We start from the raw sequence: 57671 nt of genomic DNA on the forward strand, positions 1-57671 counted from the left end.
GCAGCGCAGACTCGTCGTCAGAACGCGAATATGGCTCCGGCGTTACAGTGCCGGGGCCATTTTTGTGCGGGTATCTCAGGCATAAGAAAAATCCATCGATTGATCAGCCAGCAACGGATGCAGTCATCCGCCAGACCGGCTATGACAGGCAAACGGAGTTTGCCATGAATCAGTTGGACAGCCTGAGCCGCCGCGCCATCCAAGCCCCTGAAAGCGGGATTGTCACCGTCGTCAATCACGGCCGCCTCAAGCCCGGCCTGATTCCGCTATGGGCCGGCGAGGGCGACGAGATCACGCCCGAATTCATCAGCCGCCCCGCCGCAGACGCGCTGCTGGCTGGGGAAACCTTCTACACCTGGCAACGCGGCATTCCCGAGCTCCGGCAGGCGCTGTCGGATTATCATGCCCGTCATTTCGGCCGCATCCTTCCGCTTGATAGCTTCTGCGTCACCGGCTCGGGCATGCAGGCAATCAAGATCGCCATCGAGGCGGTGGTCAATCCCGGCGATGAAGTGATCCAGATCACCCCCGCCTGGCCCAATTTTGCCGCCGCTCTGGGCATGTCCGGCGGCGTGCCGGTTGCGGCGCGGCTGGATTATGTGGATGGCCGCTGGAACATCGATCCGGACCGGATCGCCAGCGTGATCACGCCGAAAACCCGGGCGCTGTTCATCAACACGCCGTCCAATCCGACCGGCTGGACCGCAACACGGGAGGATCTGGTGGCGATTCTCGAGCTGGCGCGCAAGCACGGTCTCTGGATCATTGCCGACGAGATCTACACCCGGTTTTTCTATGCCGGCGGGCGGGCGCCGTCTTTTCTCGACATCATGAATGATGATGACCGGATCATCTTCGTCAACACGTTTTCCAAGAACTGGTCGATGACCGGCTGGCGGGTTGGCTGGATCGTGGCACCGCCCGCAATCATCCAGGTGCTCGAAAACAGCGTCCAGTACCAGACCTCCGGCGTTCCCCAGTTCATGCAAAAAGGCGCACTGGCAGCGCTTGAGCATGGCGATGCCTATGTCGAGGCGCAAATCGCCAAGGCGCGGGCGGCACGGGAGATGTTCTGCGATGCCCTGACCGGCACCAACCGGGTGGAGACCCAGAAACCGGACGGTGCCTTTTACGCGTTCTTCCGCATCGACGGGGTCACCGACACAAAAACGGCTGCCATCGACATCGTCGATCGCGCCGGGGTGGGGCTGGCGCCGGGGACAGCCTTTGGCGCGGGTGGGTCCGCCTTTCTGCGTGCCTGTTTCCTGCGCCGCCTCGATCACGTCGAGGACGCAGCGGGCCGCCTGGCAGACTATATTTCCGCGCTCTAGCAGCAACGGCTCCCAAATCCTGCCGGATCAGTCCTTGAGCGGCTTGAGATTGTCGAACACGGCCGCGCGCTTTTCTCCCCGCGCGATATAGGCTTCCTTGATGTCGTCGGGGCGCAGCATCGCCGCGTTCCACACCGAGACATAGTCGAGCGCATCGGCTGTCGAGTGATCGCGGGCATAATTGGCCATCTTCTTGCATCCGGAAACCGCCAGCGGCGAGTGGGCGGCAATCTTCCGGGCGATGGCCATCACCCCGTCAAGCAGCGCTTCAGGCGTCTCGAACACCTCGTTGACCAGGCCGATGTCCCCGGCCTTGGCGGCAGCAAGCCGTTCGGCGGTATAGGCCATCTGCCGCGCCCAGCCTTCGGGTATCAGCCGCAGCAGCCGTGGAAATGTGCCGACATCGGCGGTCATGCCGATCGCCGTTTCCTGCACCGTGAAGAATGCGTCCTCGGAGGCGTAGCGGCAATCGCAGGCGGTGGCGAGATCGACACCGGCGCCGATGGCGCCGCCCTGAATGGCGGCAAGCACCGGCTGGCGGGCGCCTTCGAGGCAGGAGAAGGTCCGCTGCAACGCCTTGATCTTGTACCGGAAGGCTTCCGCCGACACATGCGGGTTGGATCCGTCCGCATCCAGCGCGCCGCTCATGAACACCGAAATGTCCATGCCTGCGCTGAAATGCTTGCCCTCTGACGAGATCACGATGACGCGCGCCTCGGCATCGTTGGAAATGCGTTCGATCGCCTCCGGAAATTCCTTCCAGAATTCCAAAGTCATGGCATTGGCCCGCTCCGGACGGTTGAAGCGGATATGGGCGATGTGGTCGGCAATCTCGAGCGTGAAGCAGGCATAGCTCATAGCGGTCTCCCTTTGCTTCGCTTTTAACGCCTGCAAAGGGTTCGAGATACCGGCAGTTTCGCGAGGTCGCCAGAAAAATCCGGGGCAGAGCACGCCTTTTGAGCCATGGAGTGCCCACCGGCTCGGCCCGTGCGTGGTGTTTTCAAAATCCGGGAAAGATTGGTGTCCGAAAAGTCGGCAGTTTGAAGCTCGCAGTTTCATCAGATCAAGGATGTAAATGCATAAAATTCCGGCAGGTCTTGCGGAAGCATTGAAGTGCGTTGGACAGTAAGTTTATGGTTTAATCGCAGTTAAAATTCTTGAACATTCTGATTTATCGCGAGAGGGTGCAGTCATGTCTGATGAAATGGAATTCAATTTTGTCAATAAGGCTTCCGGTGATGGAGCGCCGGATGTTGTTATTAATCAGTGCAACCAACCCGGCATGAATTTTACTGAGCTCATAATTGCCTGGACGGTTATAAGAAATTGCGGCACGGGTTTCAGCCAAGGCTTTTCTCTGCCGGCCTCGCTTGATATCAGCGCGGCTGATTCCCGGGGCAACGAGACACCGCCTCAAACAGTCGGTGACGGCCAGGCCCTGGAATTGGTTGGCGATGCCTCCGGGAACATTCTCAGGCTTGCCGGGACCGGTGCAGCTTCTCCGAATGAAGTGGAGTTTCGCAACAACCTGCCGCAAGGATCGGTTGATGCCCTAGTTTACAAGGATCACAGGCTCCTGGCCAAGCAGACCGGCATTGCACCGGGTCAGAAAGCGGCCTTCAGCTTCCCTCCGCAGATATTTATCGGCGTGGTTCCAGGCATACAGGAAGGTGCGGAAATACCGGCCGCAATCATGGAACAGGCCATGAGCAGGATCGATCTGTCCGGTGTCCGGCGTGCGGATATCGTCATGACTGATGGGCGCCGGGGTGCGGACGCCTCTCCCTATGCATTTCACCTGGAGAACGTCGAGACCTGACAGCACTTGTGCCGCCGACAGGCAGAAACTGCCGCGCCAAACGCGGAAACCGCGGCATGCCCGCAAGGGTCGCGATTGTCATAAACTGAATGCAATAAAATGGTGCTGCCGGAGAGATTCGAACTCTCGACCTCTCCCTTACCAAGGGAGTGCTCTACCCCTGAGCTACGGCAGCCCTTTGCTTCAGTACCGGATTGGCGGAAAACTCCGTCAGCCGCTGTCCATGTCGCACTCTCCAAAACATCGGGAGGCTGTAAACGACTGAAGCGGCCCGCTATTGCCACAGCTTTGACAGGAGCGCAAGCCCAAACGGGCGAATGATGTGGCAACTTGAAAAATGCCTGCGCAAGGCGGGCAGAGCATGCGGAAAAACCGCGCTTTGCGTCAGCATGGAACCGCTGCATCCTGATGCGCCCGCCAAGCCGTTTCTCCCTTGTCCGGCCGGAAGGGCTGTCTTTGGGGCGCCGATCCGTGTGCGGGGGCAGGGCCGACGCTGATCCGGCCCGGCCATCTTCACCTCGGGCAGGTTTTAGGCTATCGAGGCAATGTCATGACCCAGAAAACACCGCCAGACCGGATCACCGAGGCCGAACGCCAGGCAGCCAGGCGCGCCGAGCGCAGTGCCGAGCAATTGCGTGCCAATCTGCAGCGCCGCAAGGCGCAGACGCGCGCCCGTCGCGAGGGCCGCGCCGACGAGGCCGAAGGTCTGCCCGCCGCCTCCCATACGGATGCAGCCGATGGCGACGACCCGGCTTGACCGGCGAACCCGTCCTCATGTTGCCGCATTCTTCCGGATGGTTTAAACACCGCCGCAGACATTCCCAAGCCAGCCGCCGCCGCTTCACAGGCGTGGTCTGAAACTCCAAGAGGACAGCATGGATCGCATCAGGATCGTTGGCGGAAACCCGCTCAATGGCGTCATTCCGATTTCCGGCGCGAAGAACGCGGCGCTGCCGCTGATGATCGCTTCGCTGCTTACCGATGATACGCTGACGCTGGAGAACCTGCCGCATCTGGCCGATGTCGAGCAGTTGCAGCGCATTCTCGGCAATCACGGCGTCGATATCGCCGTCGTCGGCCGCCGCGAGCGCCAGGATACAGCCTATGCCCGCACGGTGCATTTTACCGCCCGCACCATTGTCGACACCACCGCGCCCTATGAGCTTGTCTCGAAGATGCGCGCCAGTTTCTGGGTGATAGGGCCGCTGCTGGCCCGCATGGGCGTGGCCAAGGTCTCGCTGCCCGGCGGCTGCGCCATCGGCACACGCCCGGTTGACCTGTTCATTGACGGCCTTCGCCATCTCGGCGCCGAGATCAACATCGAGAACGGCTATGTCGATGCCCGCGCCCCCAAGGGCCTGATCGGTGGCCGCTACGTGTTTCCGAAGGTCTCTGTCGGCGCCACCCATGTTATGCTGATGGCGGCGACGCTGGCCAAGGGCCAGACGGTGATTGAAAACGCTGCGCGCGAGCCTGAAGTCGTCGATCTTGCCAATTGCCTGATCGCCATGGGCGCAAAGATTTCCGGCGCCGGCACCTCCACCATAACCATTGACGGCGTTACCTCGCTGTCGGGCGCGCGCCACCGGGTTCTGCCCGACCGCATCGAAACCGGCACCTATGCCATGGCCGTGGCCATGACCGGTGGCGATGTCCTGCTCGAAAACACATCTTCATCCTTGTTGGAGAACGCCCTTCTGGCGCTGCGCCGCACCGGGACCGAGATCACCCAGGAGGAGGGCGGCATTCGCGTCCGCCGCAATGGCGGCGACATATTGCCGGTCGATGTGACGACCGATCCCTTTCCAGGGTTTCCGACCGATCTCCAGGCCCAGTTCATGGCCTTGATGAGCCGCGCCAGCGGTGTGTCCCACATCACCGAGACCATCTTCGAAAACCGTTTCATGCATGTGCAGGAACTGGCGCGGCTGGGCGCCAATATCTCGCTTTCGGGACAGACCGCGACGGTGACCGGCGTGCCGACCTTGCGCGGAGCGCCGGTGATGGCGACCGATCTGCGCGCCTCAGTGTCGCTGGTCATCGCCGGCCTTGCCGCCGAGGGCGAAACCGTCGTCAACAGGGTCTATCATCTCGATCGCGGGTTTGAGCGGCTCGAGGAAAAGCTGACCAATTGCGGGGCCGTCGTCGAGCGTGTCAGCGAATAGACCCGCGCATGACAGGTAAACCGCAACCTTGTGCGCATTGCGCTTTGCGTCGCGCATACCTACCTTGCACTGCAACACACCATGTGGCGGATCGCGCCGCGGATGATGATGGATTGAGGATTTCATGGACAGTCTGAAACTGATCGCCCTTGACGACGCAGACCTGGCTGTAATTTCCGCTTGTCTGCAAGACGCCGTCTTCAAGACCGGCGACACCGCCTTTCTGGGCAAGGACCAGACCTTTACCCTCGAGGCCAACCGCTTTGTCTGGGAAGAGGGAAAGGACAAGAAGACCTTCGAACGCCGCCGTGCGGTTCTGGCGGTCAAGCAGGTGCAGGCGGTCCGGTCGCGCGGCATCGATCTCAAGGACGCCGACACGGTGCATGCGCTGCTGGCCGTGACCTTCGTGGCCGGCGACGAGGCGCCCTCCGGCGCTATCGAGCTGGTGCTGTCGGGCGGCGGGGTGATTCGCCTGGAAGTCGATTGTGTTGAAGTCCAGTTCGCCGATATTGGCGGTGGCTGGGAAACCAAGTTCAAGCCGCGCCATCCGGTCGGCGGTTGAGGCAGGGCTGCGCAGGACCCGTGTCACGGGCCTGCGCCAACGGTATTTGAGACCATGAACCAATGCGCGTCACCCGACCGGGAGTGAGAACCGCGGATTGAGACAGAGATAAGACATGATGGGGGCAGGGCATTGGTACTGAGGCTTGATTACCGGCAGCCGGATTTCGAGGCCCGTTTCGCCGCATTCCTGACCACCAAGCGCGAGGTTTCGGCAGATGTCGAAACCGATGTGCGCGCCATTGTCAGCGAAGTCCGCGCGCGCGGCGATGAAGCCCTGCATGATTTCAGCCAGCGCTTTGACGGGATCGATACCCGCAAGCTCGGTCTTGCCGTTGCTGCGGAGGAGATCGAAGCGGCCTACCGGTCGGCCGATCCGGACATCATCGCAGCCCTTGAATTTGCCCATGACCGGATTGTGAGCCACCACCAGCGGCAAATGCCGCAGGACGACCGCTATGTCGATGCGCTCGGCGTCGAACTCGGGTCGCGCTGGACGGCCATCGAGGCGGTGGGGCTCTATGTGCCTGGCGGCACCGCAAGCTATCCCAGTTCGGTGCTGATGAACGCGGTGCCGGCCAAGGTAGCGGGCGTCGAACGCATCGTCATGGTGGTGCCGGCGCGCGATGGCGCGCTCAATCCGGTGGTGCTGGCCGCGGCCCGGATCGCCGGCGTCAGCGAGATCTACCGCATCGGCGGCGCCCAGGCGATCGCCGCACTTGCCTATGGCACCGAAACCATCCGCCCGGTTGCCAAGATCATGGGGCCGGGCAATGCCTGGGTCGCTGCCGCCAAGCGCCAGGTGTTCGGCACGGTCGGCATCGACATGATCGCCGGCCCGTCGGAAGTGCTGGTGATGGCCGATCCCGACAACAATCCCGACTGGATCGCCGCCGATCTTCTGGCCCAGGCCGAGCATGATGCCGGGGCGCAATCGATCCTGATGACCCGCGACGCCGGCTTTGGCGAAGCGGTGGTCGAGGCGGTCGAGCGCCAGCTTGCGACGCTGAGCCGTTCCGAGACCGCGCGCAGGAGCTGGGCCGATTTCGGCGCGGTCATTGTCGTGCCGGGCTGGGATGTCGCCGTGCCGCTGGCCGACCGGATTGCCGCCGAGCACCTGGAAATCGCCACCGATGACGCCGAGACGCTGGCCGCCCGGATCCGCAATGCCGGTGCCATCTTCATTGGCCGCCACACGCCGGAAGTGATCGGCGATTATGTCGGCGGTTCCAACCATGTTTTGCCCACCGCGCGCTCGGCCCGGTTCTCGTCCGGCCTGTCAGTGCTTGACTATGTCAAGCGCACCTCGATTCTCAGGCTCGGTGCGGAGCAGTTGCAGTCGCTCGGCCCTGCTGCCATAACCTTGGCAAGGGCGGAAGGGCTCGATGCCCATGCCCGCTCGGTGTCGATCAGGATGAACAGCCGCGACGGGGGGCTCGGGCAGGAATGACAGCGGCGGACACCCAACGGCTCTGCGATGTCGTGCTCGATGAAACCATCGGCCGCGCCACGCCCGATGTCGAGCATGAGCGTGCCGTCGCCATTTTTGACCTGATCGAGGAAAACAGCTTCGCGCCGGTCGGCCATCAGGGGGGCCCTACAAGCTCAAGCTCTCGCTGGTTGATTCGAAGCTGGTCTTTTCCATTTCCACCCAGTCCGACGAGCCGGTCGCCACCCATATTCTCTCGCTCACGCCGTTCCGCCGGATCGTCAAGGACTATTTCATGATCTGCGAGAGCTATTACGAGGCGATTCGGTCATCGAGCCCGAGCCAGATCGAGGCGATCGACATGGGACGGCGCGGCATTCACAATGAAGGCTCGCAGACCCTGATGGACCGGCTGGACGGCAAGATCGGCATGGATTTCGACACCGCCCGGCGTCTGTTCACGCTCGTCTGCGTCCTGCACTGGCGCGGATAGGGACCGCCATGGCGGACACCGGCATCGATCCCGCCAAAGCCGCGCCCAGGTCGGGGCCCGGTGCGGTGCTGTTCGTCTGCGGCATGAACGCCATCCGGTCGCCCATGGCCGAGGCCATCGCCCGCTCGGTGCTGCCGGCGGGCACCTATGTGGCCTCCGCCGGGGTCCGTCCGGGCGAACGCGATCCCTTTGTCGACACGGTTCTGGATGAAATCGGGCTTGACCTTGGCGCGCGCCAGCCGCAAACATTGGACGAGCTTGAGGATGACTATTTCGATGTCATCGTCACCCTGGCGCCCGAGGCGCATCACCGGGCGCTGGAAATGACCCGCGGCAACGCCGTCGAGGTGATCTACTGGCCGACCCCCGACCCGACCGTGGCGACGGGAACCCGGGAGCGCATTCTTGATGCCTATCGCGAAGTTCGCGACATGCTCAAACAGCGCATCACCTCCGGCAGGGGCTGGTCACGCGGGCCTGCGGGCGGTTGAATCAATTTGGTTCACAAATCGCTCGTCATTGTGTAGGTTCCGGCCAAATTTGAGGCCAGCGCATTTTGCGCCGCCTTTTTTACAAGAAAGACAGACACTGAATGGCGAAAGAAGAAGTCCTAGAATTTCCGGGCGTGGTCACTGAACTGCTGCCGAACGCAACCTTTCGGGTCAAGCTCGAAAACGAGCACGAGATCATCGCCCACACTGCCGGACGCATGCGCAAGAACCGCATCCGGGTGCTGGCCGGCGACAAGGTACTGGTCGAGATGACGCCTTACGATCTGACGAAAGGCCGCATCACCTATCGCTTCAAATAGGCGACAGGTGTGAGGCCAGCCCATGGCACGATCGCAAAAACTCATCCTCGCTTCCGGTTCGCCGCGCCGGGTTGAACTGCTCGACCAGGCCGGCATCGCCCCCGACAGGCTGATGCCGATGGATCTCGACGAGGCTCCGCAGCGCTCGGAGCACCCGCGCTCGCTGGCGCGGCGACTTTCGCGCGAGAAGGCGGAAGCTGCCCTTGCCGAAACGCGGCTGGATCCTGCCCGGGCCGGCGCCTATATCCTGGCCGCCGACACGGTTGTCGCGGTTGGTCGCCGGATCCTGCCCAAGGCTGAACAGATCGACGAGGCCTCAAACGCTCTCTATCTGCTGTCGGGCCGCAACCATCGTGTCTTCACCGGCATCTGCCTGGTGACGCCCGACCGCACCATCCGTCAGAAGATCGTCGAGACCCGGGTGCGCTTCAAGCGCCTGTCGAAGATCGAGATCGAAAGCTACCTGGCCTCGGGCCAGTGGCGCGGCAAGGCCGGCGGCTATGCCATTCAGGGCCTTGCCGGAACCTTCGTGGTCAAGTTGGTCGGCTCCTACACCAATGTCGTCGGCCTGCCGCTCTACGAGACCACGGCGCTGCTGACCGGCGAAGGTTATGATGTGCATTTCAAATGGCTTGAAGGCTGAACCATGACTGACGGCAAAGTGACCCCGCTGCGCAAAGCCCAGCCGTGCCCGGAATGCGGGCGCCCCTCGGTGCGCGCCAGCTATCCCTTCTGTTCCGAGCGCTGCCGCGCGGTCGATCTCAACCGCTGGCTGGTGGGTGGCTACGCCATTCCGGTCACCGAGGAAGAGGACAATCAGGACGAGGATTTCGACGACCGCGGCTGACGGCAGCAGATGATTTTGCCGTCACTGTGAAAAAGCCGAAAAAGGGTGCTGGACAGTGCCTTTCAAGATGGTATAACGCGCTCGCTTTCGACGTTGGAAAACGCCTCCGTCGGCAAGCTGCTGGTGCCCGGTCTTCGGACGCGGGAACCGGATGCCCGGATAGCTCAGTTGGTAGAGCAGCGGATTGAAAATCCGCGTGTCGGTGGTTCAAATCCGCCTCCGGGCACCATTTGTTTTCACTAAAAACAGATATTTTGGTGTATGCGCCTGATGGGCGCTCTGGTTCGACAACACGCTGGACCAGGGCAACTGGTGGCCGGTTTTCGCGGCCATCTGATAGCCGCGTCCGCCGATTGAGCGCGTTATGAATATGCCGGCACATCCCGTCCGGGCAGAACCGTTTGCAACAACAATGGCCCGTGCCTTTCGGCGGAAAACTGCGCGTCGGCCACGCCTGCAGGCGAACAAGATGCTACGATGGACACTAGCGACCCGACTCGGTAGAAGCATTTTTCTCGAGGCTGTCTTTCTGCATTGAAGCGGTTCGATGCGAGGAAAAATAATTGAATCTGCGCCAACTGCATTATTTCGCAAGAGCTGTCGAAACCCGGAACCTGACCAAGGCGGCCGAAATGCTGTCCGTTGCGCAGCCGGCCTTGGGGTTTCAGATCAAGCTGCTCGAAGAGGAACTCGGCGTTCCGCTTCTGATCAGGCATTCGCGCGGAGTCTCGCCCACGACGCCTGGCAACCTGCTTTACGACCGGGCGCTGGAAATCTTGAACTATGTCGAGAACACTCGGCAAGAGATCTCGGCTTTTGGCAACGGCGAGCGCGAAAGCCTTATTTTGGGACTTACCAACGGCACCACTGCTCTGCTCGGCATGGACATCCTGAAGGACGTCCGCAAGGCAATTCCACATCTGCAATTGAGCCTCGTGGAAGAGATGAGCGTTCTGCTGATTGACGCGCTGGAGCGTAATGAGATCGACGTGGCCATTGCCTATGACGTGCCTGACAAGCCGAACCTGATCAGGGTTCCGTTGATGAGTGAAGAGGTGCTGTTTCTGCAATCTGCCGCAGAAGAGCACGAGACTGACCCCATGACCTTTTCAGAGGCCGTGAAACATCCTTTGGCTCTTGCCAATGAACGCGATAATATTCGGCAAAATGTGCAGGAGACAGCGGACAGACTCGGCCTCTCCGTCGAAATCGTTTACGAAGCTCAGTCGATCACCATGCTGAAACAACTCGTGGCCGAAGGCGGGGTTGCAACGATCATGCCTTACGCCAGCGCGATTGACGAAATCACTCTGGGCGGTCTCCGCATGCGGCGTATATTTGACCCGCCGATAAAGCGAACGCTCTTTCTTGTGACAACGTCTCGACGAATACCGCTCTCACAAGAAGCTGCTTTTCTTGATTTTCTGGGTGCGGCGATCTTGCGCTTCAGCGAAGCGCTCGGTCCATTGGCCGAGCCGTTTCCGGTGCTCAAGCAAGGCCTTTCACAAGCATATTCGACGCACACCTGAAATCCCAAACCGACCTGATCGCGAGAGCAAGAAGTCTTGCCATGTGATTTGCTTTGGGCTGACCCAAACAAACGGTTTTTGAAGTTGGCCGGATTTCAAGCAAGAGTGCGCCACGAGATCGGAAAGCGCGGAACGCTCTAGCCGGCCTTGGTTGCACGCGTAGGAGGCCTGTGCGGCAGGAATAACAACGGGAGGATGAACATGACCCTGAATTCGAATCTTAACCGGCGGCGCTTTATTCAATCAACGGCGGCGGGTGTGGCCGTGCTGTCGACACCGTCGATCCTGTATGCCCAAGGATATCCCAGCGGACCAGTGACAATCGTATGCGGATTCTCGCCTGGCGGTACGACCGACGCATTGGCGCGCATGGTTGCCAATTACATGAGCCAGAAGTTCGGTCAGCCTTTCGTGGTCGAGAACATAACCGGTGCTGCAGGCACAATCGGCATGACTTCTGTGGCCAACGCCGAACCCGATGGCCAGACTCTGCTTTTTACTGCCGTCGGGCAGATCGCCGTATCGCCTCATACCTTCCCCGGCCTGACGGTCGATCCGGTGAACGGCCTCGAGCATATCTCGATGCTGGCCGAAGGTGATTTCGTTTTGACCGTGAACCCGGAAGTTCCGGTACAGAACATTGCTGAGTTCATCGCACTGGCCAAGGAGAAGCCTAACTCGATGTTCTATGGTACCGCTGGTGCGGGCGGTAACTTGCATCTGTTTCTTGAAGCGTTCCTGCTTGCCGCGGATGTCAAGTTGAAGGGTGTCCACTATTCCGGCGGTTCTGCGCTGATGCCTGACGTCCTGAACAATCAGGTTCAGCTTGCCCTGAGTTCCTATCCTGTTGCTGGTCCACAAATAGAGGCGGGCAATTTGCGTCCACTGCTGATCATCGGGAAACAGCGCAACGCGAACCTGCCGGACGTGCCGACCGCCGCAGAAGCGGGCCTTCCGGAACTGTCAACCCTCAACGACTGGTTCGGACTGCATGCGCCCGCCGGAACGCCGGACAGTATCATCCAGGCGCTTGCAGAGGGCATGAAAGAAGCCGCCGAGACGGACGAGATCAAAGCCCGGCTGCAATCGGGTGCCCTGCGTACGGCCGCGAGCACACCCGAAGAGTTTCGGGCACGGATCGAAAAGGACTTCGAGTACTACGGACGCGTGGCCAAGGAAGCCAACGTGATCGTACAATAGGTCCAGCCTTCCTTCTGCTGGCGCCGCATCGTGCCGAACGGCGCCAGCAATCTCTGTTCCCATATTCAAGAAGGGGATCTGCAAATGACGGCAGAGACTCGCACCATTGACTTGCCTGATCTTCACCGCTGGGTCGCCGAAGCGTTTCGCTCTGCCGGCCTCGGAAAGAAAGAAGCCGAGATCATGTCCGATTGCCTGACCGAAGCGGATAGCCGCGGCGCGTCTTCGCATGGCGTGATCCGCGTTCCGTTTCTTGTCGCGCGGCTGCGCGACGGCGGTGCCCGTGCTGATGCCTCGCCACAGCTGCTGACCGAAGCCCCCGCCTCTGCCGTGGTCGATGGCGACGCCGCGCTTGGGCCAATCAGCGCCCATTTCGCGATGACACTGGCCACGCGCAAGGCGGCGGCTTGCGGGGTCGGCTTCGTCGCCGTGCGCAACAGCGATTTCATAGGCACCTGCGCGCATTCCGCGATGATCGCGCTGCGTCATTCGATGATCGGGATGACCTGGACCAATGGTTTTCCTGGCATGGCGCCCTTTTCCGGCGCTGGCGCAGCCATTGGCAACAACCCTTTCGGTTTTGCTATTCCCACTGGATCGGGCGAGCCGGTGGTCCTTGACATGGCGATGAGCTGCGTTGCCGGCGGCCGGGTGCGTCACGCTGCTAAACGCGGCGAGGATATACCCGAGGGCTGGATTGTAGATTCCGAAGGGCGCGATACAAACGACCCGAACCAGCTAGCCGCCGGGGGAGCGCTGCTGTCGCTGGGTCACAAGGGCTTCGGTCTTGCGGTGATTGGCGAGATCCTGTGTGGTGTACTGGCCGGTGCAGCAATCCTCGGAGAGATCCCGGAATGGTTCCGCGAAACGGATAAGCCCGTTGGCAACGGTCATGTGCACTTGGCCATCGATATCAAGCGGTTTGTCCGGCCCGAGGACTTTGTGAAGCGGATGAACGAACTCGCGACGCTACTGAAACAGACGCCTGCGCGGGACGGACATGACGAAGTCCTGTTGCCAGGCGAGCGTTCTGTCAGATGTGCGGCCTGGCATCGGCGCCACGGGCTGGACCTGCCGCGCCAGGTGGCAGACGATCTGGTGACGCTGGCTGGAAGACTCGGTATCGCAGCACCGCAATTCCGGTCGGGCGCCACGGTCTGACACCACGTCCTGAAATACCGAACGGAGACATGCCTCAGATGCGAACCCTGCTTGCCCACCTCACACTGAGCACCACCGCCGAGCAAACCGTGGACGCAGCTGCATTTGCCGGATTCGACGGTGTCGGCATCCGGATTTGCGGCCGTAACCTACACGACGACAGCTTCGTCAGCCTGATCGGGGATCGTGCTGCGATCCGCAGTTTGCGACGCACCGCGGAAAGTGGTGGCGTCGAGATCCATAACATTTCTGCCTATCAGTTCTATCCCGATCTCACGAAAGATCACCTGGACCGCGTCGTTGACACTGCAGGCGAGATCGGAGCGAAAGTGCTGGTGGTCAACTGCTTCATCGAGGATGAGGCGCTCGCGCTTGATCTGTTCTCGCACTATGCCATGCGGGCCCGGGAGGCCGGGCTGCGACTGGCGCTTGAGTTCCTTCCCTACAGTGTGATCGTTGACCTGAGAGCGGCCGAGCGGTTCCTCAAACTGAGCGGGGCGAGCGATGCCGGCATCCTGTTGGACGCGCTTCATCTGGAAAGGTCAGGGGACGTGCCGGCGGATATTGCCCGTGTCGATCCTGAAAAAATCGTCTTTGCTCAACTCTGCGACGCAAAAGCAGGCACCGGTGAGCGGGATCCGGCCAAGTTGATGCAGGAGGCCCGCACTGCCCGGCTGCGGCTCGGCGCTGGCGATCTGCCGTTGCGGGCCTTCGTGGAAGCGCTCCCTGTCGGGTTGGACCTGGAATACGAGGTGGCGGATCTTGCGAACAAGCATCTTCCGCCACGAGAAAGGGCCGTGGCCGCCAAAGCCGACTTCGATGCATTCCGCGCGTCTGTCGTCGCATGAAGCGATGATCCGCAGGAACGGCCAAGGAAGTGACAAGATGGCAATGGGCCCCTCAAGATGGGCGGTCTGGGCTGCGATACATGAACCCCGGTCACGGCAAGGCTTGGCGGAAATACATACGGGTCGAAGGGGCGGCAGTCACCAGGCCGATATCTCATTGGGTGGGCGGGTCGGTTGAAGATTTCGTCACCGGAGATGTTGCATATGGCGTGATCAGCGACAAACCGTTCCTGGCAGTGGAGGGGGATGAATTGAGTAAGCCAAGGTTTGTCGAGACGTCGTATCAGCTGGGCAGTGCGCCCGAACGCCCCGGTCGCGGGCACCAACACTGTCGGAAGCCGGAGGACACATGATGAAAAGAGTAAACCGGGTTGAGCTGACTGGTAGTCTGGCGCTTGGAGCATTTGGAATATTCTACACAGTCAAGGCTTTCGGCTATCGAATGGGGACCCTGAGCGAGATGGGTCCGGGCTTTTTCCCGCTTGTCGTCGGACTGATGATCACTTCGCTAGCTGGCATAATTCTGCTCGCCGGAATCTGGAAGGAGCGCGACAAGGCGTGGAAAAAACCAGATCTCAGAGCGATGTTCTGGACCCTCTGCGCGCTTGTCGCCTTTGCCCTGCTGGTCCGCCCTTTCGGCATTATTCCTGCGGTTGTTGTGCTGATCCTGACCTGTCTTGCCGCGCGCAGTGACACGACCTGGCCTCAGGCTGCCGTGATAGCGGCGGGGCTGGCGATCCTGGCCTATTTGCTGTTCATTGTGGGGCTCGGTCTGAACCTCTCCGCCTTGCGCTGGGGGGTCTGATGGAAAACCTGCTTCCGAACCTTGCAGGTGGTTTCGCAACCGCCATCGATCCTCTCAACCTGTTTTACTGCTTTGTCGGCGTGTTTCTTGGCACGCTGGTGGGTGTGCTTCCGGGCGTCGGGTCGCTTGCGGCGATCTCGATGCTTATGCCCTTGACCTTTTACGTCCCGCCTGAGACCGCGCTGATCATGTTGGCAGGCATCTATTACGGCACACAATACGGTGGTTCGACCGCTTCGATCTTGCTGAACTTGCCCGGGACGCCTTCGGCTGCAGTGATATGCCTGGATGGCTATCCGATGTCTCAGCAAGGCCGGGCCGGCGTGGCACTCGCAATGACCACTATCGCGAGCTTCTTCGGCGCAACTTGCGGCATCATCGTCCTGACGCTCTTTGCGCAGTCGTTGTCGCGGATTGGCCTGTCCTTCACCTCGGCCGAGTATTTCTCGCTGATGTTCCTTGGGTTGGTTGCTTCGTCAACGCTGGCCTCGGGGCCGCCTGTCAAGGGCATCGCGATGGTGCTGGTCGGATTGGCGTTAGGCCTGGTAGGCAGCGACGTCCAGACTGGAGTTCAACGCTATACATTCGGTTCAATGTCGCTTTTTGACGGCATCAACCTCGTGGCGCTTTCAATGGGGCTGTTCGGCGTTTCGGAGGTTATTTCCAGCATGCGAAGTGGCGATTCCGGCAGCCATATCGGCAAGGTACGCTTACGCTCGCTGATACCCACGCGGGCGGACCTGAAGTCATCCGTTGCACCACTCTTGCGTGGTACTGCCGTCGGAGCTTTCTTCGGCCCGCTTCCAGGCACCGGAACGAATCTCGCTTCCTTCATGGCCTATGTCCTCGAGAAAAAGGTGGCGCGCGATCCGTCGCGGTTCGGCAAGGGAGCAATCGAAGGTGTCGTCGCGCCGGAATCGGCCAACAACTCGGCGGCGCAGACGGCCTTCGTGCCGACACTGACGCTCGGCATTCCGGGCGATGCAGTAATGGCACTGTTGCTCGGCGTGCTGATCATGCACGGCATTCAGCCCGGGCCGAACCTGATCGAAGCTCAGCCAAAGCTGTTCTGGGGGCTCGTCGCGAGCTTCTGGATCGGAAACCTGATGCTGTTGATCCTGAACCTGCCGTTGATCGGTCTGTGGGTGAAAATCCTGGCCATCCCGCGCAAGGTCTTGCTGCCTGCCATTCTGATGTTCATGTGCATCGGCGTCTACAGCGTGAACAACAACGCGGTCGATATCGGCATCATGATCGTCTTCGGCGTTGTCGGCTATTTCATGCTTTCGCTGGGCTTCGAGGCGGCGCCGCTTATCCTTGGCTTCATCCTCGGACCATTGATGGAGCAATACCTCAAACGGGCGTTGCTCCTGTCGTCGGGTGATCCGATGGTCTTTGTCGAGCGCCCGATCAGCTGTGGCTTCCTGACCGTGGCGGTTGCGGCACTTTTTCTGAGCGCGGTGGCCTCGATCCGAAACGCTCGCCGCGCAAACCAGCCAGTTGAAGATCCTGCGGCTGACACCGACGGCAATCGTCCTTAATCCAGTGAGGTTTTTATATGTCCAAGCCATCCCACATCCTCCTGACCCATCCGGTTACCGCCCGCGCAAACTGGTACGGCGAGACTGCGCTGGCCGCATTGCGCGAGGCGGGCGAGGTGATCCTGAATGACGCTGAAAAGATCTTCACGCCCGAACAGCTGATCGCGGCTGCCAAGGGCTGCAAAGTGATCGTTCTCGACCGTCAGACGCCGGTTGGCGCACGCGAATTCGCAGCACTGCCGGACCTTCTGGCCGTGGTGCGCAGCGGCGTCGATATCCGCTACATCGACGTCGCGGCTGCCAGCGAAGCCGGAGTGCTCGTCACGCGCACGCCAGCAGGATATGTGGATTCCACCGCTGAACTGGTGCTGGGTCACATCATCAACGCAGCCCGCCGCATCCCTGACTACGTGACCGGCTATCGTGAGGGCCATGTCCCGGGTCCGCTGCAGGGCGTTGAGCTGGCCGGAAAAACAGTCGGCCTGATCGGCTACGGTCGTATTGCCCGGCGTCTGACCGAGATCCTCCACGTGATGAACATGCGCGTCCTCGCCCACGATCCTTTTACAACAGTTACGGCGCCAGCTGTCGCAGCGGAACTGGATTCGGTGGTCGAACAGTCTGATTTCCTTGTGCCGCTCCTTATCGCCAGCGACGACACACGCGGGTTGATCAGCGCGCAGCGCATCGCACGCATGAAACATGGCGCCTTCCTGGTCAACTGCTCGCGCGGGGACGTCATCGACGAAGTGGCGCTTGTCGCGGCGCTGGATTCTGGTCGGCTTGCCGGGGTGGCGATGGACGTGGGCTGTGCTCCCGACAATATGCCGACGCCTGAGTTGGCGGCCCGGCGTGACGTCATCGCGACGCCGCATATCGGCAACCTTACGCGCGAAGCGCAGTCGCGCCAGCCGCTGAATACCGTGGCACAGACCCGCGCAGTTCTGTCCGGGAGCATGCCGGACCACGCCATAAACCCGGACTGCGACCTGCGCCTCAGGCGCTTGGCCAAGGCTTGATAGACGTCAGTCAGACACAGGAGTTACATCATGCCTTTGATCGGAGCAGGGATCAATGCGATCTGGAATGACATCGCGCCAGAGATGCGGGACGAGTTTTTTGAATGGCATCCGCGCGAGCACATGCAAGAACGAATGGGAATTCCCGGATTCCGGCGTGGTCGGAGATACATCGCGGTCGGTGAAGGCGTCGAGTTTCTGACGCTCTATGAGACCGAGACACCCGAGACGCTCGTCAGCAAGGCTTATTTCGATCGCCTGAGCGAGCCGACCGAGTGGTCGCTGAAAGTCCTTCCGTTTTTCCGCAACAACATGCGCGGTATCTGTCGCGTTCGGTTTTCCGAGGGATATGCGGATGGCGGGAATCTGCTGGCGCTGCGCTATGCAGCCGACCCCGAAGACACGCCCGACTTGTCGCCACTGCTAAGCCCGCTCCTAAGTCTCCCGGGCGTTGTTGGCAGCCACGAGTTCCTCTGTGATCCGGTATTGAGTTCTGGGAACACGTCGCTCCAACGCGGGCGCATGATCGGGCTGCCTGACCGTATCATTCTTGTTGAAGGCTCATCGATTGCGGCGCTTGAACCCGTGCTCGAAACACTCGTCAATGGTGGCGGTTTGGCGACTTTCATCGACCCACAGGATATGCAGTCAGCATTCTACACACTGGAATATCAGGTGTTGGCTTCCACCGAGAACTGACCCGGCGGTACAGGATATTTCATAAAGAGCTGCCCCGTGTTTGAACCTTGCCCTTCTCGTGGACCGATTACTTGCCTTGCTATGGATAGAAGCCATGGAGAAACGCACGGAAAACAACTTTCACATAGTCCGCAGCTCGCCAGCGATTTTCAGGAAGCCTCCATCCGGATGCCATCGCTAGACGCGTGATTGCATTCCCAAAACTCGTTGTTTGAATTTCGCGGCAAAACCGGATCGAACTTGTTCCCCTGGAACTTCACTGTTTTGTCGCTGATCCCGGTGCCGCGTTGCTGCAACGGATTCTCGACGTTGGGGAAGCCGTACATGTGTCACGACAGCCCGGCGGATGACTTCGGCTTCCTTCCACCATCGGTTCCGCAGCTTTTCCGGCCGCAGGCAGGCAAGGCGAAAAATTTCTGGGTGCCCTGTCCTTTGCCGATCGCGGACATATATGCGCTGTCGTGCTTCGCGTTTTATCGCGGATATGCCAATACTGCCCCTGGCGGTAAACTCTCTTGAAGGAGACAGCGACAATGCGCTTTCGACCGAACATGATCGCAACCACCCTCGCACTCCTTGTCACGGCGGCCTCCGCCTCGGCGCAGGTGGTGGTGTCGTCCAAGATCGATACCGAGGGCGGTGTGCTTGGCAACATCATCCTCTCGGTGCTCAATGCCAACAACATCGAGACCACTGACCGGGTGCAGCTGGGTGCCACGCCGATCATGCGCCAGGCGATCACCGCCGGCGAGATCGACATCTATCCCGAATATACCGGCAATGCCGCCTTCTTCTTCCAGAAGGCGGATGACCCGCTCTGGACGGATGCCGCGAAGGCCTATGCGGAGGCCAAATCGCTCGACTACGAGGCCAACAAGATTGTCTGGCTGACGCCGTCGCCGGCCAACAACACCTGGGCGGTCGCAGTCCGCAAGGATCTGGCCGAAGCCAACCAGATCAGCACCTTCAGTGATTTCGGCGCCTTTGTCGCAAATGGCGGCAATGTCGTGCTGGCGGCCTCTTCCGAATTCGTGAATTCGCCGGCCGCGCTGCCGGCCTTCCAGACCGCCTATGGTTTCACGCTGAAGCCGGATCAGCTGATCACCCTGTCGGGCGGTGACACCGCCGCAACGATCGGGGCTGCGGCCAACCAGACCAGCGGCGTCAATGCGGCCATGGTTTACGGCACCGACGGCGGCATCGCCCCGTCCGGCCTGGTCGTGCTCGAGGACGACAAATCGGTGCAGCCGGTCTATCAGCCGGCGCCGATCATTCGCGAGGCGGTTCTCACTGAGCACCCGGAGATCGAGGCGCTGCTCAAGCCGGTATTCGAGAAGCTCGATCTCGTCACGCTTCAGGATCTCAACGGCCGCGTCCAGGTCGGCGGCGAGCCGGCCAGGGCGGTGGCTGATGACTTCCTGAAAGCAAACGGCTTTCTGAAATAGGATGGTGCGGTCTGCCTCTGATTCCTGGAAGCAGGCCGCGTCCGGTTCCGACGGAGTAAAAGGCCTGGGTCTTCGCCTGGACAAGCTTGGCGTGGTCCTTGCTCTCATGGTCGCCTATGGCGCCGGTGCCGCCCCTTTTGTCACCTTTCGTGCCAATCGCATCGTGCCCGGCGAAGGCCGCTTCCTGCTGGAGGCACTGCCGCCGGTCCTGGGCATGGTGCTGGCGGTTGCCTTGGTCGGGGCCGGTGTGATCGCGCTGTTTCGCGCACCGATCCTGCTGAGGCTCTTGGTTGCTGCGGCCATGCTCGCGGGCCTGGCCATCACCATCGGCATCGCCGCTGCCAACCTGACGCCCGAGGGCGACAGTTACGCGCGCATCGCCCCGTCATCCGGCTTCTGGGTGCTGGTCTTTGCCTTTGCCCTGATGGCCGCCGATGCCATTGCCCGCCTCAATCCGAAACCGCTCACCCGTGTCGCCCTGCTTGCCGTGGCGCTGGCAGCCGTCGGCATCTGTCTGAGCTCCGGCCTCTGGGCCAGCCTCTCGATCCTCAAAGAGTATGCCAGCCGTGCCGATGCCTTCTGGGCCGAGGCGCTGCGGCATGTCCTGCTTGCCGTGGGGTCGCTGGCGGTTGCCGCGCTGGTAGGCGTCCCGCTCGGCATCCTCTGCCACCGGGTGGAGCGGCTGCGTGCGGGTGTGCTCAACGTGCTCAACCTGATCCAGACCATTCCCTCGATCGCGCTGTTTGGAATCCTGATCGCCCCGCTGAGCTGGGTGGCGATCAACGTTCCGGGCGCCAGCGCGCTCGGCATTCGCGGCATCGGCGCCGCACCCGCCTTTGTGGCGCTGTTTCTCTATTCGCTGTTGCCGGTGGTGGCCAACACGGTTGTCGGCCTGGCCGGCGTGCCGCGAGAAGCCAACGAGGCGGCGCGCGGCGTCGGCATGACCGGGGCTCAGCGGCTGATGCGGATCGAATTGCCGCTTGCCCTTCCGGTGATCCTGACCGGCATCCGGATCGTGCTGGTGCAGAATATCGGTCTTGCGACCATCGCCGCGCTGATCGGCGGCGGCGGCTTCGGCGTGTTCGTGTTCCAGTGGCATGGGGCAGACGGCCATGGACCTGGTGCTTCTCGGAGCGGTGCCGACGGTGGTTCTGGCGTTTGCCTCGGCCACCGTCATGGATGCGCTTGTCGACTTGTATGCGCCAGCAGGGAAAGGCGGATTGGCCAGATGATTGAAATCGAGTGTCTCACAAAGCGCTATGACCAGACCACCGTCGTCGCCGATGTCTCGATGGTGGTGGAGCCGCGCAGCGTCACCGTGGTGGTCGGCACCTCGGGCTCGGGCAAGACCACGCTGCTGCGCATGATCAACCGGCTCGTCGAGCCGACCTCCGGCACGATCCGCATCGATGGCGAAGACATCAGCACGCTGCCGGGTTTCGAGCTCCGCCGTCGCATCGGCTATGCAATCCAGGGGCACGGGCTGTTTCCCCATCGCACCGTTGCCCAGAACATAGCCACCGTCCCTGATCTGCTTGGCTGGGACAAGCCCAGGATCACGGCGAGGGTGGCGCAACTGCTCGAGCTGTTCCAGCTTGATCCCGCGACCTTTTCCGATCGTTTTCCGCATGAGCTGTCCGGCGGCCAGAAGCAGCGCGTGGGCGTGGCGCGGGCACTGGCGGCTGAACCCAATGTGCTTTTGATGGACGAACCTTTCGGGGCGCTCGACCCGATCATCCGCACCAAGGCGCAGATTGATCTGCTGGAAATCCAGAAACTGTTCGGAACCACGATCATCCTGGTCACGCATGACATGGATGAAGCCTTTCACCTGGCCGATCGTATCGCGGTGATGGATGCAGGCGCGCTTGTGCAATACGCCACGCCCTCGGATCTGGTGAGGCAGCCGGCCACGGATTTTGTCCGGAGCCTGATCGGGGAGAACGAGCGGGCCTTCCGACTGCTGTCGATCGACACGGTGGGACACGTGGTCGAGCCGGGCACGGCGCAAGGCGCGCCGCTGTCGGCCACCACCAGCCAAAGGGATGCTTTGTCCGAGCTGTTGTGGAGCGGCCGCCAGGCAGCCCCCGTCGTGGATGACGATGGCTCGTCGCTCGGCAAGGTGACGCTCGAAGCCCTGTCGCGCAGGGCTGCCGGGCCATGACGGGGACATGGTTTCCATGGTTTGCACGTGCCTGCCTGTTGTTCCTGCTGCTGACCTTTCTGCTGTCGCCGGACTGGTTCGAGCCGCTGCTGAGCCCCCTGGCCCAGGAGAATGCGCCGGTGATCTACAATCAAGGCAGCCTGCTGACGTTGACCCTGCTGCATCTGCGTACCGTGGCGATTGCCACCGCGGCGGCGACCGTGGTGGCCGTCTCGCTGGCCATTCTGGTCACCCGCCCGTTCGGGGCGGAATTCCTGCCGCTGTCGCGCAGCCTGGTCAATGTCGGCCAGACCTTTCCGCCGGTCGCGGTACTGGCGCTCGCCGTTCCGGTGCTCGGCTTTGGTGAAAAGCCCACACTGGTGGCCCTGTTCCTCTACGGGCTGCTGCCGATCTTCGAAAACACCCTGACCGGATTTGCGACCTTGCCGGGTCCGGTGTTGGAAGCCGCGCGCGGTGCGGGCATGACGGGCCGGCAGCGGCTGTGGCGGGTCGAGCTGCCGCTTGCCATGCCGATCATTCTGGCCGGCATCCGTTTGTCGGTGGTCGTCAGTCTGGCAACAGCAACGATCGGCTCCACGGTCGCGGCGAAGACACTGGGCGAGGTCATCATCGCCGGCCTGCAATCCAACAATACCGCCTTCGTGCTGCAAGGTGGCTTGATCGTCGGTGCGGTCGCGGTGCTGCTCTATGACGGGCTGTCCGCCATCGAGCGCGTTCTCGCCCGCCGGACCGGCTTGTCACAGGCGTGAGTGGCAGAACAGTCCGGCTTTGGCACGCCGGCGGTACCAAAGCCTTTTGAACGAAGTGCAGCTTGTCGGCTGCGGTGTGATCACAGGACATCAGGCAGGTGTGCTGGCTGCCCGCGATCAGCGGGACGATATCTGGCAGTCCCGGATCCGGGCAACCATGTCAGGCCAGCCAGCTGCGATAATCACTGACCAGCAGGTGGGCCGGCGCCGTGTCTTCCTCGATCTCGGAAAAGCGGCCGATCGGGTCGCGGAAGATATTGTCGGTCTCGTCGTCATTGACGGTCGAGACCTCGCCGATCAGCACATCACCGCCTTCGCCCCAGAAGGCATGCCAGTCGCCCGGCATCAACGTGACGCTTTCCCCGGGCGCAAGCTTCAGCTTCTCGCCGGGGCCGAAGTCACGCCTTATGCCGTCGCACCAGACCGTGCCGCCCTTGTCTTCGTCGAACCGGCCCTCATCATCGGAGCCGAACAGCTCGATGACCAGCGTCGCGCCGCCGCGGTTGATGATGTCCTCGGCCTTGATCACATGGGTGTGCATCGGGCTCAATTGTTCCTGCTTCGAGATCAGCAGTTTTTCCGCATAGCACATACCGCCGCCGCGCTGAAGGTCGGCAAGCCGCCCGTTGCGCAGGGTGAACAGGAAGAGGCCCATCTCGTCATAGCGGCCAGCACCGTAATCGGTGATGTCCCAGCCGCAGCGGGCGCTGATCACATTGCTGGCGATGTCCCGTTTGGCAATGAATTCGTCGGGGGTCCAGGAGGCGAAGGGCGGCAGGACGAAACCGAAAGAGGCGATCATCGCGTCTGCCTCCGCCATGATCTCGTTGATGCGCGAGCGTTTCATGCCACGGCCGCGGGCTGGGCCAGGAATTCCAGCACCATGGCCGCCGTCCAGGTGAAATGCGCGCCACCGCAGGGTTCGGCGGTGATCGGGCTGTAATATTCGGCAAAGCCGCTTTCATGGATCAGCGCGAGGCTGTCGGCGATGATCCGCTCGACGGTTGCGTGCTGGCCGGCCGTGCTTAGACCGTCGGCGATCATGTAATTGACGATCAGCCAGACCGGTCCGCGCCAATAGCGCAGATCATCGAATTCCGGCGCCGAGGGATCGTGGCTGGGGACGAGGAATTTTGCGGCGTCGCCCAGTTTGTCGATGCGCCGGGCAATCGCCGCTGCCCTTTCGGTCGGGACCGCGGCAAATGCCGCGAGAAGCCCGCCGATGGACGGGCTGTCGATCAGCTCGCCCGTGCTTCGGTCGAGGCAAAGATACTGGCCGTGGGCGTCGCTCCACAGCTTCTCCAGCGCGGCAATGCCCCGGGTGGCGAAATCACGCGACTGCTTTGCAATCTCGGGCTCACCCAGTTGTTCCGCCAGTTCGGCCAGATCGGCGCAGGACCGGATCAGGATGGCGTTGAAGCCGGGATCGACGACGCGGAACGGCGAGGCGTCATGCAGTTTGGTGTTGTCCCATCCCAGGCTGCGGAACGTCTGCACCAGCCAGATATAGCGTTCATATTGCGCATGGGTCGGGCGGTGGGCGGGATTTGCGTGCTGAATGTCGCGGCGGGTGAAGGGTTCCACTCCCTCGGTCGGCACGCGCGCCAGCGCCGCGTCCCAGTCGATGGAATTGTCGCGCCCCGATTCCCAGGGATGGATGATCGCCACCAGCCCGCTGGCCTCCGGGTCGCGGCTGTTGAAGAACCACCGGTGCCATGCATGGATGCGCGGAAGCAGCGCCCTGGCCCGTTGGGTGGCCAGGTCCTTGTCTTTCGCATTGTCGACCATGCGGCGAACCGCAAATCCGGCCACAGGCGGTTGTGTGATGCCCGAGGTTGGAACAGCGCGGCCCGTCGACCAGACATCCGGTCCGGGAAAATAGCCCTCGTCCCGCTCATGGAAGATGATGTGCGGCACCATTCCGTCTTCCCATTGATGGGCAAACAGCGTGTCGATTTCGGTCCAGGCGCGCGCCTCGTCGAAATGCGCGAATCCGAGCGCGCTCAGCACGCTGTCCCAGTTCCATTGGAACGGGTAGAGGCCATGGGTGGGCACGGTGTAGGTGCCACGGTCGTTGCGGCGGAGCACCTGCTCCGCCTGCGCGATCAATGCATGTTTCATATTTGTCTCTCAGGCGATGGCGAGTGTGGTTTCAGGGTCGAACCAGCGAACGCGGTCGGGTTGCGGTGCGAGTGTCAGCTTGTCCCCGGGACGGACGGTCAGGTCACTGTCGAGCACGGCGCGGAACGAACTGCCGTCCACGTCACAGGTCACCAACAGATGCGCACCCAATGGCTCCACCACCTTGGCGGTTGCGATCAGGCCGGTTTCGGCGGGCCGGAGATCTTCAGGCCGGATGGCAAACTGCAGGGCCGCCTTTTCGGTGTTCGGGCCATCCATCAATTGCCCCGCCACGCGCCACTTGCCGGCGCCCATGGGAGTGGCGTTGAGGAAGTTCATCGGCGGGTTTCCGATGAAGCTGGCGACGAATTCGGCGGCCGGATTGCGATAGACCTCGATCGGGGTTGCGGCCTGGACGATCCTGCCCTGATGCATCACGCTGATGCGATCGGCAAGGCTCATCGCCTCCACCTGGTCGTGGGTCACGTAGATCGTCGTGGTCTTGCTGTCGGCCAGCACGCCTTTGAGCTCGGCGCGCATTTCCAGCCGCAGCAGCGCGTCGAGATTGGAGAGCGGCTCGTCCATCAGGATCACGTCGGGCTCCATGGCGAGCGCCCGGGCGACCGCCACGCGCTGCCGCTGACCGCCCGACAGCTCGCCGGAATAGCGCTTGAGCAATTGCTCGATATGCATCAGCGTCGCCGTTCGTTCGACCCGGCGCTTGACCTCGTCATTGGGCAGCTTCTGCATCCTGAGACCGAAGCCGATGTTCTCGAACACCGTCAGATGCGGAAAGACCGCATAGTTCTGGAACACCATGGCGATGCCACGGTCCTTTGGCGCCAGGTGGTCGACCCGGCGTCCGCCGATCCAGATCTCTCCGGTGGTGGCGGTCTCGAGCCCGGCGACGATCCTGAGCAGCGTGGTCTTGCCGCAGCCGGAGGCACCAAGCAGAACCATGAATTCCTGGTCGGCAACAGTCAGATTGATGTCGTGCAGGGCCTGGTAGGTGCCAAATTTCTTGGCGACGTTCTTGATCTGGATTTCAGCCATTTCACTGGTTCCTTTGTCTGGTCGCGTCCCGCTCAGCGGTTGGCGATGCCCCACATGGCGAAGAGATATTTGCGCACCGCGAAGATAAAGATCAGCGCCGGCAGGACGAGGATGAAGCCGCCGGCGAATTTCAGATGCAGCGGCGCTTCGCCCAGCGTCTGCAGCAGGAAGGCCGGCAGGGTCCGGTTCTCGATGGTCAGCACCGCGGCGGCGAAGACCTCGTTCCACGAAATCACGAAGGCGAAGATCGCCGAAGCCGTGATGCCGGGCAGGATCAGCGGCAGCACCACCTTGGTGAAAGCGGTGAACCGTGTGCAGCCCAGGGTCCAGGCCGCTTCCTCCAGCTCGATCGGTATGCCCGAAAACAGCGAGAAGGTGATCAGCACGGCAAAGGGGATCGCCAGTGTGGTGTGGACCAGAGCGAGCCCGAAGGCGGTGTCATCGAGACCCGTGCGGATGAACAGCACCGCCAGCGGTAGCGCCAGAAGCGGCAGCGGAAAGGCGCGGGTCAACAGGACCAGCATCCGGAAGAGTTCCTTGCCCCGGAAGTCAAACCGCGACAGGGCATAGCCCGCCGGCGCTCCAATGACGATGGAAAGCACCATCGTCATTCCGGCCACCAGGATCGAATTCTTCAGCGCTGTCAGCATGCCGTTGAATCCGGCAAAGAAGGTCAGGCTGCCGAGATCGAACTCCGGAACGAAGGATTTCGGGAAGCTGTTGACCGTCTCGGGTGATGACAGCGTGTTGATGAACAGGAAATACAGCGGCACGATCACCCAGGCGCAAAGCAGGAACACAGAGGCGGCATAGACATAGCGGCCTGCCTTGCGGGTTGACCCGGCGGGTGCGGCGATTGCGACAGAGTCAGTCATATCGAGGCTCCTTTCGGAACGCGCAGCACGCGCAGGATGATCAGGGTGAAGAAGATCGAGATGGCGAGCACGATCAATGCAAGGGCAGCTGCGGCGCCATTGTTCTGAAGATCGAACTGGTAGGAATAGATTTCGCCCATCAGCACCGGGAACAGGGTTCCGCCAAGGGCGGCGACCACGGCGAAGACCTCGAAGGCCAGCACCACGCGCAGGATCAGCGCGGTTTGCAGCGAGGGCCGCAGCATCGGCAGCGTGATGCGCAGGAACTGCTTCCAGCGCGAGGCGCCGAACACTTCGGCTGCTTCGTAATATTCCTTCGGGATCAGGCCGATCCCGGCGACGAGAATGACAAGCATGATGGCGGTTGCGCGCCAGATTTCAGCCAGCGCGATCGCCAGGAAGACAATTCCGGGATGCTGGTAGGACAGAAGATTCATCGGCCGGTCGATGACGCCGAGCCCGCTCATCATCGAATTGAGGAAACCCGACTGCTCGAAGATCGCCAACCAGATGATGCCTGCGGCGAGATCGGAAATGCCGAGCGGGATCGTCCAGATGTAGAGCACCATGTCGCGGCCCCGGTGCATCCGGCTGACCATGGTCGCCATCAACAGCGACAGCGCCAGCTGCAGGGGAACGACAAGGGCCGCCAGCAGCAAGGTGTTCTTGAGCGAGATCGGGAACTTCCAGTAGCTCACGACATCCCGGAAATTGTCCAGGGTGAAGCCGTCGCCGGTGCTGAACGCCTGCTGCGCCACGAGCACGAAGGGGTAGAGAAAGAACACCCCCAAAAACAGGGTGACCGGCAGGATCAGGACATAAGGCAGAATTCGGGCGTTCATCGGATTGCTCCCATGTTGGCGCACGGCGCCGGAGTTGAATTCGCTCGGGGGTGTCCGGGCTTGAAGCAGCCCGGACAGGGGTGGCGTCAGGCGCCGGTCACTCGACCGGGCAAGCGCCGTCGGACGGGGCATCCGGGGCCCAGCAGGGCGCGCCGGTTTCTTCCATGATCTCGCTCAGCCGGCCCTTCTGGTCGTCAAGCACCATGCGGATGTCCTGGCCCGCCAGGACGATGCGTTCGAAGCTGTCGACGAAGACGCGGTTGAAGTCGCCGCCCTTGTCGCCCAGTCCGGCAGGCAGAAGGCCGGGATTGGCGTCGGCCGAGCCGCTCATCTTGGCAACCGCAGCACCCGCCGCCTGGACTGCCGGCGGCAGGTCATCGGGCATGTCCACATCGACGACGGGAAAGAAGCTCGTCGCCCGCAAAGTGGCAATCTGGGTTTCCGGCGTCAGCATGTATTTCACCAGTTCCTTGGCGCCCTCCATGTCGGGTGCGGTTTTCGGGATTGCGATGCCGGCCAGAACCGGCATGAAGCCGCGGCCGGTTGGTCCGGCAGGGGCAGGGAAGGCGACGAAATCGTCGGGGCGCTCGTTGAATGCCTGGGCAAGGCGCGAGGTGTGATCGAACACGATCCAGGCGTCACCCGACAGGAGCTGTTCCTGCATGAACGAGAAATTGGTCGAGGCCGGATTGGTGTGCGCCCAGAGCTCGCGGAATTTTTCCCATGCGGTCACCGCGGCGTCCGAGGCAAAGGTGCGGACCACGCCATTGGTGTAGGAGGGATACAGGTAGCCCTGGAAGAAGCGATGCTTCAGGCCCTTGGGGCCGGCGGGAAAGCCGAATTTGGGTTCACCGGCGGCTTCGTGCACATTGGCGGTCCACGCGATCAGCTGGTCATAGCTCAGCGCGTCGATGTCGGCGCCGTCCGGCAGATATTGCAGCGCCTCCTTGTTGGCCGCCATGATGTAGGTCGCCTGCATCCACGGCACATATTGCAGGTGCCCGGTGCCAAGCTTGGCCAGATTGTTGAAGGTGGCGCTGTTCGAGGCCACGCCGAGATCATCGAGATCGACCAGATTGTCGGGGTCGATTCCGGAGAAATTGCCGTGCAGCGATCCCAGAACGCCGATCGATCCGGATCCGGCCTGGAACTCGGCCTGAAGCCGGGTCAGCCAGGGGCCGTCTTCGTTCGGCTGGTAGTCGACCGTCGCCGGCGCGCCGCTGAGCACCTTTTCGCGCATGGCCTGCGCTTCCTCGACGGGACGCGCCTGTGTTGACCAGAACAGTACGTCCGCCTGGGCGACGGCGACTGTGCAGAAAATGGCGAGGCCGGAAACGGCGGCTGTAAGTGTAGGTCTCAAAGTCATGAATTCCTCCCAGGGGTGCTGATCGAACGTCGAACCTCCTCCGACGCGAAAACCGTCGCGACAGATGCTCCACCCAAGGCGGTCACCTGCCTCTCGGCCCTCCTGAAACGGCGCTGCCTGAAATGCCGGGCAATCGTCTCTGAAGGACTGGCAAAATCATGATACATCGTTATATCCTTGTCAAGAGAGGCTATCGCAGTTATTCTTGAGCCTGGACATCAGCACGGCGTGCATCGGTTGATCTGGATCGAATTTTCTTCTAAACGGAAGAAATAAATAGCGAAATCGATATATCTGGGGATGTGGCAAAGGATGGCGGAAAGGCCGACACTGCAGACTGTGGCGAAGGAAGCGGGCGTCTCGATTCCGACGGTCAGCCAGGTCATGCGTGGCACCGGCCGGATATCCGAAGAGACCCGCAAGAGGGTTCTGCAGGCAGCAAGCAAGCTTCATTATGTGCCGGACGCGCGTGCGGCGTCGATGCGCTCGGGGCAGAATCGCGAGATCGGCTTCGTGATCAGCCAGGTCTCCAATCCGTTCAATGCCGAGGTCATCAGTGGCGTCAGCGATTTGCTCGAGGCTGAAGGATATCTGGTTTCCGTCCTTGACGCGCGGGATGATGCCGGCCGCCAGGGCCGTCACCTCGAAGCCTTCATCCGCAATGGCCGCGGTGGCCTGCTCTGGGTCCCGGCGCTCGACACCACGCAGGAGACGATTGACTTCCTCGTCGCCCATGCCATTCCGACCGTGACCTTTCTCCGGCCGCTCGACCGCAACCTGTTTGATCATGTCGGCATCCGGAACGCTGCGGCCACGGCCGTGGCGACAAGATACCTGGTCGGTCTCGGACATCGAAGCATAGCCTATCTCGGCGGCACGACGATGACGGCGGTGCGCAGGGAACGCATTGCGGGCTATCGGCAGGTCATGTCCGATCTGGGGATTTCGGCGCCGATCATCTGGGATTCTGCCGACACCAAGCTTGCCGGACTGAACGCCATGCTGGAGCTGCTGCGGACACATCCGGAGACGACTGCCGTGGTGTGCAATGGCGACATGGTGGCCCTGGGGGCATGCCATGCGCTAATCCGCTCGGGACTGCAGCCTGGCCGGGACATTTCGGTGATCGGCTTCGACGATATCGAGGACGCGGCGGTGGCAACCCCGGCGCTGACAACCATGGCCGTATCGCCCTACCAGCTCGGACGCCGCCTGGCGCTTGTCCTGCTCGACCGCATTCGCGAGCCAAACATGCCCGTCACCCTCTCCGAAGTCTCCGCCGAACTGACGGTCCGCGAAACATCTGGCACCCTGGATGTCGCCAAGGCCTGATCCGCCGGATCTTCTGCCAGCTGATCCGGAGACAAGCCCGATAGGGCCGCCTTCGTTGCGGTCTCCGACACCGCAGCTCACGGCATATGCACAGCTCAATATTCGTCGAACGAGCCCGTCAATCCATCCATCTACATTCCGGCGATAGGGTCGAAGGCGCGTCCGCTTCCGCCCGTGATTGTGCTTCGGGATAAGAGGGGTGTATCTCAATTTTGTATGTACAGCGCACAAATGTTCGCATAATGATCATTTTCGGGAACATCAAAAAAGGAGTCACTCTCATGTTCAACAGTGCCAAATCAAACCTCGGGCGCAGCCTTCTTGCTGCTGTCGGCCTCACCATGGCATCCGGTTTGCCCGTCTTTGCAGACACCACTTTGAGGTTTGCGCATTTTTCTGTTGAGGATGACCCCAATCACCGAGCGGCTGTTGCGCTGTCGGAAATGGTCGCTGCGGCCACCGGCAACGACGTGACGGTCAAGATCGCCCCGAACTCGCAGCTCGGCGGCGAGGTCGACGTCGTCGAAGGCATCTTGCTCGGGACCATCGACATGGCGCCACCGTCCGCAGCCGTGCTGGCGAACTGGGTGCCGGAAATGAACGTGTTGAACATGCCTTTCGTGTTTCGCGACTGGGATCATTACAGCACCGTGCTGAACGGCCCCATCTTCGATGAACTCAGTGCTGCGGCTGCGCCCAAGGGCATTCGCCTGCTTGGTTTCATGACCTCGGGGCCACGTCACATCATGACCAAGAGCCCGGTCAACAGCATAAGCGATCTGGTCGGTCAGAAGATCCGCACCGTTCAGAACCCGGTGCATGTGGCTACCTTCAATGCCTTTGGCGCCAATGCCACCGCGATCGCCTATCCTGAGGTCTATGGATCGCTTCAGTCCGGCGTGGTCGACGGGGCGGATGCCGCCAACACCAATTATTTCACCCAGAAATTCTACGAAGTCGCCCCCAACTGGGCCCAGGTCAGCTGGCTGTTTTACACCAACCCGATCGTGATTTCGGAACGCGTGTTCCAGAAGCTTGATGCTGACGTTCAGGCAGCACTGCTGGAGGCCGGCCGCAAGGTCGGAATGGACCAGCAGAATGACTGGCGCGCGAGCGATGACAAGCTTCTCGAGGTGCTTCAGGAAAACGGCGTCACCGTCACCCGTCCTGATCCCGCACCGTTCCGGGTGGCGGCTCAGAAGATCTATGATGAGTTCATGACCACGGACGAACAGAAGCAGATGTTGAGCCTCATCACCAACTGATTTCTGTCAGAGGCAAGCCCCATGAAACGTGCAATCGCAACCCTGCGCAGCCTGACAACCGGTATCGCCGTGATCTGTTTCGGCTTCATGGTGGTTGCGGTCATGGTTCAGGTGCTTGGCCGTTATGTCTTGCCGATCAAGGTGGGCAACGCGGTTGAAACGGCCGCGTTCGCCCAGGTTTGGCTGGCCTGCATCGGGGCTGGCCTGGCCTTGCGTCACGGTGCGGTTTTCGCAGTCGATGCATTGCCTGCGCGGCTGTCACTGCGGAGTGCACGCCTGGTGTCGGTGCTCATCGCCGCGGGATCGCTGCTTTTCCTGGCCGTGCTCATTTATGGCGGCGTCCTGTTGACGCGACAGGGCGCCTCCCAATCCTCGCCCACATTGCTGCTACCGATGTGGATCGTCTTTTCTGCCGTCCCTGTCGGCATGTCTTTCATGGCGCTGGAAGTTGTTCTCCGTGTCGTGGAGAACTGGGCTGCCCCGTTCAGCCCCGTTTATGAAAAGGAAGACGTGGCATGACTTCGCTTGGCGGTCTGGCGCTGCTGCTTCTGGCTGGCGGCGTACCCATTTTCTTCGTTCTCGGCCTGACGGCGCTGGCGGCGGTGATCTATGCCGATCTGCCGCTCGTGCTCATTGCCCACCGGTTCTACACCGGTCTGAACAATTTCACCCTGATGGCAATCCCGTTCTTCATTCTTGCGGGATTGCTGATGGATGCCGGCGGGCTGTCGCGGCGCATCGTCGATTTCTCGATCGCGCTGATCGGCTGGGTCACGGGTAGCCTCCTCATGGTAGCCATCGTCGCTGCCACAGCATTGGCCGCCATGTCGGGTTCGGGCAGCGCAGATACAGCCGCGGTTTCCGCCGTTCTGCAGCCCGAATTGCGCCGGCGCGGCTACAATGTCGATTTCGCCGCCGCCTTGATTGCCTGTTCGGGCACCTTGGCGCAAATCATTCCGCCGAGCCTCATGCTGGTGCTGATCGGTGTGGTCAACAATCTGTCGATCGGCGCCTTGTTTCTCGCCGGTATCCTGCCGGGGCTTCTGGTCCTGCCGGGTCTCTTCGCCATCGCCTTTCGTCATGCCAGCAAGGGCGGGCCGCAATACCGCGCCAGCCAACCTTTCAGCCTGCGCCTGCTGTTTAGCAGCTTCGTGTCGGCCATGCCTGCCTTTGGCATGGCCGTGGTCATCATGGGCGGCATCCTGGGCGGCGTCTTTACGCCGACAGAGGCGGCGGGAAGCGCGGTGGTCTATGCGCTTTTGGTCGGATTGTTTGTCTATCGCGAACTGACCTGGGATCGTCTGGTCAAGGCCATGGTCAAGGCCAGCGCCTTCACGTCGGGCATCCTGATCCTTGTCGCCGGGGCCACCACGTTCAACTGGTTGATCGCGGATGCGGGTGTTCCCGAGCTGATCAAGCAGTGGTTCGTGGTCAATGTCGGCAGTTTCTGGACCTTCCTGCTGATCGTCAACCTGCTGCTGATGGCCCTCGGCATGGTGATGGAAAGCCTTGCAATCCTGTTGCTGCTCAGCCCCATCCTGCTGCCGATTGCCGTGAGCTATGGAATTGATCCGGTCCATTTCAGCGTCATCATGGTCTTCAACTGCGCCATCGGCATGGTGACGCCGCCTTTGGGCGGGGCCGTGTTCGTTGCCGCCACCATCGCCCAGCGACCTTTCCTGTCGGTGGTCCGGCACGTGGTGCAGCCCTGGGCCTGGATGACCTTCGTTCTGCTTGTGGTCTCGTTTCTGCCGGTGATCACGCTGATCCTGCCACGGCTTGCCGGATATCTCGACTGAGCCGACCGGTTGCGATGTGCGGTTCGGCGGATCCCGTCGCCTCAGTCGAGGCCGGCTGGTGGCCGCCATCCCGCCGGTGGTGAGGCGCGCGGCGCCTGCGGTATCGGAAGTTTGAACCCCGCATCTGCGCCGTTCATCTCCATCTGGCGCTGAGCAATCAGCCATCCCCCGGATGTATGGACAAACCGGTCGAGATAGCGGCCGAATATGGTCGCGGTCCGTCCGTCGGGAGCCTCGTGCCAGGCGTGCACATAGCTTTCGCTCTGTGCTTCGTCATCTTGTGAAAATGTGATCCGGACATTGGCCAGGTGATGGGCAGTGCGTTTCCAGCGCCACATCCGCGCAAGCGATTGCTCCAGTTGTGGTCGTCCGTTTGCCGCCAGGGCTGGCCCTTCGCCATAGATGACGCTGCAATCGGCGGTGAACAATGCCGCAAGCGCGGCGAGTTCCATGCGGTCGAGATGACAACAATAGGCGACCAGGACATCGGTGATCTCCTGACGTGCCACCATCGATCCGAGTTCAGCCGACTGTCTCATTCCGGATTTCCCTTCAACACCAAGCGCGATTGCCGAACAGCTGTCCGCCTGTCGCAAAGCATATGAAAACAATACGTGGGGAGAAAGTTAAATTATTGACGTATCCGCACAAATGTTCATATTAAGTACAAATTGCCAAGGCATGGGGCCTGGCGCAAAAAGGGGAATTTGACGCATGTCCATCAAAAGGAATTTTCTGTTGGCCGGTCTCGGCGCGGCATTGCTGCTGTGCGGTGGATTGAAATCCGAGAGTGTTGCTCAGGAAACCATTACCTGGCGGGTGCAAACCGGCTGGCTGCCCGGCAATGCGCTGTTTGAAAGCGTGGTCGAACTGTCCGAGCGGGTGGAAACCCAGTCCGGCGGTCGGCTCAAGATCGAGATGCTTCCTGCCGGTGCTGTCGTGGCGCTGAACCAGACACTGGATTCCGTGCGCGTGGGCATCGTCGATGGCCATGTTTCCTATCCGTCGGTCTATGCCGGTATCGATCCCGGGTTTTCGCCACTGGGAGATCTTCCCGGCGCCTATGACGATCGCTTCCAGACCGTTGAATTCATGTATTATGGCGGCGGGCTCGACCTCGTTCGCGAGGCCTATGCCACTCAGGGCCTGTTCACCGTCGGTGTGGGCACCGGGTCCTGGGAAGCCGTGCCGTCGCGGGTTGCGCTCAACGGTTGGGACGATTTCAAGGGCTTGAAGCTGCGCACCCCTCCAGGCATGGGCTCGCTCATCTGGGAGCGGTTCGGTGCGGTTCCGATCGTCATGCCGCAGACCGAGGTTTTCTCGGCCCTCGAAAAGGGCGTCATCGACGCGGCCGACGACGGCTCGCTGTCCTACAATTTCCAGGTCGGCGACTATGACATCGTCAAGCACACCCTGATCAACAGCCCCCATTCCAACGGAATCTGGGATTTCTCGGTCAATGCCGATCGTTGGGCCGAACTGCCCGCCGATATCCAGTCGATCCTTGAAACCAACATGCGCGAAGTCATGGTTCGCAACATCATGAACGCCATGCGCGGTGATGAGGCAGTCATGAAGAAAGCCGACGAAATCGGCCTTTCGGTGTTTGCGCTCAGCGACGAAGACCGCGCCGAATACCGCAAGGTCGCCGTCGAGATCTGGGACGAATGGGCCGGCAAGAGCGATCTGGCCAAGAAGGTCATCGAAACCCACAAGACCTTCCTGAAGGGCAAGGGACTGCTGTAAGGGCAATCCCCCGGCAACAGAACTGGCGCGCACATGTTTACCTTGTTCAACCAGCGGCTTGGCAATGCCGTGTCCTATGTCTACGCCGTCATCGCGGTGCTGACATTCGGCGAAGTCTGTGCGCGCTATTTCTTCAACGCGCCGACCCAATGGACCACCGAACTGGTGATCCTGCTTGCGGGCATTCACTACCTTCTCTCCGGCCCGCAAGCCTATGCCTCCAACGGCCATATCCGCATCACCGTCCTCTACGACAAGTTGCCGGCCCGTGTTCAGTATCTGCTGACACTGTTCGAGCGCGGCGTCGTTGCGGTGACCTGCTGCATGGTCGGCTATTGGGCCCTGTTTCAGGCCGAACGCGCTCTGGGCATTCCGGAGCGTACCGGCACCAACTGGAACACCACCTCTCCAACCATTCTCAAAGTCATTCTCTGTGTCAGCCTCGCCCTGTTTGCGGTTCAGGCCATTGTTCATCTTCTAAAGGATATCGGTCGTCGCAATGGGAGCTGAAAACGCCACCTACCTGGTTCTGGGGCTGCTGTTCGTCCTGATCGCACTCGGAATTCCGCTGGCGATTGCCACGCTGACAACGGCAATCGTGCTGGGCATGTCCCAGTTCGGTTTCAACAGCATTCTGTTGATCGCCAATCGGTTGTACGAGGCATCAACCAACTACATCCTGATCGCCGTTCCGCTTTTCATCCTGATGGGGATCCTGATGGAGAAGGGAGGTGTGGCCGAAAAGCTGTTCACGGTGCTTCACATCTGGTCGGCACGCCTGCCTGGCGGCATGGGTGTGGGCTGCGTCGTTGCCGGTGCGATCATGGCGGCCATGGTCGGCATCGTTGGCGCCGAGATCATCACGTTGGGGCTGGTAGCCTTGCCGGCCATGTTGGCCAGGGGATATGACAAGCGGCTGACACTGGGCGTGATCTGCGCCAGCGGGTCACTGGGCGCCATGATACCTCCCAGTCTGGTGCTCGTGTTTTACGGACTTATCGCCGGCGAATCCATTGCCCAGCTCTTTGCCGCCGCGCTCGTGCCGGGAATGCTGCTGGCGTTGAGTTATGCCGCCTATATCGTCGCCCGGGCAAAGCTTCAGCCGGAACTGGCGCCACCGCCAAGCCGCGCCGAACTGGATATGCCGATGCGGGAGAAGCTGCTGCTGGGCACCGGGCTCATTCTGCCGGCCCTGATCATTTGCGGTGTGCTGGGATCCATCTATTTCGGCATAGCAGCACCGACGGAAGCCGCAGCCATCGGCGTTGCCGGAGCATTGCTGGCGGTGATCGTCAACGGACGGTTCAAACTTCGCGATGTGCATGACACCGTGTTGCAGACCGGGCGTGCCATCGGGCCGGTCCTATGGGTATTCCTGGGTGCGAATTCGCTGATCAGCATCTATTCCCTGTCCGGCGGTGTCGGCTATCTGGCGGGGCTGATCGGTTCGGTCGACCTGCCGCCGCTGGGCATCCTGCTGGTGATCGTCTTCATGCTGTTTCTGCTCGGCATGGTGATGGACTGGATCGGCATCGCCATCCTGACCATGCCGGTGTTTCTTCCCGTCGTGCAAACGCTTGGCTACGATCCGATCTGGTTCGGCGTTGTTTTCTGCATCAGCATGCAGATCGCCTATCTGACGCCCCCGATCGGTGCGTCGGCCTTCTATCTCAAGAGCGTGGCTCCGCCTGATGTGACCTTGTCGGAAATCTTCGCCTCGATCTGGCCTTTCGTCGGCCTGCAGGTGCTGATCCTGGCTGTCGTGATTGCCTTTCCGGACCTGGCGCTGTGGTTGCCTGCGCAGATGCGATGACGGGCATGCGCACCGCCTCGCAGCCCCCACATTCAGCGGGGCGTTCGCACGGCTATTGGCAAAAGGATTTCCTGCGCCCTGTGGCGCCGGGTGATTCTTGACGGTTTACTGCCCAATCCTGTCGTCCCTCAATGCAGATCGTTCGCCGCTGGTTCAATGATGGACCGGTGGCTGCGGCATGGCTGTGCCCGGTCAAGGGCCGGCCCGGCCGCGGCGCGATGCCGTTCACCCGCGCCATGGCTGGCCAGAACTATAATTTTTCTTTTCGTATATGAAAAAGACAATTTTCGTATATGAATGGGTGAAGAGGAGTTTTGCATGGCTGCGCGTCAACCGCTTTCCGGAATGGTCGCCGATCAGATCCGCGACCAGATTTCCAATGGTCAGCTTCTGCCCGGGCAGAAGCTGAACGAACGCGAGATCATGGACCGGCTGGGAATCACCCGCACGCCCTTGCGCGAGGCAATGTCGATCCTTTTAGGCGAGAAGCTGATCGAGACGTCGCCCAGTCGCGGCGCTATCGTCACCGTGCTCAGCGACGCCGACATCAGGGCGATGCTGGAGGTGCGCGGAATTTTCGAGCGGCGCGCCGGCGAACTGGCCGCCGCGCGCGCCAGCGATGACGAGATAGCCGCGCTTGCTGCGACCTGCGCGCGGATGGAGGAGCTGCGGCGCCAGGGCGATGCCACCGGCTGGTGGGAGATGAACCGCCTGTTTCACAGCGACATCGTGGCGCTCAGCGGCAATCCGGTGCTGGTCGATTACTACGCCAACACCTCGTTGCGCATGACAGTCTACAACTATTTCAACCGGCTTGGCGTGACCAGCAGCGAGCGCTGGGCCGCCTCGGCCGCCGAGCATGAGCAGATCCTTGACCGGCTCGGCCGGCGCGACGGGCCGGGGCTGGGGGCCCTGCTCGAGGAGCATTTGATGAGCTCCTGGCTGGTCGCCCGCCAGATCGTGCAGACACATGGGAGGGAGGCCGAGCTTTTCTCCTCCCGCTTCCGGGAACTTAAAACGGCGCAAGGCGCAGGAGAAAGCTGAGAATGAAAATTGTAAAGGCCGAAATCTTTGACATCGACTGCCCCAGGCGCAAGTCGTGGCATCCGGTTCTGCTGCGGCTGACCACGGATGAGGGGCTGACCGGTGTCGGCGAAGCGGCCATGGCCTATGGGGTGGGGCGCAGCGGCGCTGCTCATCTGACGAAAAACCTGGTGGAATCCTTTGCCCTGGGCGCGGACCCGACGGACACCGAGCTGCTGTGGGAGCGGATGTACCGCGAATCCTTCTGGGGCCTGGGCGGCGGTGCGGTGGTGTTCGCTGCCATGAGCGCCATCGACATGGCTTGCTGGGACATCAGGGGCAAGGCTGCCGGCCTTCCCGTTTACAAGCTTCTGGGCGGCAAGACCAATCCGTCGCTGCGGTCCTATGCCAGCCAGTTGCAATTCGGCTGGGGCCAGGAGCAGGTCGAGAGCCTGACCGATCCGAAGGACTATGCAGAGGCCGCGCTGCGCGCAGTCGCCGAAGGCTATAGCTGCGTCAAGGTCGACCCGCTGATGTTCGATGCCGAAGGCAAGCGCCATTACGATCTCACGCGGATGTTCCAGCCCGCCCAGATCCGCATGTATGTCGACCGTATCGAGGCCATTCGTGATGCGATCGGCAGCGATGTCGACATCATTCTCGAAGTGCACGGGGCGACCAGCGTCACCTCGGCGCTTCAGATTGCACGTGCCTGCGAGCATCTCGACATCTTCTATTATGAGGAGCCGGTGAATTACCAGAACCCCAAGCTGCACGAAAAATTCGCCCAGGGCACCCGCATCCCGGTCGCCGGCGGCGAGCGCATTTACACCCGCTCCGGCCTGCGCCCCTATCTGGAAAGCCAGAGCCTTGATGTCCTGCAGCCCGATATCGGACTGACGGGCGGGCTGACCGAGGCGAAAAAGGTCTGCGATTATGCTCACATGTATGATGTCGGCATTCAGGCCCATGTCTGCGGCAGCCCGATTTCAACCGCGGCCGCCCTCCATCTCGAAACCGTCATCCCCAATTTCACCATCCACGAACATCACACCTATGCGATGAAGTCCTGGAACATCGAACTGTGCGATGTCGACCTGCAGCCGGTGCAAGGAACATTCACCGTTCCCGAAACGCCGGGACTTGGCATCGGCCTCAACGACGCCGTCGTCTGCAGGTCGCCGAACATGGTGATCACCGCCTGAGGCAACGGGACCACACCGGCTCATCCGGACCGGATCCCGTGGGCATCCTCTGTAACTGCGACAGCGCCGCCGGTTTGGTCGGATCCGGCGACGCTGTCGATCTTACTTTGCGAAAAGAGGCGGCTCTGCGAAGCGCATCGGCCGCTGACACGGCGCGCGGCGCTAGGTCCGCGCCGGGCGTCCGGGCAGCAGATCCTCGTGCCGGATGGCGGCCGGTGCCTGGCCCTGGTATTTTCCGACGGAAACAAGCGAGAGCTGTCCCGAGCAGCCCTGGCTGAAGCGCGAGGTCGGGCGGTCCGCCGTCACCGCATTGGGGTTGCCGTTGACACAGGCAATGCCCACGCCTTCGATCCGGCGCGGTGCATACCACGCGCCTGTCGACAGCTGGATCACCCGCGGCATCACGTCCGGGCTGGGCTCGGCGGCGGCCAGTGTCGCGCCGCGCGCGTTCGAAATGGTGATGATGTCACCTTTGCAAATGCCGAGCGCGCGGGCGTCCTCCTCGTTCATCCGGGCCACTTCGCGACCGGCAATCTTGCCCGCCATGCTGGTTGCGCCGAAATCAAGCTGGCTGTGCAGCTTGCCCCTTGGCTGGTTTGCGACCAGCTGAAAGCCGTGCGTGTCTGAAAGCGAGGCGCCGAGCCATTCAGCGGGCGCGAGCCAGGCCGGATGGCCTGGCAGGCCGGTTGAGGCGACGAGCTCGGAGAAGATCTCGATGCGTCCGCTCTGCGTCATGAGCGGCGCGGCGTCGGGGTCGGCATGAAAGGCTTCCATCATGCTGGGCTCATCCGACAACGGCAGCGCCAGCGGTGCGCCGGCCATGAAGCTGTCGAAATCCGGCACCGGGTCCCCCCGCGCTGTCTCATCGCGGTTTCGGTTCGTCCATAGAGATGTTTGAGCCAGTCACGCGCGCTGCGACCTTCCGAATAGGAGTCGGCGCAGCCCAGCCGTTCCGCCAGATCGCAGAAGATGGCGTAGTCATCCCGTGCCTCGCCATAAGGCTCGGTCAGTTTCTGCATCGGCATGAGGAAGGGGTCGCCGGCGCTTGCGCCAATGTCTTCGCGCTCGACGGTCATTGTCGCCGGGAAGATGATGTCGGCATGGCAGGCCGTGGCCGTGCACATGCTTTCATGCACGATGATCGTGTCGGGCCGCGAAAAGGCCTGTTGAAGCCGGCTGAGATCCTGATGGTGGTGGAACGGATTGCCGCCCGCCCAATAGACGAGCTTGATGTCGCCATACCGGCGGGTTGTGCCGCGATAGCTGTATTGCGCCCCCGGATTGAGCAGCAGATCGGAAATTCGCGCCACCGGGATGAAATCTCCCGAGCCGTTGCGTCCCTGGGGAAGCGTCGGCAGCGGCACGGCCAGTTGCGGCTTTCCGTGATTCCCCATCGAGCCCAATGCATAGCTGAAACCCGCGCCGGCCTGGGTGCCGCCAAGCATGGCCGACAACACCAGCGCCATCCATACCGGCTGCTCGCCGTTTTCGGCCCGCTGCAGGCTGTAGCTGACCGTCACCAGCGTCCGCTTGTGCGCCGCCTCTTCGGCCAGCGCTCGGATCTGTGCCGCCGGGACGCCGCAGATCGTCTCGGCCCATTCGGCCGTCTTGGGCTGCCGGTCGGTGTGGCCCTGAAGATAGGCGTTGAGCGCCTCCCATCCGCGTGTGTATTTCGAAATGTAATCGTGATCGACAAGGCCCATGGCCTCGAGGTGATGGGCCATGCCCAGCATCATCGCGACATCGGTTCCCGGGCGTGGCGCGTAGCGCGTGACATTCGCGTCGGTGTTGAAATCATCCCGCAGCGGACTGACGGACGCGAAATGGCATCCGCGCGCAGCCGCCATCCGGATCGTGTCCCGGGCAATATGTTGTGAGGACCCGCCGGGGCTGACTGACAGGTTGCGCACCGGCATCCCGCCAAAGGCAATCACCAGCTCGGTGGTGTCGCGGATATGTTGCCACCAATTGCCCTCCCGCGAAATCCGGGTGGAATTGCCTGCCACCGTGTCGAGGATCACCGAGCCGGCTGCGCTGGAATAGGTATCGACGGCGGCGACATAGCCGCCAAAGGCCATGTTGAGAAAGCGGTGAACCTGGCTCTGCGCATGGTGGAATCGCCCGGCCGAAGACCAGCCATAGGAGCCTCCGAAGACGTGGCGTCCCAGGGTGGCGCCATCGTCGGGAATTCCGCCGCCCAGCCGCTTGAGTTCGGCCGCGGCGATGTCGAGCGCCTTGTCCCAATCCATCTCGATATAGTCGTCGCTGCCGCGCCGGCCATCCGGGCCGGGACCGTCGGTGAGCCAGCCGCGGCGAACCAGCGGCCGCGACAGCCGCGCCGGATGGTTCAGGGCCGAGATCATGTTTTGCAGGATCGGCGAGGGATCGGGATCCTTGTCAAAGGGCTGGATGACGAGTTGGCCGTCCTCGCGGGTCGCGGAAAAAGCGCCCCAATGGCTGCTGTGATAGCGCGGAGAGTTTTCTGTCACAGGGAGGGTCCTTCAGCAGTGTGTGGTGGCGGAACCGCTTTTGTGTCGCGGGCGCATGGTTTCATCGCAAGTTGTAAGGCGGAGCCAGCCATCTGATGCGCGTGGGCGGAAGTGCATTGACGGACACACACAATATTTTCCGCCCCGGCACGACGCCCTGATGCATCACTTGAAAGCCAGGTTTTCTGGCCGTTTGCTGCCATGTCCGGTCCCTCCGCTCTGGCTCCCTCGGTGTCGCTCATCCTGTTCCGGCCTGAAAAAACAGATTGACAGACGGAAGTCAATATTTATACAAGTTGGTAGGCAATAGTTGTAAATATTGGCAATTTATTTTACGCCGGACACATGATGGAGGCATGCTGACCGCGACCTTTCCCGGACCAATCTCCTAACAGGCAGGCCGGTCACATCCTCTGTGCGCGCACAGTGTGTGACTGCTCCAGGCAGACATAAGGCATGAACAGCATGGCGTATAACGCTCCCTTGAAAGTAGGCATCATCGGTGACGGGTTCATGAATCCGGGCTTCTTTCGCAAGGCCTTTGCGGAAAAGCTCGCGCATGGGGATGTCAGCTACAAGGAGCTCGAGCTGGGATGGCCGCTCACGGTCAAATCGACGAAAAAGGATCCAGTCCTCCCGATTGGCGAGTTTGTCGGCCGTCCCGAGGACTATTTCGAGTTTCTCTCCGATATCGATGTGCTGGTGACCCATCTCGCGCCGATCACGGCCGAGAGCCTTGAGCATGCTCCTGGCCTCAAGATCATTGCGGTTTCGCGGGGCGGTCCGATCAATATCGATCGCGCAGCGGCAGCCGAACGCGGGGTTGCGGTGGTCAACACGCCAGGCCGCAATGCTTCCGCGGTCGCCGAGTTCACCATCGCCTCGCTGCTTGCCGAAACCCGCAATATCGTGCGTGGCCACCTCAATGTGATGCAGGGCGAATTCAAGCGCGATTTCTACCATATCGACCATGTCGGGCCTGAACTGTGCGAATTGACCGTCGGCATTGTCGGCTACGGCGACATCGGAATGCGCGTCGCCCGGCTGGCGGCTGCGTTTGGCTCGAAGGTCATCATTTCCGATCCGTTCAAGCAGCTTACCGATGCGGACCATGCGCTCGGCATCACCAAGGTGGAGCTCGGTGAGCTGATTTCCACCGCAGATGTTGTCACGCTTCATCCGCGTGTCACGCCCGAAACTCGCGGCATGATTGGCCGTGCGCAGATCGAACGCATGAAGAAGGGCGCCTATATCGTCAACACCACCCGCGGCGAAGTGCTCGATTATGACGCCTTGTATGATGCGCTCAAAAGCGGACATCTCTCCGGTGCCGCGCTCGACACATTCGATCCAGAGCCGCCGCCCGCCGACTGGCCTCTACTGAGATTGCCGAATGTCACGCTTTCCCCTCACATCGCCGGAGCCTCGCGCTACAGCGTTACCAAAGCAGCCGTCATGATTGCCGAGGATGTGTCGCGCATTCTCGACGGTCAACCTCCACTTCATCCTGCGAGATAATATCCATGGACACTCAAGAGCTAGCCCTGCGCACTGAATTGATCGAAGCCTGCCGGGCCATGAACGGGCTTGGTATCAACAAGGGGACTGCCGGCAATATTTCCGTGCGCTTCCGCGACGGTTTCCTGATTTCACCGACCGGCATTGCCTATGACAAGCTCAAGCCCGAACACGTGGTCTACATGACCTGGGAAGCTGAATTCGAAGGTGACGTGCGTCCGTCAAGCGAATGGCGCTTTCACCGCGACATCCTGCGCTCGCGCGATGATCTCAATGCCGTGGTGCACACCCATTCGACAAATGCCACATCGGTGGCGATCCTCAACAAGGACATCCCGGCCGTGCATTACGCAATCGCCGCCGCGGGCGGTCCGACGATCCGCTGTGCGCCCTATGAAACCTTCGGCTCGCAGGAACTCGCCGATCGCATTCTGGTGGCGCTGGAAGACCGTCGTGCCTGCCTGCTGGCGCATCACGGCGTCATCGCCGCTCATGTCTCGATCGGCCGGGCGCTGTCGCTGGCCGTCACCGTCGAAGAACTGGCGATCCACTATCTCAACTGCCTGCCCATGGGCGAGCCGCCGGTCCTGTCTGACGAGGAGATCGCCCGGGTCGTCGAGAAGTTCAAGACCTATGGCCAGCAATCCGCAGCGACCCAGAAGTCGCTGCAGGCATCGTGAAGACCTAGGCGATGGCGTCAGATCTTGTCCTCTGCCTCGATTCCGGCACCACCAGCGTAAAGGCCGCGGTCTATGACCGGAACGGCCATGCGGTGGCGCGCGCCGAAACTCCGAACGCGGCGCTGTTGCGCTCGGGAAACCGGGTCGAACAGGACATGGATCGCACACTTGCCGATGCGCGGCAGGTGATCGCGGCGTGCCTTGATCAGGTCGAAGGCACGGTTTCCGCGCTGGCGCTGACCGCGCAGGGCGACGGGCTGTGGCCGCTTTCGGGCGATCTTGCCCCGGCGGGCAAGGCGATAACCTGGCTCGACGGGCGCGCTGCGGAACTGGTAGCCGGCATGGCTGACGCTCTGGATGTGGTCGAGACCATCACCTCCGCACGCCCGACCTCGGCATCGCAAACGCTCCAGCTTCTCTGGCTGCAGCACAATGAACCCGAGAGATTTGCGGCGATTCGCTATGCGCTGCGGTTGAAGGAATGGCTGTTCTTCAGCTTTACCGGGGAGCTGCGCGCCGAATATGGCAGCCTGCTGCCGGCCTGGGGCGACTGGCGTACCGGCAAGCCGATCGGTGAAGTGTCAAAAGCGCTGGGGCTGGAAAAGGGAACAGAGTTGTTGCCCGAACCGGGCACGGTCACATCCGCTGGCCTTTCCAGCCAGGCAGCAAGGCAGTTGCGGCTGCCGGAAGGTCTGCCCGTGGTTCTTGGCCCCGGCGATGTGCAGTCGAGCTTCGTCGGCCTCGGTGTCGGCCCCGGCCTTGCGCTGACCCGCGGCTCGGTGTTCGGCACCAGCGCAGTCCATGGCGGCTACTATGCCGGCATCGGCGACATCCCGGACAAGCCGTCAGGCGCGATGATCCAGCGGTTCGCCACGGGGCAGGGCTTTATCTGTTTCCATCCCTGTTTCAACGGCGGCAATCTGATGCGCCATGTCGCAGACCTCGTGGGTGGCGACTTGCCGCGCAATGACCGCCCGGCCTATTCCGGCGTGGTGTTGCATCCCTTCTTCGAGCCGGGTGGCGAGCGCGCGCCTGTGACCAACCCGCTGGCCTCGGCCGCCGCATTCGGGCTTGGCGCCGACACAACGGCTGAGCAGCTTGGATGGGCGGCGCGTGAATCCCTCGCTTTCCTGGCCCGGATGAGCCACGCGGAACTCGGTGACGACGGCAAGAACCGGATCGTGGTGGGCGGCGGCGTGGCCCGGGATCCGGTCCTGATGCAACTGCTTGCGACGGTGCTGGGCCGCAGCGTGCTGCCGCATTCGGGTGGCGACACCGCCCTTCGCGGTCTCGCCGCCATTGCCATGGGCGCGCTTGATGCCGGGCCTGACCGCGGCAAGCCCGATGAGACCTATCTCTCGCCATCGGGCACTGAAATCCAGCCGGAAACCGGCGCCGTGCCTGCTTTCCTGAGCCGCAAGATGGAGCTCTTCGAACAGCTTCTCGCCGATGTGTCCCGGCATTGGGAGGAACTGGCGAAGGTCAGGGAGGACGCGGCCGCACTGACCGGCGGGCAGATCTAAGCAGGGTATCAACAAGCATTGTCCAGGGAGGAAGAGTTGAAATGATCAGGGCCAGACCAGCCGGCGCCGCCGCAGATCTTTGCGAAGATCAGCCATGCCTGTCCTTCCGGATCGGCGGGTTGCGGTTCGCCGTTGCCCGGATGTCCTTGCATCAGGTTGACCGCGCTGCGCCGACCGGTTTCATCTCGGGAGCCCTGGCATGAGCGACACGACAGCACGGCAGCTCAAGATCGTTGAGCAGCGCATTCACTGGTTGTCGCACTGGATGATTCACAATGCCAACCATCTGCGAGACAATCCCGAGGGGATCAAGGTCGGCGGTCATCAGGCCTCGTCGGCGTCGATGGTGTCGATCTTCACCGCGCTCTATTTCTCCGCCCTGCGTCCGCAGGACCGGGTCGCGGTCAAGCCGCATGCGTCGCCGCTGTTTCATGCGATGCATTACCTCATGGGCAATCTCGAGCGCGATGCCATGGAGCGATTCCGCGGCTATGGAGGCGTGCAGTCCTATCCCAGCCGGACCAAGGACAAGGATGACGTGGATTTCTCCACCGGCTCGGTCGGCTTCGGCGCCGCCATCACTGCCTTCAGCTCCATCATCCAGGATTTCATAGCGGCAAAACCCTGGGGCAAGGATCTCACCGAAGGGCGGATGATCTCGCTTATCGGTGATGCCGAGCTTGACGAAGGCAATGTTTATGAAGCGCTTCAGGAAGGCTGGAAGCACGGGCTTCGCAATTGCTGGTGGATCATCGACTACAACAGGCAGTCACTCGACGGCATCGTCCATGAGGGCCTCTGGGAGCGGATCGCGAAGGTCTTCGAGGCCTTTGGCTGGCGCGTCATCAATATCAAATATGGCGTGCTGCAACGCGCCGCCTTTGATGAGCCGGGCGGTTCGCAACTGCGCGACTGGATCGACACCTGCCCGAACCAGGACTATTCGGCCCTGACCTATATGGGGGGCGCGACCTGGCGCAAGCGGCTGATGAACGATCTGGGCGACCAGGGCGACGTGACGCGCCTGATCGAAAGCCGCTCCGACGAGGAACTGGCGGCCCTGATGGAAGGGCTTGGCGGCAACTGCGTTCAGACCATGGCCGAAACCTTCGCGTCGATCGACGACGACCGGCCAACCTGCTTTCTCGCCTATACCGTCAAGGGCTGGGGCACGCCGATCGCGGGTCACAAGGACAACCATGGCGGCCTGATGACCAAGGCCCAGATGGAGATCTGGCAGCAGAATATGTGCGTTCCCGCGGGCAGGGAATGGGACCGTTTTGCCGGAGTCGAGGATGAAGCCGGTTTGCGCGCCTTTCTTGACACCGTGCCGTTCTTCGCGGCCGGCAACCGCCGCCTTGATGATGCCGGGATCGATGTGCCCGCCGTCACCGCGCCCGCTGACAAGGTGATTGCCAGCCAGCTTGCATTCGGCAAGATCATGGACGGTCTGGCGCGCAGCGACACGACGCTGGCCGACCGCATCATGACCGTCTCCCCGGATGTGACCGGGACCACCAGTCTCGGGCCCTGGGTGAACCGCCGCAAGCTGTTTGCCCGCAAGGGCAAGGCCGACCTGTTCCGGTCAGAACGCATTCCCTCGACGGCGAAATGGGATTTCGTGCCCGAAGGCCAGCATCTCGAGCTCGGCATTGCCGAGAACAATCTTTTCACGGCCCTTGCGGCTGCCGGACTGGGGCATTCGCTGTTCGGCAAGCGCCTGTTCCCGATCGGCACGCTCTACGATCCATTTGTCTGCCGCGGGCTCGATGCGCTGATCTATGCCTGCTACCAGGATGCGCGCTTCATGGTGGTCGGCACCCCGTCCGGTGTGACGCTGGCGCCGGAGGGCGGCGCGCACCAGTCCATCGGCACGCCGCTGATCGGCATGAGCCAGGACGGGCTTGCAGCCTTTGAACCGGCCTTCGCCGATGAGCTTGCCGTCATCATGGAATGGGCCTTCGACTATCTGCAGCGACAGGGCAAGGGAGATCTCGACGAGAGAACCTGGCTGCGCGATGAAACCGGCGGCTCGGTCTATTTGCGGCTTTCCACCGCTCCCGTCGAACAGCCTGTGCGCGCCGTTGATGAAAGCTTCCGCCAGGGCGTGATCGATGGCGCCTACTGGTTGCGGGAGCCGGGCCCCAATTGCGAAGTCATCATTGCCTATCAGGGTGTTGTTGCACCCGAGGCGATCCGGGCCGCAGGCACGCTGGGTGAACTGCGCCGTGACGTGGGTGTTCTGGCGGTGACTTCGGCCGACCGCCTCAATGCCGGCTGGAGTGCCGCCCAGAGAAACCGCTCAAAGGGCGTGGAAGCGGCGCAGAGCCATATTGAACGGCTGCTGCAGGACGTTCCGTCCCACTGCCGGATTGTCACGGTGATTGATGGCCATCCGGCCACGTTAGCCTGGATCGGCGCCGTGCACGGACACCGGACAATTCCGCTCGGTGTCGAGCATTTCGGCCAGACAGGCACGATTGCGGATCTTCGCCGCCATTTTGAAATCGATGCCAAGGCCATCATCGACCGGGTCACCGGTCTGACCGCCGGCCGGCGCCGTTTTGAACAGTCGGCACCATGATGGCGGATGACGGCGCCATGCCGACCCGGATCACTGCCGCGACACCGGACGCAGACAGGAAAAAGGACACGACCAGATGACCAAAGACAATTTGCTTGGCGGAACAGGGCCTGCGACGCGCGCCATCCATCTGGGCTATGATCCGGCCACGGAGAACGGCGCGCTGACGCCGCCGATCTATCTCACCTCCACCTATGCATTCGAAACGGCAGAGGATGGTGTGGCCACATTTGCCGGCGAGCGCACCGGCTATGTCTATGGCCGGGCCAAGAACCCGACACAGGCCCTGCTTGAAGCCCGCGTCGCCGATCTCGAGTCGGGCGAGGCCGGGCTGGCGCTCGCATCGGGGATCGCGGCGATCACGGCGACGGTGCTGACCCTTGTGAAGGCCGGCGACCGGGTGCTGGTCGATCAGGTCATCTACGGCTGCTCCTATTCCTTCTTCGCCAACCAGATCACCCGCTTCGGTGTCGAGGTGATCTTTGCCGATTTCACCGATCTCGACAGTCTCGAAGCCGAATTTGCCAAGAACCCGGCACTGGTGTTCTTCGAAACGCCATCCAACCCGAATGTGCGCATCATCGACATCGTCAAGGTTTCCGCCATGTCGAAGGCCGCCGGTGCGGTCTGCGTTGTCGACAACACCTTCTCCTCGCCGATCATTCAGCAGCCGCTGGCTTTCGGCGCCGATATCGTGGTCCACTCCGCCACCAAGTTCCTCGGCGGGCATGGCGACCTGCTGGGCGGAATCGTGGTCGGCACGGCCGACATGATTTTCCGGATCCGCAATGCCGGGCTTCGCATGATCACCGGCGCCACCCTGTCGGCCTTCAACGCTTTTCTGATCCTCAGGGGGCTCAAGACACTGAGCCTGCGCATGAAGGCCCATTGTTCGTCGGCCCTGGCCATTGCCGAACACATGTCGGCCCATCCGATGGTGGCGAAGGTGCTGTATCCGATGCTGCCCGGGTTCGAGCAGCGGGAACTGGCGCAAAGCCAGATGTCCGGCGGCGGCGCCATCGTCTCGTTCCAGCTGGTTGGCGGCCGCGACATGGGGATGCGTTTCATCAATGCGCTCGAGCTGATCAAATGCGCAGTCAGCCTCGGCGATGCCGAGACCCTCGTGCAGCTTCCCGCAGGCATGACCCATGCGACCTATACGCCGGAAGAACGGCTCCGCTTCGGCATTCCTGAAGATCTGGTGCGGCTTTCGGTCGGGCTCGAGGATCTCGATGATCTGATCCTCGACATCAACCGGGCTTTCGAAACGATCGCCAGCCAGCCGGCCAGGGACGGTCAGGGCAAATGATCCATCAGACCGGTCCACTTGACGGGCAGCCTGCAGGCAAAGCCGGGCAGGGCGAGTTTCTCGCCCGGCTGGCGGAGATTTGCGGGCCCGGCAATGTGCTGACCGGCGAGGATGCAACGGGCTACGGGCGCGACTGGCGCGGGCAGTATCCGTCGCAGCCGCTGGCGGTGGTTCGCCCCGCCAGCACGGATCAGGTGTCGGCTGTTCTGCAACTGGCCTCGGCCTCGAACATTCCGGTCATCCCGCAAGGCGGCAACACCGGCCTGGTCGGGGGCACGCAGGCGGAAGGCGGTCTTGTCGTCTCGCTGGCGCGAATGAACCGCATCCGGTCGGTCGACGCCAAGGGCCGCAGCGCTGCCGTGGATGCCGGGGTGATCGTCGAGAACCTGAATACGGCGCTGGCCGAGTATGAGCTGCGCTTCCCGCTGATGTTCGGGGCCCAGGCATCGGCCATGATCGGCGGCGCGCTGTCGACCAATGCCGGCGGCGCCAATGTTCTGGCGCACGGGATGAGCCGCGCGCTGTGCCTGGGGCTGGAAGTAGTCTTGCCCGACGGGCAGGTGCTCGACGACATGGTCGATCTGCGAAAGAACAACACGGGCTTTGATCTCAAACAGCTCTTTATCGGAGCCGAGGGAACCCTCGGCATCATCACCGGTGCGGTTCTCGCGCTGACCGAGCTTCCGGCGGCCCATGCGGTTGCATTGATCGCCACCGAGAACTTTGACGCCGGGCTGGTGGTCCTCAATCGCCTGCGGCGCGATTTCGGCAACCTGGTTGAAGCTTTCGAAGTGATGCCGCGCAGCTATTTCGACCAGATGCGCCGCTGCGATGGCCCGCATGCATCGCCGCTGTCGGGCGATCCGGAAGTGACCATCCTTGTCGAGCTTGCATCGTCCTCTCCGGCCAATTGCAGCCTGTCTGCCGATGGATCGGTGCCTCTGGTCGAGCGGCTGACTTACACACTGGGTGCATGCATCGAGGATGGTCTGATGTCCGATGCTGTCATCGCCCAGACCGATCAGCAGCGCAAGGACATGTGGCGTTTGCGGGAACTGGCACCCGAGCTGTCGCTTGACGTCAGGCCGGTTGTTGCCGCTGATGTCTCGGTCCCGCTCAACGCGATCGGCGCTTTTGTCTCGTCCCCGGAAACCATTCTGGCCGCGTTCGATCCGGACGCGCTGATCTGGATGGTCGGTCATCTGGGGGACGGCAACCTGCATGTCGTTGTCAGCCCGTCGCTCAAGACCGCGGAAAACATGGCGCATATCCGCGCATTGATCGATGCCGAAACGGTTCGCTGCAACGGCTCGTTCTCGGCCGAACACGGAATAGGCGTGCAGAAACTCGCGACGATGGCGGCGCACAGGAATCCGCTGGCGCTGGATCTGATGCGCCGGATCAAACAGGCTTTCGACCCGCTCGGGATCATGAATCCGGGAAAGGTCCTTCCAGCTTTGCAGGCGGACGGCAATCACGCCGTCCCCCGGCAAGACAAACCAACAGACATGACATCCAGCAAAGGAGACAAGCCGAAACCATGACGCCGTCCGGCAAAGACCGAGCACATCGCGCCGGCTGACCCGGACACGGCGGCATGAAAGACCACATCGGGCTGGCGGCAGCTGAAGCGGGGACCGATCCCCGAGCCAGGCCGCTGGGAGGAGAACTCAGCTTCTGCAGTCCTGCGCCGCGACAACAACGTCCGGGTCAGCACCTGCAGAAACAGCCCAGGACGATTTTGAAACGTGAGAGGAGAAGCACTGTGAAGTACCAAAACATCAAAGCACTCAAGGGAATTGCCATCGGCACGATCGCCCTTCTGGCCGCATCGACCGCCTTTGCCGCCGACTACACCATGAAATTCTCGATCAGCGACACCGAGATCATGGAAGAGCATTTCACCCACACGCCTCTGCGGGCCTTCAAGAAGGAAATCGAAGAGAAGAGCGACGGGCGCATTGCGGTCGACATCTTTTGGTCCGGACAGCTGGGCAAGACCGACAGTGTCGTCAACATGGTCGCCACCGGCCTGGTCGAAGCCATCATGGGCGCTGACGGTTTCGCGTCGCCTTATGACCAGAACGTCCAGGTCCTGGGGATCCCCTACCTGTTTGACAACCGGGCCGCAGCCTACGAGGTGCTCGATGGACCCTGCGGTCAGATGCTGTCTGACGGCCTGGTCGAGAAAAGCAACATGCGGGCGATGGTCTGGCATGAAAACGGCGGCTACCGCAATTATTCGGCCAACAAGCCGCTGACGTCGGTCGAAGACATCCAGGGCCTGAAGATCCGGACGATGAACAATCCCGTGCACATGGAAATCGTCAAGTCGCTCGGTGCTTCGCCGACCCCGATCCCGTGGCAGGATCTCTACACGGCGCTGCAGACCGGCGTGGTTGACGGGCAGGAGAACTCGCTCGCCATCTTCCGGATTCCGAAGCTGGAAGAGGTTCAGAAGAACATCATCATGGATGGCCACGTCTATTCGCCGGGATCGCTCTATTTCAGCCAGAAATGGCTGGACACATTGCCTGAGGACCTGCTGGCAATCGTCAAGACCGCTTCGGAGAACTTCCGGGATCTCAATCGCGAGATTTCCACCAAGGCCGAGGTGGAGGACCGGGCATATCTCGAGAGCAAGGGTGTTTCGATCTACGACCCGACTCCCGAGCAGAAGCAGCAGTTTCGCGATCTGACCCAGGGCCCCGCGCTCGAGTACATCAAGGACAATGTCGATCCGGAGGTGCTGTCGTGCTTCCTGACCGCTGCCAAGGAAGCCAATGCAAAGCATGGTGGATAAGGCTTAGGCCACAAACATGTAGGCCGCTGCCAGCCGGCGGCCTACCCATCCGGACGAGCGGGGAGAGGCTCAATGCAGAAGATGTTGCTTGCGATATGTCGCATGATCTCGTGGGTGCAGCTTGTGCTGTTGCTGACGATGCTTGGCGTCATGGCCAGCCTGGTTTTGACGCGCTATGTGTTTTCCTATTCGCCTCCCTGGTCAGAGGAACTCACCCGCTTTGCGATGATCTGGCTGGTGATGCTCGGCGGCGCCGTGCTGTCGCTGTTTGACGACCACATCACGCTCACCGTCTTTTCGGACAATTTCAGTCCGCGTTTCAGGATACTGAGAAACTTCGCCGTGCGCATCATCATGATCGCCACCAGCGCCGTCATCGTCTTCAAGGGCATCAAATTCGCCGACGGGATGAGTGCGGTGTTCGCCTGGGGACTGCAGATCCACATGGGCATACCGGCCTATTCGGTCGTTGTCGGCTTCGGGTTGATCCTGCTGTTCAACCTGGTGCTGCTGCTCAGCGAAACCATGGCGCTGTTCGGCATCAAGACCGATTTGATACCGCGCCAGGACCAGGTCATGGACGGGTCGTTTCGAACCCAAGACGACCTCTGATTTCTAGGAATTGAAAAGATGAGTATTGCTATCGTTCTGGTCGTTCTGTTCGCGATGATCATAATCGGGGTGCCGATTTCCTTCGCCATGCTGGCGACAACCGGCCTCTATTTCTTGACCGGCCCGACCCCATTCCTGATCGAGCTTCTTCCGGCGAAGATCTTCGAAAGCCTCGACAACATCATCCTGATCGCGATCCCGTTTTTCCTGCTTGCCGGCGAGTTGATGAACCGCTCGGGCATGGCCGACAGGCTGTTGCATTTTTCCAACTTGGTTATCGGGCGGGTCCGTGGCGGCTTTGCCTATGTCAATGTCATGGCGAGCCTGCTGTTTTCAGGCCTGACCGGCGTTGCGGTCGGCGACATTGCCGCGCTTGGCAAGATCGAGGTGCTGGCCATGGAAAAGGCCGGCTATCCGCGCCACTTCGCGGCGGCCGTCACGGTCGCATCGTCGCTGGTCGGACCGATCATTCCGCCCAGCGGCATCATCATCCTGTATTGCGCAATCATGAATGTCTCCGTCGGCGGGATGTTTCTGGCAGCCCTCATCCCGGGCGTTCTCATGGCCGTGGCGGATATGCTGGTGATCCGCACCCAGGCCAAGAAACGCGACTTTCCGCTCTCCAATGTCGATCGCTCGCTTCCGGCCTTCGTTGAGGGCACCCGCGACGCGGCCCTGGCGCTGCTGATGCCGATCTTCCTGATCGGCGGCATCGTCGGTGGCGTGACCACGCCCACGGAAGCGGCGGCCGCCTCGGTTGTCTATGCCCTGGTCGTGTCGATCCTGATCTATCGCGCGTTGAGCTTCAAGCAGGTCGGCAAGATCTTCATGAACACGACATTCGAATCCGCGCGGCTTCTCTTCATGATCGCGGGCGCCCTGTCGATGACCTGGATTTTCGCGCTCGAGGATCTGGCCGGCAAGGTGGCTTTCATCTTTGATTTCGCCAAGGAATCTCCCTTTGTCCTGATCCTGATCATCAATATCCTCTTCATCATTTTGGGGATGTTCATGGATTCGGCGCTGGCTCTGATCCTGTTCGGCCCGATCGTCGCTCCCCTGGCCTACAGTGCCGGGGTCGACCCGCTGCAGCTCGGCATCATGCTGATCATCAATGTCACCGTGGGGCTTGCCACGCCGCCCATCGGCTATGTTCTGTTTGCCATGTGCAGTGTGGTCAGGCTCAATTTCAGCGAACTCGTCAAGGAACTGCTGCCGTTCCTGGCGGTCAAGGCGGTGCTGTTGATCATCATCGGCCTGGTGCCGGGGCTGACAATGTGGGTTCCACGGTATTTCGGGTTCTGACCATGACCGGACACCTCTCTTCGCGGCAGGCAATGCCGATGCAATATTCTCAGATTGCACGGCGCACCAGGCCCTCGGGCATTCGCGCCGCACAGACCGAACGCCCTGACATGATCTCCTTCAGCAAGGGGCATCCGGATCCGTCATTGTTCCAGGTGCCGAGGCTGCAGGGCATTCTCGATGCTCTGCTTTCGGGGAATGGCGCTGCCGAAGCCAGCCTGCAATACTCCACCGGGGCGGGGATCGAGCCGCTGCGCCGCGAGATCTGCAGGATCATGCAGGAGCGCGGTGTCGGCTGCGGCCCCGAAAACATCCTGATCACGAACGGGTCACAGCAGGGCCTGTTCATGTCCGCGATGGCTTTCGCCGATCCCGGGCAACATGTCATGGCGCGTCAGCCGGTCTACACCGGCGCCTTGCAGGTTTTCCAAACCCTGGGACTGAGCGTGGTCGAGCCAGATGCAGCGGATGCTTCGCCGGCATTGCTCTACGAGATTCCCAATTTTCACAATCCGACCGGCGCCTGTCTCGATCTTGCAGCACGCACGGCGCTTGTCGATCAGGTGCATCGGGCCGGGGCCATCCTGATTGAGGATGATCCCTATGGTTTGCTGCGCTACGAGGGAGAGGATCTTCCCGGTCTTCTGGCAATCGACGCCGGGCGGGATTCGATCGAGACCGCGCGGACGCTTTATCTCGGCTCACTGTCGAAAACGGTCGCGCCGGGCCTGCGCATCGGCTGGGTGGTCGGCCCCGCCGCGATCATTTCACATCTCACCGATCTGAAATATGTCCAGGACATCCAGAGCGGAACGCTTGTCCAGCAATTGGCTGCAGGCTTCCTGAAGGATGATTTCAACGGGGCCACAGAGGCGGCACGCTCGGTCTATCGGGACCGAAGGGATGCGCTTCTGGCCGCCCTGGACACTCGCTTCGGAGCTCGCGGCGGCTGGATCCGGCCGGAAGGCGGCTTCTTCATCTGGGTGGAACTGGATGGCGGTATCGATGCAGCCGCGCTGTTGCGGCGGGCGATGGAAAAGGGTGTGAATTTTGTGCCGGGCAGCGCCTTCGGCACCGGCGGGCGCTTCGCCAGCCATATCCGGCTGGGTTTCTCGCACTCCGATCCGGCCGATTTCGACCGCGGCATTGCCCGTCTGGCCGAAGCCCATGACGACCTGATCGTCGGATAATCCGCCGGCGCGTCTGCGCCGACACTCCCCATGATGTGACGACGTCTGCCTGACCGGCACCTGGCTTGCAAAAGCCGGGCGCCGGTCAGGCGTTGTCATTCACGCGCCGGGCTGGGCAAAGCCAAGCGCATGCAGCGCCAGCTTGATCTCCTCGAGCACGACCGGGTCCTCGATGGTCGCGGGAATGCGCGGGGTTTGCCCGTCGGCAATATTGACCATGGTCCCGCGCAGGATCTTTCCAGAGCGGGTCTTCGGCAGGCGCTCCACCACGGTGGCATGCCGGAACGAGGCGACAGGACCGATCTTGTCGCGGACAAGCCGGACAAGTTCGGCGCTGATCTCTGCAGGATCGCGGGTGACGCCGGCATTGAGACAGACCAGCCCGACCGGCACCTGGCCCTTGAGCGTATCGGCTGCGCCAATCACCGCGCATTCGGCGACGTCGGGGTGGCCGGCAACGACCTCCTCGATACTTCCGGTCGACAGCCGGTGGCCGGCGACATTGATGATGTCGTCGGTCCGGGCCATGATGTAGACATAGCCGTCCGCATCGATCATGCCGGCGTCCCCGGTCTCGTAGTAGCCGGGAAACTGGCTCATATAGGACGAGATGAAGCGGTCATGCGCATTCCAGATCGTGGTGAAGCAGCTCGGCGGCAGCGGCAGCCGCACCACGATTGCGCCAAGCGTTCCTGGAGCGACTGGCAGACCCGCTTCATCCAGAACCCGGATGTCGTAGCCCGGCATCGGCACCGTCGGGGAGCCCGGCTTGACAGGCAGAAGCTCGACACCAGCCGGGTTTGCGGCAATGCTCCAGCTCGTTTCGGTCTGCCACCAGTGGTCGATGACCGGCTTGCCGGTTTTTTCCTCCGCCCATTGAATGGTATCGGGGTCGGCGCGTTCTCCGGCCAGGAATACATATTTGAGCACGCTCAGATCATAGTCCTTGAGCAATTCGCCTTTCGGGTCAGCGCGCTTGACCGCCCTGAATGCCGTGGGCGCGGTGAAGAAACTGCGCACCTTGTGTTGCGAGATCACCCGCCAGAAGGTGCCGGCGTCCGGCGTGCCCACCGGTTTGCCTTCAAAGAGCACCGTGGTGTTGCCATTGATGAGCGGGCCGTAGCAGATGTAGCTGTGGCCCACGACCCATCCCACGTCGGAAGCCGCCCAGAAGACATCGCCCGGATGCACATCATAGATATTGCGCATCGACCAGGACAGGGCCACGAGCTGCCCCGCGGTCGGCCGCACCACGCCCTTGGGCTGGCCGGTGGTTCCGGAGGTGTAGAGGATATAGGCCGGATGCGTGCCTTCCACCGGAACGCAATCTGCTGGCGTTGCCCCCTCCTGGGCCTCGTACCAGTCGAAATCCCGGTTGTCTTCAAGCGTCGCGCGTTCCTGCTCGCGCTGCAGGATGAGGCAAAAGTCGGGTTTGTGATTGGCCATCGAAATGGCGCCGTCAAGCAGCGGCTTGTAATGCACGATCCGTCCCGGCTCGATCCCGCAGGAGGCGGCGAGAATGGCTTTCGGCGTCGCATCGTCAATCCGCGTTGCCAGTTCCTGCGATGCGAATCCGCCGAACACGACCGAATGGATCGCGCCGATCCGGGCGCAGGCCAGCATCGCGATCAGTGCTTCGGGAACCATCGGCATGTAGAGGATCACCCGGTCGCCCTTGGTGATGCCTTTTTGCTGTAGCGCGCCGGCAAGCAGCGCGACGCGTGTCTGCAATTCGGCGAATGTGATTTCGGCGATGGTGTCGGTTACCGGGCTGTCATAGATGATCGCGGTCTGCGCTCCGCGACCCGCCTCGACATGGCGGTCGACGGCATTCCAGCAGGTGTTGACCATCGCATCGGCAAACCATTCATGGCCGCCATCTGCGGTTTGCGACAGCGCCTTTTCAGGGGGCACAACCCAGTCGATGGCCCTGGCTGCATCCAGCCAGAAACCCTCCGGATCAGCCTGCCAGGACTGATAGAGCTCCTTGTAAGTAGTCATGTCGCAATTCCCGTAATAGCCGCCGGGCGACGAGGGTCGCTCAGCGGAGGCTGCATCAATGTTTAAAGTGTCAGTTGCCCCGGTCCTGGGTGCTGTCGGTCAACCGCCGCCGCGATCGCGACAAATGCATCCGCATCGCCGCCGACGCCAGCACCGGGTCGCCCGCGGAAATCGCTTCGTAGATCTCGGTATGTTCGTCGTTTACTCTGCGAATTCGCTCGGAGTTGGAACTCGTCGTCATGCCGAGCGACACGCGCAACAGCCGGACGGTCTGTTCCTGGATCATCCTCATGGTGTCGATGAAGAAGATATTGCCGGTGGCAGCGCAGATTGCCTGGTGAAAGGCAAGGTCGCTCTCAGGCGTGATGAAATCCGACATGGCTTCGGTTCGAAGCCGGTCATGCGCGGCATCGATATTGGCAAGGTCCTGATCGTTGCGGCGCTGCGCCGCAAAAGCTGCCGCAGTCCCCTCGATTTCGATGCGGTATTCGATACATTGCAGCAAGACGTCGAAATCGCCCGGCTGCGCAAAGTCCACCAGTCGCTTTGACGGGCGGCGCTTGATAAAGGTGCCGCTGCCGCGTTTGCGCTCGACAATGCC

The 57671-nt window shown here is 61.6% G+C and carries 52 protein-coding genes, 2 tRNA genes and 2 pseudogenes (1 of these 56 cut by a window edge); 43 read left to right on the forward strand and 13 right to left on the reverse strand.

Features of this window, described 5'->3' with window-relative positions; translation table 11 throughout:
* The first annotated feature begins 164 nt into the window (after positions 1 to 164).
* A complete protein-coding gene (locus tag OEG82_RS05135) occupies positions 165 to 1331 on the forward strand; it encodes a pyridoxal phosphate-dependent aminotransferase (RefSeq protein ID WP_267611366.1) in 1167 nt (388 codons plus the stop codon).
* A 27-nt stretch (positions 1332 to 1358) separates the two neighbouring features.
* Here the strand turns inward: OEG82_RS05135 and OEG82_RS05140 are convergent, their stop codons facing one another.
* The gene (locus tag OEG82_RS05140) at positions 1359 to 2189 is read right to left on the reverse strand and encodes a crotonase/enoyl-CoA hydratase family protein (RefSeq protein WP_267611367.1); all 831 of its coding nucleotides are present in this window, start codon (positions 2187 to 2189) and stop codon (positions 1359 to 1361) included.
* 334 nt (positions 2190 to 2523) lie between these two features.
* Between OEG82_RS05140 and OEG82_RS05145 the strand changes: the two genes are divergently transcribed.
* Positions 2524 to 3150, forward strand: coding sequence for a hypothetical protein (locus OEG82_RS05145; RefSeq protein ID WP_267611368.1), 627 nt, complete (start codon positions 2524 to 2526; stop codon positions 3148 to 3150).
* 100 nt (positions 3151 to 3250) lie between these two features.
* On the opposite strand, the gene OEG82_RS05150 is transcribed toward OEG82_RS05145, so the two are convergent.
* Positions 3251 to 3325: transfer RNA gene (locus OEG82_RS05150), tRNA-Thr, on the reverse strand.
* A 375-nt stretch (positions 3326 to 3700) separates the two neighbouring features.
* On the opposite strand from OEG82_RS05150, the gene OEG82_RS05155 reads away from it, so the two are divergent.
* The 22 genes and pseudogenes from OEG82_RS05155 to OEG82_RS05260 all read left to right on the forward strand — a co-directional run bounded on the left by OEG82_RS05155 (position 3701) and on the right by OEG82_RS05260 (position 22616).
* Complete coding sequence (locus tag OEG82_RS05155; protein ID WP_267611369.1) at positions 3701 to 3907, forward strand: hypothetical protein; 207 nt, start codon at positions 3701 to 3703, stop codon at positions 3905 to 3907.
* A 118-nt stretch (positions 3908 to 4025) separates the two neighbouring features.
* On the forward strand, positions 4026 to 5315 hold the full coding sequence (gene murA / locus OEG82_RS05160; RefSeq protein ID WP_267611370.1) for a UDP-N-acetylglucosamine 1-carboxyvinyltransferase: 1290 nt from the start codon (positions 4026 to 4028) through the stop codon (positions 5313 to 5315).
* A gap of 124 nt (positions 5316 to 5439) precedes the next feature.
* Positions 5440 to 5877, forward strand: coding sequence for a DUF2948 family protein (locus OEG82_RS05165; RefSeq protein ID WP_267611371.1), 438 nt, complete (start codon positions 5440 to 5442; stop codon positions 5875 to 5877).
* 132 nt (positions 5878 to 6009) lie between these two features.
* The gene (hisD, locus tag OEG82_RS05170) at positions 6010 to 7326 is read left to right on the forward strand and encodes a histidinol dehydrogenase (protein WP_267611372.1); all 1317 of its coding nucleotides are present in this window, start codon (positions 6010 to 6012) and stop codon (positions 7324 to 7326) included.
* Positions 7323 to 7798: pseudogene (locus OEG82_RS05175) on the forward strand (UPF0262 family protein). The gene hisD and the pseudogene OEG82_RS05175 overlap by 4 nt, the downstream one beginning before the upstream one ends.
* Positions 7799 to 7806: 8 nt before the next feature.
* The gene (locus OEG82_RS05180) at positions 7807 to 8289 is read left to right on the forward strand and encodes an arsenate-mycothiol transferase ArsC (RefSeq protein WP_267611373.1); all 483 of its coding nucleotides are present in this window, start codon (positions 7807 to 7809) and stop codon (positions 8287 to 8289) included.
* Between the two features lie 101 nt (positions 8290 to 8390).
* Entirely contained in the window at positions 8391 to 8609 is a 219-nt protein-coding gene (gene infA, locus OEG82_RS05185; RefSeq protein WP_004435948.1) for a translation initiation factor IF-1, read from the forward strand.
* 22 nt (positions 8610 to 8631) lie between these two features.
* Positions 8632 to 9252 carry a Maf-like protein gene (locus OEG82_RS05190; protein WP_267611374.1) on the forward strand — a complete coding sequence of 207 codons (621 nt, stop codon included), beginning with the start codon at positions 8632 to 8634 and terminating at the stop codon, positions 9250 to 9252.
* Positions 9253 to 9255: 3 nt separating this feature from the next.
* Positions 9256 to 9456: a DNA gyrase inhibitor YacG gene (gene yacG, locus OEG82_RS05195; protein ID WP_267611375.1), complete on the forward strand. Its 201-nt coding sequence runs from the start codon at positions 9256 to 9258 to the stop codon at positions 9454 to 9456.
* 153 nt (positions 9457 to 9609) lie between these two features.
* Positions 9610 to 9685 (forward strand) — tRNA-Phe (locus OEG82_RS05200).
* A gap of 334 nt (positions 9686 to 10019) precedes the next feature.
* Positions 10020 to 10985, forward strand: coding sequence for a LysR family transcriptional regulator (locus tag OEG82_RS05205; protein ID WP_267611376.1), 966 nt, complete (start codon positions 10020 to 10022; stop codon positions 10983 to 10985).
* 201 nt (positions 10986 to 11186) lie between these two features.
* Positions 11187 to 12185 (forward strand): Bug family tripartite tricarboxylate transporter substrate binding protein, encoded by a 999-nt coding sequence (locus OEG82_RS05210; RefSeq protein ID WP_267611377.1) that lies wholly within the window; start codon positions 11187 to 11189, stop codon positions 12183 to 12185.
* 84 nt (positions 12186 to 12269) lie between these two features.
* Entirely contained in the window at positions 12270 to 13346 is a 1077-nt protein-coding gene (locus tag OEG82_RS05215) for an Ldh family oxidoreductase (RefSeq protein WP_267611378.1), read from the forward strand.
* Positions 13347 to 13384: 38 nt separating this feature from the next.
* A complete protein-coding gene (locus tag OEG82_RS05220) occupies positions 13385 to 14194 on the forward strand; it encodes a sugar phosphate isomerase/epimerase family protein (RefSeq protein WP_267611379.1) in 810 nt (269 codons plus the stop codon).
* Between the two features lie 349 nt (positions 14195 to 14543).
* Complete coding sequence (locus tag OEG82_RS05225; protein ID WP_267611380.1) at positions 14544 to 14999, forward strand: tripartite tricarboxylate transporter TctB family protein; 456 nt, start codon at positions 14544 to 14546, stop codon at positions 14997 to 14999.
* Positions 14999 to 16540 carry a tripartite tricarboxylate transporter permease gene (locus tag OEG82_RS05230; RefSeq protein WP_267611381.1) on the forward strand — a complete coding sequence of 514 codons (1542 nt, stop codon included), beginning with the start codon at positions 14999 to 15001 and terminating at the stop codon, positions 16538 to 16540. Before OEG82_RS05225 ends, OEG82_RS05230 begins: the two co-directional genes overlap by 1 nt.
* 17 nt (positions 16541 to 16557) lie before the next feature.
* Positions 16558 to 17559, forward strand: coding sequence for an NAD(P)-dependent oxidoreductase (locus tag OEG82_RS05235; RefSeq protein ID WP_267611382.1), 1002 nt, complete (start codon positions 16558 to 16560; stop codon positions 17557 to 17559).
* A gap of 30 nt (positions 17560 to 17589) precedes the next feature.
* A complete protein-coding gene (locus tag OEG82_RS05240) occupies positions 17590 to 18258 on the forward strand; it encodes a DUF4286 family protein (RefSeq protein ID WP_267611383.1) in 669 nt (222 codons plus the stop codon).
* A 533-nt stretch (positions 18259 to 18791) separates the two neighbouring features.
* A complete protein-coding gene (gene osmF, locus OEG82_RS05245; RefSeq protein ID WP_267611384.1) occupies positions 18792 to 19703 on the forward strand; it encodes a glycine betaine ABC transporter substrate-binding protein OsmF in 912 nt (303 codons plus the stop codon).
* A gap of 106 nt (positions 19704 to 19809) precedes the next feature.
* A pseudogene (locus OEG82_RS05250) lies at positions 19810 to 20935 on the forward strand (ABC transporter permease).
* On the forward strand, positions 20932 to 21867 hold the full coding sequence (locus OEG82_RS05255) for an ABC transporter ATP-binding protein (protein ID WP_267611385.1): 936 nt from the start codon (positions 20932 to 20934) through the stop codon (positions 21865 to 21867). The pseudogene OEG82_RS05250 and the gene OEG82_RS05255 overlap by 4 nt, the downstream one beginning before the upstream one ends.
* The gene (locus tag OEG82_RS05260; protein ID WP_267611386.1) at positions 21864 to 22616 is read left to right on the forward strand and encodes an ABC transporter permease; all 753 of its coding nucleotides are present in this window, start codon (positions 21864 to 21866) and stop codon (positions 22614 to 22616) included. The genes OEG82_RS05255 and OEG82_RS05260 overlap by 4 nt, the downstream gene beginning before the upstream one ends.
* Positions 22617 to 22776: 160 nt before the next feature.
* Here the strand turns inward: OEG82_RS05260 and OEG82_RS05265 are convergent, their stop codons facing one another.
* The 6 genes from OEG82_RS05265 to OEG82_RS05290 form a co-directional block, all read right to left on the reverse strand.
* The gene (locus OEG82_RS05265) at positions 22777 to 23463 is read right to left on the reverse strand and encodes a D-lyxose/D-mannose family sugar isomerase (protein ID WP_267611387.1); all 687 of its coding nucleotides are present in this window, start codon (positions 23461 to 23463) and stop codon (positions 22777 to 22779) included.
* Complete coding sequence (locus tag OEG82_RS05270) at positions 23460 to 24737, reverse strand: amylo-alpha-1,6-glucosidase (protein ID WP_267611388.1); 1278 nt, start codon at positions 24735 to 24737, stop codon at positions 23460 to 23462. The genes OEG82_RS05265 and OEG82_RS05270 overlap by 4 nt, the downstream gene beginning before the upstream one ends.
* 9 nt (positions 24738 to 24746) lie before the next feature.
* Positions 24747 to 25790, reverse strand: a complete 1044-nt coding sequence (locus OEG82_RS05275) for an ABC transporter ATP-binding protein (RefSeq protein WP_267611389.1) — start codon at positions 25788 to 25790, stop codon at positions 24747 to 24749.
* A gap of 32 nt (positions 25791 to 25822) precedes the next feature.
* On the reverse strand, positions 25823 to 26665 hold the full coding sequence (locus OEG82_RS05280; protein WP_267611390.1) for a carbohydrate ABC transporter permease: 843 nt from the start codon (positions 26663 to 26665) through the stop codon (positions 25823 to 25825).
* Positions 26662 to 27507 carry a carbohydrate ABC transporter permease gene (locus OEG82_RS05285; RefSeq protein ID WP_267611391.1) on the reverse strand — a complete coding sequence of 282 codons (846 nt, stop codon included), beginning with the start codon at positions 27505 to 27507 and terminating at the stop codon, positions 26662 to 26664. The genes OEG82_RS05280 and OEG82_RS05285 overlap by 4 nt, the downstream gene beginning before the upstream one ends.
* Before the next feature lie 97 nt (positions 27508 to 27604).
* A complete protein-coding gene (locus OEG82_RS05290; protein ID WP_267611392.1) occupies positions 27605 to 28873 on the reverse strand; it encodes an ABC transporter substrate-binding protein in 1269 nt (422 codons plus the stop codon).
* Between the two features lie 312 nt (positions 28874 to 29185).
* Between OEG82_RS05290 and OEG82_RS05295 the strand changes: the two genes are divergently transcribed.
* From OEG82_RS05295 to OEG82_RS05310, 4 genes are all read left to right on the forward strand, one after another.
* Complete coding sequence (locus OEG82_RS05295) at positions 29186 to 30205, forward strand: LacI family DNA-binding transcriptional regulator (RefSeq protein WP_267611393.1); 1020 nt, start codon at positions 29186 to 29188, stop codon at positions 30203 to 30205.
* A gap of 281 nt (positions 30206 to 30486) precedes the next feature.
* A complete protein-coding gene (locus tag OEG82_RS05300; protein WP_267611394.1) occupies positions 30487 to 31470 on the forward strand; it encodes a TRAP transporter substrate-binding protein in 984 nt (327 codons plus the stop codon).
* 21 nt (positions 31471 to 31491) lie between these two features.
* Positions 31492 to 31989, forward strand: coding sequence for a TRAP transporter small permease (locus tag OEG82_RS05305; RefSeq protein WP_267611395.1), 498 nt, complete (start codon positions 31492 to 31494; stop codon positions 31987 to 31989).
* Complete coding sequence (locus tag OEG82_RS05310) at positions 31986 to 33269, forward strand: TRAP transporter large permease (protein WP_267611396.1); 1284 nt, start codon at positions 31986 to 31988, stop codon at positions 33267 to 33269. The genes OEG82_RS05305 and OEG82_RS05310 overlap by 4 nt, the downstream gene beginning before the upstream one ends.
* 41 nt (positions 33270 to 33310) lie before the next feature.
* On the opposite strand, the gene OEG82_RS05315 is transcribed toward OEG82_RS05310, so the two are convergent.
* Positions 33311 to 33808 carry a nuclear transport factor 2 family protein gene (locus OEG82_RS05315; protein WP_267611397.1) on the reverse strand — a complete coding sequence of 166 codons (498 nt, stop codon included), beginning with the start codon at positions 33806 to 33808 and terminating at the stop codon, positions 33311 to 33313.
* 175 nt (positions 33809 to 33983) lie between these two features.
* Between OEG82_RS05315 and dctP the strand changes: the two genes are divergently transcribed.
* The 5 genes from dctP to OEG82_RS05340 all read left to right on the forward strand — a co-directional run bounded on the left by dctP (position 33984) and on the right by OEG82_RS05340 (position 39056).
* On the forward strand, positions 33984 to 35015 hold the full coding sequence (dctP, locus tag OEG82_RS05320) for a TRAP transporter substrate-binding protein DctP (protein WP_267611398.1): 1032 nt from the start codon (positions 33984 to 33986) through the stop codon (positions 35013 to 35015).
* 33 nt (positions 35016 to 35048) lie between these two features.
* Entirely contained in the window at positions 35049 to 35525 is a 477-nt protein-coding gene (locus OEG82_RS05325) for a TRAP transporter small permease subunit (protein WP_267611399.1), read from the forward strand.
* Positions 35515 to 36828, forward strand: a complete 1314-nt coding sequence (locus OEG82_RS05330) for a TRAP transporter large permease (RefSeq protein ID WP_267611400.1) — start codon at positions 35515 to 35517, stop codon at positions 36826 to 36828. The genes OEG82_RS05325 and OEG82_RS05330 overlap by 11 nt, the downstream gene beginning before the upstream one ends.
* Positions 36829 to 37146: 318 nt before the next feature.
* Positions 37147 to 37872 (forward strand): GntR family transcriptional regulator, encoded by a 726-nt coding sequence (locus tag OEG82_RS05335; protein ID WP_267611401.1) that lies wholly within the window; start codon positions 37147 to 37149, stop codon positions 37870 to 37872.
* Between the two features lie 2 nt (positions 37873 to 37874).
* Complete coding sequence (locus OEG82_RS05340) at positions 37875 to 39056, forward strand: mandelate racemase/muconate lactonizing enzyme family protein (RefSeq protein ID WP_267611402.1); 1182 nt, start codon at positions 37875 to 37877, stop codon at positions 39054 to 39056.
* 162 nt (positions 39057 to 39218) lie between these two features.
* On the opposite strand, the gene OEG82_RS24205 is transcribed toward OEG82_RS05340, so the two are convergent.
* Both OEG82_RS24205 and OEG82_RS05345 read right to left on the reverse strand, forming a co-directional pair.
* On the reverse strand, positions 39219 to 39899 hold the full coding sequence (locus OEG82_RS24205; protein WP_324288935.1) for a molybdopterin dinucleotide binding domain-containing protein: 681 nt from the start codon (positions 39897 to 39899) through the stop codon (positions 39219 to 39221).
* Entirely contained in the window at positions 39830 to 41545 is a 1716-nt protein-coding gene (locus OEG82_RS05345) for a molybdopterin-dependent oxidoreductase (protein ID WP_324288936.1), read from the reverse strand. Before OEG82_RS05345 ends, OEG82_RS24205 begins: the two co-directional genes overlap by 70 nt.
* A 465-nt stretch (positions 41546 to 42010) precedes the next feature.
* Here OEG82_RS05345 and OEG82_RS05350 point away from each other — a divergent pair, with 465 nt between their 5' ends.
* From OEG82_RS05350 to OEG82_RS05395, 10 genes are all read left to right on the forward strand, one after another.
* Positions 42011 to 43063, forward strand: a complete 1053-nt coding sequence (locus OEG82_RS05350; protein WP_267611403.1) for a 2-hydroxyacid dehydrogenase — start codon at positions 42011 to 42013, stop codon at positions 43061 to 43063.
* Positions 43064 to 43068: 5 nt separating this feature from the next.
* Positions 43069 to 43743, forward strand: a complete 675-nt coding sequence (locus OEG82_RS05355) for an L-fuculose-phosphate aldolase (protein ID WP_267611404.1) — start codon at positions 43069 to 43071, stop codon at positions 43741 to 43743.
* Positions 43744 to 43754: 11 nt separating this feature from the next.
* Positions 43755 to 45266: an FGGY family carbohydrate kinase gene (locus tag OEG82_RS05360; protein WP_267611405.1), complete on the forward strand. Its 1512-nt coding sequence runs from the start codon at positions 43755 to 43757 to the stop codon at positions 45264 to 45266.
* Between the two features lie 199 nt (positions 45267 to 45465).
* The gene (locus OEG82_RS05365; RefSeq protein WP_267611406.1) at positions 45466 to 47850 is read left to right on the forward strand and encodes a 1-deoxy-D-xylulose-5-phosphate synthase N-terminal domain-containing protein; all 2385 of its coding nucleotides are present in this window, start codon (positions 45466 to 45468) and stop codon (positions 47848 to 47850) included.
* 76 nt (positions 47851 to 47926) lie between these two features.
* Positions 47927 to 49159 (forward strand): trans-sulfuration enzyme family protein, encoded by a 1233-nt coding sequence (locus OEG82_RS05370; RefSeq protein ID WP_267611407.1) that lies wholly within the window; start codon positions 47927 to 47929, stop codon positions 49157 to 49159.
* Positions 49156 to 50703, forward strand: coding sequence for an FAD-binding oxidoreductase (locus tag OEG82_RS05375; protein ID WP_267611408.1), 1548 nt, complete (start codon positions 49156 to 49158; stop codon positions 50701 to 50703). Before OEG82_RS05370 ends, OEG82_RS05375 begins: the two co-directional genes overlap by 4 nt.
* A gap of 221 nt (positions 50704 to 50924) precedes the next feature.
* On the forward strand, positions 50925 to 51962 hold the full coding sequence (locus OEG82_RS05380; protein WP_267611409.1) for a TRAP transporter substrate-binding protein: 1038 nt from the start codon (positions 50925 to 50927) through the stop codon (positions 51960 to 51962).
* A gap of 72 nt (positions 51963 to 52034) precedes the next feature.
* Positions 52035 to 52574, forward strand: a complete 540-nt coding sequence (locus tag OEG82_RS05385; RefSeq protein WP_267611410.1) for a TRAP transporter small permease — start codon at positions 52035 to 52037, stop codon at positions 52572 to 52574.
* Positions 52575 to 52592: 18 nt separating this feature from the next.
* Entirely contained in the window at positions 52593 to 53879 is a 1287-nt protein-coding gene (locus OEG82_RS05390) for a TRAP transporter large permease (protein WP_267611411.1), read from the forward strand.
* A gap of 38 nt (positions 53880 to 53917) precedes the next feature.
* Positions 53918 to 55069, forward strand: coding sequence for an aminotransferase-like domain-containing protein (locus OEG82_RS05395; RefSeq protein ID WP_267611412.1), 1152 nt, complete (start codon positions 53918 to 53920; stop codon positions 55067 to 55069).
* Between the two features lie 99 nt (positions 55070 to 55168).
* On the opposite strand, the gene OEG82_RS05400 is transcribed toward OEG82_RS05395, so the two are convergent.
* On the reverse strand, positions 55169 to 57070 hold the full coding sequence (locus OEG82_RS05400) for a propionyl-CoA synthetase (RefSeq protein WP_267611413.1): 1902 nt from the start codon (positions 57068 to 57070) through the stop codon (positions 55169 to 55171).
* Between the two features lie 70 nt (positions 57071 to 57140).
* A protein-coding gene (locus tag OEG82_RS05405) for a FadR/GntR family transcriptional regulator (RefSeq protein ID WP_267611414.1) crosses the window boundary here: on the reverse strand, positions 57141 to 57671 show its 3' portion. 210 nt of this gene lie beyond the right edge of the window; 531 of the gene's 741 nt are visible here — the last part of the coding sequence; its start codon lies beyond the right edge, outside the window; it ends in the stop codon at positions 57141 to 57143.

Source organism: Hoeflea ulvae (assembly GCF_026619435.1).
GTDB lineage: Bacteria > Pseudomonadota > Alphaproteobacteria > Rhizobiales > Rhizobiaceae > Hoeflea > Hoeflea ulvae.

Coding starts and splice junctions, on each gene's coding strand:
- OEG82_RS05135 (WP_267611366.1), top strand. CDS start 165: ATGAATCAGTTGGACAGCCTGAGCCGCCGCGCCATCCAAGCCCCTGAA.
- OEG82_RS05140 (WP_267611367.1), bottom strand. CDS start 2,189: ATGAGCTATGCCTGCTTCACGCTCGAGATTGCCGACCACATCGCCCAT.
- OEG82_RS05145 (WP_267611368.1), top strand. CDS start 2,524: ATGTCTGATGAAATGGAATTCAATTTTGTCAATAAGGCTTCCGGTGAT.
- OEG82_RS05155 (WP_267611369.1), top strand. CDS start 3,701: ATGACCCAGAAAACACCGCCAGACCGGATCACCGAGGCCGAACGCCAG.
- murA (WP_267611370.1), top strand. CDS start 4,026: ATGGATCGCATCAGGATCGTTGGCGGAAACCCGCTCAATGGCGTCATT.
- OEG82_RS05165 (WP_267611371.1), top strand. CDS start 5,440: ATGGACAGTCTGAAACTGATCGCCCTTGACGACGCAGACCTGGCTGTA.
- OEG82_RS05180 (WP_267611373.1), top strand. CDS start 7,807: ATGGCGGACACCGGCATCGATCCCGCCAAAGCCGCGCCCAGGTCGGGG.
- infA (WP_004435948.1), top strand. CDS start 8,391: ATGGCGAAAGAAGAAGTCCTAGAATTTCCGGGCGTGGTCACTGAACTG.
- OEG82_RS05190 (WP_267611374.1), top strand. CDS start 8,632: ATGGCACGATCGCAAAAACTCATCCTCGCTTCCGGTTCGCCGCGCCGG.
- yacG (WP_267611375.1), top strand. CDS start 9,256: ATGACTGACGGCAAAGTGACCCCGCTGCGCAAAGCCCAGCCGTGCCCG.
- OEG82_RS05210 (WP_267611377.1), top strand. CDS start 11,187: ATGACCCTGAATTCGAATCTTAACCGGCGGCGCTTTATTCAATCAACG.
- OEG82_RS05215 (WP_267611378.1), top strand. CDS start 12,270: ATGACGGCAGAGACTCGCACCATTGACTTGCCTGATCTTCACCGCTGG.
- OEG82_RS05220 (WP_267611379.1), top strand. CDS start 13,385: ATGCGAACCCTGCTTGCCCACCTCACACTGAGCACCACCGCCGAGCAA.
- OEG82_RS05225 (WP_267611380.1), top strand. CDS start 14,544: ATGATGAAAAGAGTAAACCGGGTTGAGCTGACTGGTAGTCTGGCGCTT.
- OEG82_RS05230 (WP_267611381.1), top strand. CDS start 14,999: ATGGAAAACCTGCTTCCGAACCTTGCAGGTGGTTTCGCAACCGCCATC.
- OEG82_RS05235 (WP_267611382.1), top strand. CDS start 16,558: ATGTCCAAGCCATCCCACATCCTCCTGACCCATCCGGTTACCGCCCGC.
- OEG82_RS05240 (WP_267611383.1), top strand. CDS start 17,590: ATGCCTTTGATCGGAGCAGGGATCAATGCGATCTGGAATGACATCGCG.
- osmF (WP_267611384.1), top strand. CDS start 18,792: ATGCGCTTTCGACCGAACATGATCGCAACCACCCTCGCACTCCTTGTC.
- OEG82_RS05255 (WP_267611385.1), top strand. CDS start 20,932: ATGATTGAAATCGAGTGTCTCACAAAGCGCTATGACCAGACCACCGTC.
- OEG82_RS05260 (WP_267611386.1), top strand. CDS start 21,864: ATGACGGGGACATGGTTTCCATGGTTTGCACGTGCCTGCCTGTTGTTC.
- OEG82_RS05265 (WP_267611387.1), bottom strand. CDS start 23,463: ATGAAACGCTCGCGCATCAACGAGATCATGGCGGAGGCAGACGCGATG.
- OEG82_RS05270 (WP_267611388.1), bottom strand. CDS start 24,737: ATGAAACATGCATTGATCGCGCAGGCGGAGCAGGTGCTCCGCCGCAAC.
- OEG82_RS05275 (WP_267611389.1), bottom strand. CDS start 25,790: ATGGCTGAAATCCAGATCAAGAACGTCGCCAAGAAATTTGGCACCTAC.
- OEG82_RS05280 (WP_267611390.1), bottom strand. CDS start 26,665: ATGACTGACTCTGTCGCAATCGCCGCACCCGCCGGGTCAACCCGCAAG.
- OEG82_RS05285 (WP_267611391.1), bottom strand. CDS start 27,507: ATGAACGCCCGAATTCTGCCTTATGTCCTGATCCTGCCGGTCACCCTG.
- OEG82_RS05290 (WP_267611392.1), bottom strand. CDS start 28,873: ATGACTTTGAGACCTACACTTACAGCCGCCGTTTCCGGCCTCGCCATT.
- OEG82_RS05295 (WP_267611393.1), top strand. CDS start 29,186: ATGGCGGAAAGGCCGACACTGCAGACTGTGGCGAAGGAAGCGGGCGTC.
- OEG82_RS05300 (WP_267611394.1), top strand. CDS start 30,487: ATGTTCAACAGTGCCAAATCAAACCTCGGGCGCAGCCTTCTTGCTGCT.
- OEG82_RS05305 (WP_267611395.1), top strand. CDS start 31,492: ATGAAACGTGCAATCGCAACCCTGCGCAGCCTGACAACCGGTATCGCC.
- OEG82_RS05310 (WP_267611396.1), top strand. CDS start 31,986: ATGACTTCGCTTGGCGGTCTGGCGCTGCTGCTTCTGGCTGGCGGCGTA.
- OEG82_RS05315 (WP_267611397.1), bottom strand. CDS start 33,808: ATGAGACAGTCGGCTGAACTCGGATCGATGGTGGCACGTCAGGAGATC.
- dctP (WP_267611398.1), top strand. CDS start 33,984: ATGTCCATCAAAAGGAATTTTCTGTTGGCCGGTCTCGGCGCGGCATTG.
- OEG82_RS05325 (WP_267611399.1), top strand. CDS start 35,049: ATGTTTACCTTGTTCAACCAGCGGCTTGGCAATGCCGTGTCCTATGTC.
- OEG82_RS05330 (WP_267611400.1), top strand. CDS start 35,515: ATGGGAGCTGAAAACGCCACCTACCTGGTTCTGGGGCTGCTGTTCGTC.
- OEG82_RS05335 (WP_267611401.1), top strand. CDS start 37,147: ATGGCTGCGCGTCAACCGCTTTCCGGAATGGTCGCCGATCAGATCCGC.
- OEG82_RS05340 (WP_267611402.1), top strand. CDS start 37,875: ATGAAAATTGTAAAGGCCGAAATCTTTGACATCGACTGCCCCAGGCGC.
- OEG82_RS05350 (WP_267611403.1), top strand. CDS start 42,011: ATGGCGTATAACGCTCCCTTGAAAGTAGGCATCATCGGTGACGGGTTC.
- OEG82_RS05355 (WP_267611404.1), top strand. CDS start 43,069: ATGGACACTCAAGAGCTAGCCCTGCGCACTGAATTGATCGAAGCCTGC.
- OEG82_RS05360 (WP_267611405.1), top strand. CDS start 43,755: ATGGCGTCAGATCTTGTCCTCTGCCTCGATTCCGGCACCACCAGCGTA.
- OEG82_RS05365 (WP_267611406.1), top strand. CDS start 45,466: ATGAGCGACACGACAGCACGGCAGCTCAAGATCGTTGAGCAGCGCATT.
- OEG82_RS05370 (WP_267611407.1), top strand. CDS start 47,927: ATGACCAAAGACAATTTGCTTGGCGGAACAGGGCCTGCGACGCGCGCC.
- OEG82_RS05375 (WP_267611408.1), top strand. CDS start 49,156: ATGATCCATCAGACCGGTCCACTTGACGGGCAGCCTGCAGGCAAAGCC.
- OEG82_RS05385 (WP_267611410.1), top strand. CDS start 52,035: ATGCAGAAGATGTTGCTTGCGATATGTCGCATGATCTCGTGGGTGCAG.
- OEG82_RS05390 (WP_267611411.1), top strand. CDS start 52,593: ATGAGTATTGCTATCGTTCTGGTCGTTCTGTTCGCGATGATCATAATC.
- OEG82_RS05395 (WP_267611412.1), top strand. CDS start 53,918: ATGCAATATTCTCAGATTGCACGGCGCACCAGGCCCTCGGGCATTCGC.
- OEG82_RS05400 (WP_267611413.1), bottom strand. CDS start 57,070: ATGACTACTTACAAGGAGCTCTATCAGTCCTGGCAGGCTGATCCGGAG.